We start from the raw sequence: 56042 nt of genomic DNA, 5'->3' as shown, positions 1-56042 counted from the left end.
GTCGATAAGTCATCGAGAATGCGTACCGAATGGCCCTTGGCAAGCAAGGCGTCGGTCAAGTGCGAACCAATGAAACCGGCACCGCCGGTGATTAAAACGGGGCCGTCAGCCATGGCGATAAAACCTGTCCAGTAAACCGGGGAGTGCCGCACGCCAGGCGCGGGGTTTGATCCCGAAAGTGTGGAGAATTTTCTTGCAGGCCAGCACCGCGTGTTGCGGCTCTTCGGCAGCATCCGGGCGCGTGGCGTGGGCCTGGGCGGTCGGCGCTTCGATGGCCAACTCATGCAGGTTGCGGGCTTCGGTGAGAATCGCCTGCCCCAACGCCAGCGGCGTGGTCGCCTCATGCCCGGCGTAGTGGTACGTACCCCACAGCGGCGCGGCGCAATCGAGTTGCTTGAGTACCGAAATGATCACGCGGGCAGCATCGTCCACCGGCGTCGGATTGCCACGGCGGTCGTCGGCCATCAACAGCTCTTCGGGGTTTTCAGCACGTGCCAGGAAGCGGCCAAGGGTGCCATCGGGGCTGTCATCGAGCAGCCAGCCGAAGCGCAACAACACATGTTGCGGGCAGGTGGCGCGCACGCTCTGCTCGATCCGCCACAACGCCTGCCCCCGCAGACCCAAGGGCAGCGGCTCGTCTTTTTCGCTGTAGGCGGTAGCGCGGGAGCCGTCGAACACCCGATAGCTCGAAGGTTGCAGCAGCACGATATTGTGGTGTTGGCACAGCTCCGCCAAGCGCTCGATGGCCCGTTCTTGCTGGGCCAGCCGCTGTTCGCTGACCGCTTCGGCCTGGAACCAGTCGAAGTAGTAGGCGAGGTTGATCAGCGCATCGGGGCGCGTGTCGTCGAGCAGTTGCGTCAGGCTCGCGGCATCCCAGCCATCTTGTGGCGGGCGGGGGGCGAGGAAACCGATATCTTCCTCCGCACCGAGGCGAATCAGCGCCTGCCCAAGGGCATTTCCGCCGCCCAGTAACATAAGGCGCATTCGCATAGAGTCAGCAGGCCCAGTCTGATTGGAACGATGGTTTTTCGACAGCGCTTGCGGGCGATGTCGTTGAAAGTTGCAGGAATCGTTGCATTTTGCGGGTTTAGTGCGCAACCGTCATCCGTAAAGTGTAGATGTCCGGGATTTGTGGCGCTGCAACTGGCCCCCATCGCCAGCAAGCCGGCTCCTACAATGGTTTTGTACTTGCATCTTCCCGGCCTCACCCGCATAAATTGCCCCATGAACCTGCCCATCCCCACAGACAGTGCCCTGACAGGCTTTCACCCCGCCGTCAGCGCCTGGTTCAGCCACACCTTCCCTGCGGTCACCGCCGCGCAGGCCCGGGCGTGGCCGTTGATCCGCCAGCGCCGCTCGACATTGATTGCCGCGCCCACCGGTTCCGGCAAGACCCTCACCGCGTTCCTCGCGGTCATCGACGACCTGGTCCACCAAGGCCTTGAAAGCCCCGACGGCCTGCCCGATGAAACCCTGGTGGTCTACGTCTCACCGCTCAAGGCCTTGTCCAACGACATCCAGATCAACCTGCAAAACCCCTTGGCCGGGATTGCCGAGCAATTGCGCGTGATGGGCCTGCCCGAATTGCAGATCACCACCGCCGTACGCACCGGCGATACGCCGCAAAAAGACCGCACGGCGATGCGCAAGATCGCGCCGCACATACTCGTCACCACCCCCCGAGTCCCTTTACGTGTTGCTCGGCTCCGATTCCGGGCGGCAGATGCTCGCGACAACCCGCACGGTAATCGTCGACGAAATCCACGCCATCGCCGCCAGCAAACGCGGCAGTCATCTGGCCCTGAGCCTTGAGCGCTTGCAGGCGCTGTGCGCCGCACCACTGGTGCGCATCGGTCTGTCGGCCACGCAAAAACCCATCGAAGCGGTCTCGCGTTTTCTGGTGGGTCGCGATCGCCCTTGCGAGATTGTCGACATCGGCCACGCCCGCCCACGGGATCTGGACATCGAAGTGCCTCCGGTACCGCTATCGGCCGTGATGGCCAACGATGTCTGGGAACTCGTCTATGACCGTCTCGCCGCCCTCGCCCGGCAACACCGCACCACGCTGATTTTCGTCAACACCCGACGGCTGGCCGAGCGCCTCAGTCGGCACCTCAGCGAGCGCCTCGGCAAACACGCCGTGGCCGCCCACCACGGCAGCCTGGCCAAGGAGTTTCGGCTGGATGCCGAACAGCGGCTCAAGCGTGGCGACTTGCAAGTGCTGATCGCCACCGCATCGCTGGAGTTGGGCATCGACATCGGTGACGTCGACCTGGTGTGCCAGATTGCGTCACCGCGCTCGATTGCCGGATTCCTGCAACGGGTCGGCCGCTCCGGCCACCAGGTCGGCGGAACGCCCAAGGGCCGTTTGTTCGCCACCACCCGCGACGACCTGATTGAATGCGCCGCGCTGCTCGACTGCGTGCGGCGGGGCGAGCTCGATACCTTGTTGATTCCCCAAGCGCCGCTGGACGTGCTGGCGCAACAGATCATCGCCGAAGTCAGCTGCCAGGAGTGGCAGGAGCAAGCGTTGCTGGACATGTTTCGCCGCGCTTCGCCGTATGCCGAACTCGACGACAAACATTATCAGGCGCTGCTGCAGATGCTCGCTGAGGGCTACAACGGGCGGCAGGGTATTCGCAGCGCCTACCTGCATCGCGACGCCGTGACCCGCACCCTGCGCGGTCGTCGAGGCGCGAAACTCACGGCCGTGACCAGTGGCGGAACCATTCCGGACAACGCCGACTACAGCGTGCTGCTGGAACCCCAAGGGCTGAACATCGGCACCATCAACGAAGACTTTGCGGTGGAAAGCATTGCCGGCGATATCTTCCAGTTGGGCAACACGTCCTATCGAATCCTGCGCGTCGAAACCAGCAAGGTCCGGGTCGAAGACGCTCAGGGGCAGCCGCCGACCATCCCGTTCTGGCTGGGTGAAGCGCCGGGGCGCAGCGCTGAATTGTCTTCGGCGGTGGCGCGCCTGCAAGCGCACCTCGACGCGATGCTCGGCAACACGCCGGGCAACCTGCAACCGGCGCTCGACTGGCTGACCGAGACCCTCGGCCTGAACTTCGCCAGCGCTGAGCAACTGGTGGAATACCTCGCCCCGGCGCGCCAGACGCTGGGCGCCCTGCCGTCGCAAGACACGTTACTGATGGAGCGCTTTTTCGACGAGTCCGGTGGCACGCAACTGATCATTCACTCGCCTTACGGCAGCCGCATCAACCGCGCCTGGGGCCTGGCCCTGCGCAAGCGTTTCTGCCGCACCTTCAACTTCGAATTGCAGGCCGCCGCCAGCGAAGACGCCATCGTGTTGTCACTCTCCACCAGCCACAGTTTCGTACTGGACGATGTCTGGCGCTATCTGCACAGCAACAGTGCCGAACACCTCCTGATTCAGGCCGTGCTCGACGCGCCGCTGTTTGGCGTGCGCTGGCGCTGGAATGCCGGGGTGGCCCTGGCGTTGCCGCGCTACAGCGGCGGGCGCAAAGTGCCGCCGCAAATCCAGCGGATGAAAAGCGAAGACCTGATCGCCAGCGTGTTCCCCGATCAGATCGCCTGCGTGGAAAACCTCGCCGGGGAACGGGAAGCTCCCGACCATCCACTGGTGGAACAAACCCTCGACGACTGTCTGCACGATGCGATGGACAGCGAAGGCTGGCTGGCCTTGCTGCGGCGCATGGAGCGCGGCGAGGTGCGCCTGATCAGCCGCGAGCTGCCGGCGCCCTCGCCGCTGGCGGCCGAGATTCTCAGCGCCAGGCCCTACACATTTCTCGACGATGCGCCGCTGGAAGAGCGCCGCACCCAAGCCGTGCTCAACCGGCGCTGGAGCGATCCGCAATCGACCGACGACCTCGGCGCACTCGATACCGAGGCGATCAACGCCGTGCGCGTTGAGGCCTGGCCCGCGCCAACGGGTGACGATGAAATGCATGAGGCACTGATGAGCCTGGCGTGCATCACCGACGCAGAAGCCGAAGCCAACCCGCAGTGGCGCGACTGGCTCAACGCGCTGGCCATGAGCGGTCGCGCCACCCACTTACAGATCAACGAAGGGCAATCGTTGTGGCTGGCGTTGGAGCGACTGACCTGCCTGCGGGCGATTTATCCACAGGCGCAATTATCGCCAGCCTTGCAGGCGTTGCCGGGTTTCGATGAGGTCTGGGAACAGGACGAAGCCGTGGTCGAAGTGGTCCGTGCGCGGCTCAGCGCCTTCGGCCCGTTACCGCTGCACGATATTGCCGACCCCCTCGGTTTATCTGACCTTCAAGTGATCCAGGCGCTGGCGCAACTGGAGCGCGAAGGCTACGTGCTGCGTGGACGATTCACCCCGGGCAACCACGGGGAAGAATGGTGTGAGCGTCATCTGCTCGCGCGCATTCATCGCTACACGGTCAAGCGCCTGCGTAGGGAAATCGAGCCGGTGGCGTTGCAGGATTTCATGCGGTTTCTGTTCGACTGGCAGCACGTATCCAGTGCCACTCAGGGTCAAGGCGCGGCCGTATTGCCCGCCATCGCCAGCCAGTTCGAAGGCTACCCCGCCGCCGCGTCCGCCTGGGACAGCGACCTCCTGCCGGCACGGATCAAGGATTACTCGGCGAGCTGGCTGGATGAGTTGTGCCGCAGCGGCAGACTGGTGTGGACACGCCTGACCGCACGCAACAAGGGCACCGGCACCGCGTTGCGCAGTACACCGATTGTGCTGCTGCCGCGCAGTCAGGTCGGACTCTGGAGCGGGCTGACCGAGCAGACGCCGGTCAGCGAACTGTCACCGAAAACGCAAAAGGTCCACACCGCCCTCAGCCAGCACGGCGCACTGTTTTTCGATGAGCTGATTCACGAAGCTCACCTGCTGCGCTCGGAGCTGGAAATCGCCTTGCAGGAACTGGTGGGCGCCGGGCTGGTGAACGCCGACAGTTTCGCCGGGCTGCGTGCGCTGATCACCCCGGCCAGCAAGCGCCAGCACCACCGCAGTCGCCACGGGCGCGGGGCGTTCATCGGCGGCATGGACGACGCTGGACGCTGGGCGTTGTTACGCCGTGGAAACGCCGCGCCGTTTGTTGATAACCCGCGTCCGTCGTCGACCCCGGCCGATACGCTGGAACACATCGCCATGACCTTGCTGCGCCGCTACGGCGTGGTGTTCTGGCGATTGCTGGAGCGTGAGGCGGATTGGCTGCCGAGCTGGCGCGAATTACTGCGCACGTTTCATCGCCTCGAGGCCCGGGGCGAGATTCGTGGCGGACGGTTTGTCAGTGGTCTGGCGGGGGAGCAATTCGCGCTGCCCGAGGCGATTCCCTTGCTGCGCGAAGTGCGGCGTCGCCCCAAGGACGGCAGCCTGATCGCCGTGTGCGGGGTCGATCCCCTGAACCTCGCCGGCACCCTGCTGCCCGGCGCGAAAGTCCCGGCGCTGGCGAGCAATCGGCTGGTGTATCGCGATGGTTTGCCGGTGGCTGCCGAGATTGCCGGCAAGCCTTTGTTTTGGGCGGAGCTGGATCAGCGAGTCAGTGACGAGGTTCGGAATAAACTGATCCGGCATTGATGGCGTCTGCGCAGGCCCCATCGCTGGCAAGCCAGCTCCTACAGTTTGATGTACCTGCGCAAATCCCTGTAGGAGCCGGCTTGCTGGCGATGGGCCCCTAAAAACCAACAAAAACCTCCCGGGCGACTTACTGTGACCGCGCCCCATCCGGCATCAACAACGTCGAGTGCTCCGGTTCAGGCTCGCCTTCAGGCGGTGGTTCGACCGGATGCCTCGGCACCAGCGCCTGCTGTGGATAAGTCTGCGCGAAGTGCACCCACGGGCTGTTATCCACAAGCTTTTTCAAACGCTGGTTGAACGCCCGGCTCACCGCATACTGCCCGCCCGACACCGTGCGGAATTGCGAGGTCAGCACCACGCCGTTGAGGTCCATCTTGTCGACACCGAACACATCCAGCGGCCCTTGCAGGTTGTAGCGCAGGAACGGGTCGTTGCTGATCGAATGCCCGGCCTCGCGGATCAACTCGATGGCCTTGTCGACATCCGTGTCATAGGTGAATTGCACCGAGAAAAACGCGTAGGCGAATTGCCTCGATTGGTTGGTCACGGCCTTGATCTGGCCGAACGGCACCGAGTGCACAAAACCCTTGCCGTCACGCAGGCGCAAGGTGCGGATGGTCAGGCCCTCGACTGTCCCGGCATGACCGGAATCGAGCACCACCCAATCACCAATGGACAGGGTGTCTTCGATGATGATGAACAGCCCGGTGATCACGTCCTGCACCAGTTGCTGGGAACCGAAACCAATCGCCAGCCCCACCACCCCGGCACCGGCCAGGAACGGCGCAACGTTGATCCCCAGGTTCGCCATGGTGGTGATCGCGCAGATCACCACCAGGATGATTTTGACCGCATTGCGCAGCAACGGCAGGATGGTTTTCACCCGTGTACTCGGTTGGCGCGCCGAGCGTTTATTGGCCGGTGGTTTCAGGGCCTCCTGAATGGCCGTGTCGAGCACCACCCAGACCATCCAGGTCACCAGGAAGATCAGGCCGATGTGGCTCAGTGAATCACTGATCGCACGCCCGACTGCGTTGCTCACCGCGAACTCGAACAACGACACGCCCCAGATACGCCCCAGGACATCGATGAACACGACGGCCATGGCAATGCGCAACAACGCGTGGGACAGGTTCAGGAATCGTTCTTTGTAGGCACTGCCGCGCCGCGCATCCGATTCGCTGCGCGACTTGAACAGGTGATGCAGCGTGGTGCTGAGAAACACCGTGGCAATCAGCAACACGGTGGTGAACAACGCACTGCGCAGTACCGTCTGATTGTCGTCGCCAATGCCGATCAGGTTGATGATCGAGACCAGCACCATCAACAGAATCGGCCAGTACCAGAGCCCGGAAAATATCCGCAGGGTTTCGCGCAACGCCGGCTGATTGACGCGCTGGGCCAGCGGCAGAATCCGGATCACATGGGCCACCGGCCGACGCATGCGGATCACCAGCAAACCGAACGAAATCGAAGCCGCGAGCCCCGTGAATACGGCAATGCTGCTGGTGAGGTTGTTGCCCAGTTGATGGGCGATCTGCGGGCTCGTCAGGGCATCGCTCAAGGCCACCAGAAAACCGATTGAAAACAGCGGCCGGGGACTGTGCTGACGGATGATCCGCACCGCCGAGCGCTTGTGGCCGATGTTGAACATCACCATCAGAGACAGCACCAGCGACGCAGCAAAAATACCGGCGCTGGCCGCGTAGGCAAAACACAGCGCCAGCGCCCGACCGGCCGACACCTGTAGAAACTGGCTGGCATAAATCGTCAGCGTCAGACTGACCACCGCCGGAATCGTGTAAGGCAGCATGTAGCCAAGCAACGCCTGGCCACGCTCGCGACTGAGCATCCAGCGGTGCCCGCCCAGGCGTCGGGCCAACAGTCGCCCAAACAGCCAAAGCAGCGCAAACACACCCGTCCAGACGCAGGTCAGCAGGAGGAAATCCCCGGCAACGCCCCAGGTCGAACGGGACGATGGACGATTGACCAGCTCATCGACTTCATCCACCGCACGATCGGCGCGCAGGCGCCAGGTGTCGACCAGGTGCTCGTTGAGATCGAGTTTGCTCTGGACTTCGTCAATGCTTGAGCTGATGGCGCCCAGCAACCCGCCCTGCACCAGTGGCTCCGGGTGTGCCGATGGCGTAGTGGCGGCGGCCGGCAGCCCCGGTATCGCTGCCGCTTCCAGCGTCTCGCTGCCCAGAAACAGCAATGACCCCATTAATATCGCGGTCTTGAGCCCGATCAAAAGCACCCCCTCCGTTGGCTGTGACTGTAAGGAACTGATCGAGAATTGCCGGGCAAGTTCGCACTTGGCCCACAAATGTATCGTCGAAAATATTCGGGGTGACATTAGCACGCATGCTGCGCCAGCTCCTACGCTGCACACGGCGGCGGTTAACCGTCCGTAGCCCCACCGAAACTTTCGTCGCCACCGCGCAGTCCTCCAAAGACAGGGCTCATCGGACCGGAGGCGACATGTCGGCGATTCATATCGGTATTTCAGGTTGGCGGTACACGCCCTGGCGCGGGGATTTCTACCCGAACGGCCTGGGCCACGGCCGGCAACCAAGTGATCCGCAACTGATCGCCCCCCGCCAGCAGCCAAAGCCACGCCAGCCCCGGAAAGTGTTCTGCTATTTCGACAATGTCATCAAAGTCCGCGCGCCCTTCGATGCCCGCCGCTTGCTGGAGCGGTTCCACCTCGACAAAAACCTCGCCACCACGCCCGGTGAGCCTGCTGCGCAGGGTGTGTTGTCATGACGACTCCGGAGCCAGTCGGCGTGACAGACGAACAGACCCCCTTCGACACCCACGTGCATCGCTTCACGGTGCTGACGGTGAACACCCACAAAGGCTTCACCGCGCTCAACCGGCGCTTCATCCTGCCGGAACTGCGCGAAGCGGTGCGCAGCGTGTCTGCCGATGTGGTGTTTTTGCAGGAAGTCCATGGCACCCATGAGCAGCATCCAAAACGCTACTCCAATTGGCCGACGATGCCGCAGTACGAATTCCTCGCCGACACCCTCTGGCCGCAGTTCGCCTATGGTCGCAACGCGGTCTATCCGGCGGGCGATCACGGCAATGCGCTGCTGTCGAAATTCCAGATCATTCGCCACGATAATCTCGACGTGTCCATCAGCGGCCACGAAAACCGCGGGCTTCTGCATTGCGTGTTGCGCCTGCCCGGCGACGGTCGCGAGGTGCACGCCATTTGTGTGCATCTGGGGTTGCGCGAAACCCACCGCAACGCGCAACTCAAATTGCTCGTCCAACGCCTGGAAGCGCTGCCCGACGACGCGCCGGTCATCATCGCCGGTGACTTCAACGATTGGCGCCTGCGCGCCGATGCACTGCTCAAGCCCAGCGGTTTGCGCGAGGTCTTCGCCGAACACCACGGCCAATCGGCGCGCAGCTTCCCGGCACGTTTACCGGCCCTGCGCCTGGACCGCATCTACGTGCGTCACCTCAAGGCCAGCCATCCGCAAGTGCTGTCGAACCGCCCCTGGTCCCACCTTTCCGACCACGTCCCGCTATCGGTAGAGATCGAGCTATGAGCAGCCAGTCGATGGAAAAATCCACGGTGGAACACATCCCCGCCCCGCCGATTCGCGAGCCGACAGCGGTCGATGTCGAGTACAGCTGGCAAGGCAGCAATCGGGTCGAACTGCTGGAAAACGGTGAGGCGTATTTTCCCCGGGTGTTCGAAGCCCTGCGCCAGGCACAAAGTGAGATCCTGCTGGAGACCTTCATTCTGTTCGAGGACAAGGTCGGCAATGAACTGCAGCAGATTCTCATCGAAGCGGCGCAACGGGGCGTGCGCATCACCGTCAGCCTCGACGGCTTTGGCTGTGGCGAATTGAGCAGCGGATTTCTCAGCGCCCTGAGCGGCGCGGGCGTGCATTTGCAGATGTTCGATCCGGCGCCGAAACGCCTTGGCATCCGCACCAACTGGTTCCGCCGTCTGCACCGCAAAATCGTGGTGGTGGACGGCACTGTCGCCTTCATCGGCGGGATCAATTTTTCCGCCGACCATCTCGCCGACTTCGGCCCTGAAGCCAAGCAGGATTACTCCGTTGAAGTCCAGGGCCCGGTGGTGGCCGACATTCATCACTTTGCCTTGCTGCAATGCGGTCGCCCGGTGCGGGCCAAATACTGGTGGCAACGGCGGCGGCAACGGCGCTCGGAACTGGCCTTCAGCGATCACGATGGTCAAGTGCGGTTGGTGTACCGCGACAATGGCGAACACCCGACTGACATTGAAGAGGTGTACCGACAGGTGTTGCGCACCGCACAACGCCGGGTGGTCATCGCCAATGCCTACTTCTTTCCGGGTTACCGGTTACTGCGCGAGATCCGCAACGCGGCGCGCCGTGGCGTCGATGTGCGGCTGATCCTGCAAGGCCAGCCGGACATGATGGTGGCCAGGCTCGCGGCACGCATGACCTACGACTACTTGCTCAAGTCCGGGGTGAAGATCTACGAATACTGCGACCGTCCGTTGCACGGCAAAGTGGCGTTGGTGGACGAAGACTGGAGCACCGTCGGTTCCAGTAACCTCGACCCGTTGAGCCTGTCGATGAATCTCGAAGCCAATGTGCTGATCCGTGACCGTCAGTTCAACCGCGACCTGTACGACCGACTTGAAGACCTCAGCGACCACCACTGCAAGATGATGTCATCCGAGAAAATCCCGAGTGGGCGGGTCTGGCACATGACCGTCGGTTTTCTGGTGTTTCACTTTTTGCGGCATTTTCCGGCGTGGGCGGGCTGGTTGCCGGCCCATAAACCGCGCCTGAAACGCATCACGCCGACGACCGGGAGCGATCTCCATGAGCCACGCTGAGACCGGGTCGACGTCCCATACCGATCACCCGGCCAAGTCGCGCTGGAGCCGTTGGAAAAAACCGCTGACCCTGCTGTTTTTTCTGGCGCTGATCGTGTTATTGACGATGTTTGCCCAGCGCATCGAATGGGCCGAAGTGCTCGAAACCCTGGCCGATTTCAAGGTACGCACGCTGATCATCGCGTCCTCGCTGACTGCGGTGAGCTTCCTGGTGTATGCCTGTTTCGATCTGATCGGACGCACCTACATCCGTCAGGACCTGACGTGGAAACAGATCCTCCCCGTAGGAATCATCAGCTATGCCTTCAACCTCAACTTGAGTGCCTGGGTCGGTGGTATCGCCATGCGTTATCGGCTGTATTCGCGACTCGGGGTGAGCAAAAGCAACATCGCGAAAATCCTCGGCCTGAGCCTGGCGACCAACTGGATCGGCTACATGCTGATTGCCGGTGTGGTGTTCAGCAGTGGATGGGTGAGCATGCCGCCGGGCTGGAAATTGAGCAGCGGCGCTCTGCAAGCGGTGGGCGTTTTGCTGTTGCTGGTGAGTGCGGGCTATCTGGCGGCGTGTCGCTTTTCCAGCCGTCGGGAGTGGTCGATACGCGGGGTGGAAATCAACTTGCCGTCACTGCGCATGGCGATCCTGCAACTGGGCCTCGGCGCGCTGAACTGGTCGCTGATGGCAGCGGTCATTTTCACCTTGTTGCCGAGCAAACTGGATTATCCGCTGGTGCTTGGGGTGTTGTTGATCAGCGCCATTGCCGGGGTCATCACGCACATCCCCGCCGGGCTCGGCGTGCTGGAAGCGGTGTTCGTGGCACTGCTGCAACACGAGGCGTCACGGGGCAGTCTGGTGGCGGGATTGCTGGCGTACCGGGCAATCTATTTTCTGCTGCCGCTGTTGATCACTTTGGTGATGTATCTGATCGTCGAGGCCAAGGCGAAGTCGTTGCGGATCAGCAAGAAACCCAAGTGAGTGGTGGTGTTTGATCTGACGCCATCGCGGGCAAGCCCGCTCCCACAAGGATCTCCAGTGATCACAACATTTGTGTTCAATGACGAACCCTGTAGGAGCAAGCTTGCTCGCGATAGCGCCCTGTCCAGCACCCAAAATCACTGCGATTGAATAATGCTTAACCGCTCACCCACCACCATCTCCGTGATCCAGTCCACCAGGATCGACGTGTAGGCCTGCTGTGAAACCGGATCGCTCAAGGCATGATCGGCGCCATCAATGATGCGGTGCGTGAGCGAGTGGGTCTGCTGGCACGCGGCGCGATAACTCATGATCGTTGAGTGCGGCACGTATTCATCGGTCTCGGACTCCACCAACAACACATCCCCGGTAAATGCCGAACAGGCATGCAAGGCGCGATTGCCCTCGGCGCGCACCAGGGTGCTGCGGTAATCGCGCAAATCGAGCTTGTCCAGATCGCGTTTGGGCGTGTGCCATTTATCGTCGCGATACAGCGCCGGCACCCGCAGCGCCAGCCAGCGCACCGGTCTGAGCGACGTGAGGATCGAAGCCAGGTAACCGCCATAGCTGGTGCCCACCACGGCAATCGCCGAGGTATCCAGCGCCGGGTGCGCGAGCAGCCGATCGTAAGCCGCCAGCAAGTCCCGCAAGTTGTCCTCGCGGGTTACCCGGGACAGGGGAATGCCCGTGCCGCTGGTATGACCGCGCAAATCAAAAGTCAGGCACACGCAACCCAGTCCGGCGATGCCTTTGGCCCGTTCCAGATCCCGCTCCTGACTGCCGCCCCAGCCGTGCACGAAGAGCACGCCGGGGACTTTCGATTTGGGGCTCAGAAACGTCCCGCTCATCTGTTCGTCGTCGATGTCGATTTGAATGCTTTCGCTTCTAGCCGTCATAGGATTTGACCGTTACGTACTTGAGTAGAAAATCACTGTCCTGCGCCGGTCCGCGGTACACCTCAATCGCGCTTGCCGGCAGCGGTTGATCGATATAAGTCTCGACGGCGGACACGCAAATCGCACGAATCTGCGGATCGTTCACAAAGCTCTGCAACGCTGCAAGTTCGGCGCTGCTGGCCCCGCCCAGGCGCCAGGACTGTTCGAGCACGCCACTGCGTTGCCGGCCATCGCTGCCCAGCCCTTGAGCGATGTCGTAGTTGCGCCGCGACGCATAAAACCCGGGATAGGCTTCGTCCGCAGCGCGGTCGAACACTTGGGCCTGCTGAATGGCCAAACGCACGTCTTGCGCCAGGTCGAGTTTCAGCAAATCGTCATAATTGCCCTGCACCACCAACAAATCGGAGCCGCCATACACCGACTCGCCATGCGCGTCTTCGGTCAAGTATTGCTCACCGCAGTAACTCAGCACCTTGCCGCCGACAACACTCTGGCCGACGCTGTGGGTGATGACCTGCTCCAGGTCTTGCTCCAGCACGACACCTTTCTTGAACAGGCTTTTGGCATCCGGCCTGGCAAGGACGTCATCGAATTGGTCGAGGCTTTGGATCACTTCCTGACCGCGCCCGGCGCAGGCATAAATCGGTTTGAGGCGAATCGGCCCGGTGTACAGCAGATGCTCCGCCGCCGGCCGAGCATCTTCGAAGGAAAACACGCTGAGGCCGTCGAGCACCACGCCGCGCACCCGCTCGGAAAACAACGGTGCCCAACCTTGCGGCGCATGAGCGTTGTGGTTCAGCAAACCGTGGCTGATGGCCTTGGTGCAAATAAAATCATGGTCGACATAACCGCCCCACAAGTCTTCCGGCCCCTTGACCCCTAACGCCCGTGCCGCCGCAGCGCCCACCAGGGTTTGGGTTGGCAACAGATACAAATCCTGTCCACCGTGCAAATCGGCGTCATAACTGCCCGCGTACGTGAGCCCGAGAATCTGCGCCAGCCATCGGGCCAGGACCCGGTTGGTTTCGACTTCATGCAGCGGCGCGTCGGCGTGAACTGAGTGAGCGACCACTAATTTATTGCGGTTGACCGGGGTCATGCATCCCCCTTCAATCAGCGTGTGATGAATGTAGTGAAGGGGGTGCAGAGATCACGCCAAGGCAGGGGTTGGCGCGATGGGTTTCAAATCAATGACTTGCGCAAAACGTGATGGCATGAGGCCTGTTTTATTCTGCACGACGCCTGTTGAGGCTCAGGTATTTTGCACGAGTCGCGGCCCTGTAGGAGCGAGCTTGCTCGCGATAGCGGTGGGTCAGGCGACATCAATGTTGACGGTTCCGACGTCATCGCGAGCAGGCTCGCTCCTACAGATGGTTGTGGTGAAACACCTAGCGTGCAGCAACACTCGGCGTGACCCCAAATCGCGTCCGGTAATCACTCGGCGCCAGCCCGGTGATTTTCTTGAAGGTCGAGCGAAACGCCCCTGGGTCTTGATAGCCCACGGTCCAGGCGATGTGATCGATGGTGCCGTTGGTGAACTCAAGCATTTCCCGGGCTTTGCCGACCCGCAAATGCTGGCAGTATTCGGTGGGTTTTAGCCCGGTGGCTGAGCGGAAACGCCGCAGGAAAGTGCGTTCTTCCAGCCCTGCCCGCTCTGCCATCGCCGACAACGAAACATCAGTCGCGCCGGTGCTTTGCAACCAGTGCTGCACTTTCAGAATCGACGCATCGCCATGGCTGAGGATCGGCGCAAAATTGCTGCCGCATTCGCTGGCGCTGTCGCTGTGCTCCACCACCAGAAACCGCGCCGTGCTGGTAGCGATACTCGGCCCGAGCAAGCGGTCGACCAGGCGCAAACCCAACTCGGACCAGGCCATCAACCCGGCGGTGGTAATCAAGTCACCGTCATCGACAATGGGCGTATCGGCCTTGAGCTTGATGGCCGGGTAACGTTCGGCGAAGGCTTTCGCGGAGGTCCAGTGAGTGGTGGCGCTGCGGCCGTCGAGCAAACCGCTTTCAGCGAGCAGAATCGACCCTACGCACACCCCGCCCAGCGTCGCGCCGTTGGCATGTTGCTCGCGCAACCAGCGGATCAAACCCTGCGGCGCCTGGCCTTCGGAGAAACCGGTAATCGACGGCGGAATCAGCACGGCCACCCTGGTGCAATCCGGGCCGGGATGGCTGTCATAGCTGCGCTCCGGTGCTTGGTCGCCCACAACTTGCCAATGGCTGACGCGCAATAACGGCAGCTGCGCAGCCTGGTGCTCGGCGGCGATCCGGTTGGCCACGCCGAACAAGTCCGTCAACCCATGCACCGCCGCCATCTGCGCGCCGGGGTAAATCAACACCCCCAGTTCGGCGATTGCCCTTTGTGCGTCCATTGTCAGTTTTCCCCCTCTTATTGTCGGTGCGGCCAATCCTCGGAATGCCAGCCACACCGGATACTTCATTCCACACCCAACACACACTTCGAGGTAACAGTCATGGCCAAGCAAGCGCTCATCGTAGTCGATATCCAGAACGACTACTTCCCCCAAGGCAAGTGGCCGCTGGTCGGTGCCGACGCCGCCGCAGACAACGCCGTGCGCCTGATCAAGGCCTTCCGCGACGCTGGTGATTCGGTGGTGCACATCCGCCACGAGTTCACCTCCGAGGACGCTCCGTTCTTCACCCCCAACTCTGAAGGCGCCAAATTGCACCCCAAAGTCCTGAACCGCGCCGACGAGCCGGTGGTGCTCAAGCACTTCGTCAACTCGTTCCGCGAAACCGAACTACAGTCAATTCTCGACGAACAAGGCATCAAGGAACTGGTGGTCGTGGGCAGCATGAGCCACATGTGTGTCGACGGCATCACCCGCGCTGCCGCGGATTTTGGCTATACGGTCACAGTCATCCACGATGCCTGCGCGACCCGCGACCTGGAGTTCAATGGCGTAGCGGTTCCGGCTGCGCAGGTTCATGCGGCGTTCATGGCAGCCCTTGCGTTTGCCTATGCCAGCGTTGTGTCAACCAACGAATTCATCGCCGCCTGAGTTTGTAACCAAGTTTCACCAGCCATAAAAAACCCGCACTTCAGACCGAAGCGCGGGTTTTGTTTTGTCAGCTGGTCGCTTGAGGCTTGCAGCTGCTAGAACGGGATATCGTCATCAAAGCTGTCGAAATCCGGAGCCGGTTGCGGCGCAGCCTGTTGTGAGGCCGGAGCCGAACGCTGTTGCGGTGCCGACTGCTGCGGACGTGGAGCCTGCTGGCGCGGAGCGGATTGCTGGTAGTTGTTACCGCCGCCCTGAGGCTGCTGGTCACCCTGTGGACGGCCGCCCAGCAGTTGCATGGTGCCTTGCATGTCGACCACGATTTCAGTGGTGTAACGCTTGATACCGTCTTTTTCCCACTCGCGGGTCTGCAGCTTGCCTTCGATGTAGACCTGCGAACCTTTACGCAGGTATTCGCCGGCGATTTCCGCAACCTTGCCGAACATCGAAACACGGTGCCATTCGGTCTTTTCGACTTTCTGACCGGTTTGCTTGTCGGTCCACTGTTCGCTGGTCGCCAGACTCAGGTTGGTCACGGCGTTACCGTTAGGCAAGTAGCGAACTTCGGGATCCTGGCCGCAAGTGCCGACCAATATGACTTTGTTAACCCCACGGGCCATAACGTTCTCCTAGGCTACGCACGCTGCCCCGGCCGGGTTGTTCACCAGGCGCTCAAGGGTGGTGCGATCCAATAGTTCGGTGTCCAATTTGATGTAAATAGCCGCTTCTTCCGCGACGATCACTGCATCTGTTACCCCTACGACCGCCTTCAGGCGCTCGACCAGACCCGCTTCGCGGATCGCCTCAGGCGACAACGGCAAGCGCAGGCTCGTGACGTAGGGAGGTTCACGCATGGTAACAGCAAAGACCAGCCAGAGGGCAGCCAGACCGGCGCATCCGAGGAACACAACCGACAGACCGCCATGCTGGTACATCCAGCCGCCGAGAATGCCGCCCAGTGCTGACCCGAGGAACTGGCTGGTGGAGTAAACCCCCATCGCAGTGCCCTTGCCGCCTGCCGGTGAAACCTTGCTGATCAGCGACGGCAACGAAGCTTCCAGCAGATTGAAAGCGGTGAAAAACACCACCGTACCGATCACCAGAGCTCGCAAGCTGTCGCCGAACTGCCAGAAGAATAGCTCAGTGAGCAACAGCGTCACGACGGCGCCGAGTAAAACTCGTTTCATTTTGCGTTTCTTCTCGCCGTAGATAATGAACGGGATCATGGCGAAGAAAGAAATCAGCAGCGCAGTCAGGTACACCCACCAGTGCTGCTCCTTGGGCAGGCCGGCTTTTTCCACCAGGACCAGCGGCAAGGCAACGAAGCTCGACATCAACATGGCGTGCAACACAAAAATGCCCAGGTCCAGGCGCAGCAGGTCCGGATGCTTGAGCGTCGGCATCAGCGCCTGGCGCGCCACACCGGATTCACGATGCTGCAACGGCCCGGTGGACCGCGGCACCATGAACATCACGATCAAGATGCCGAACAACGCCATGCCGCCCGTGGCGAAAAACAACCCGGACAGGCCGAAAGCACGGGTCAACAATGGCCCTACAACCATCGCGACAGCGAACGACAGACCAATCGTCATCCCGATCATGGCCATGGCCTTGGTCCGGTGCTGCTCGCGGGTCAGGTCGGACAGCAACGCCATGACCGCCGCAGAAATCGCCCCGGCGCCTTGCAGGATCCGTCCGGCGATCACACCCCAGATCGAATCGGCATTGGCCGCCAGCACGCTGCCGAGGGCGAAGACAATCAGCCCCAGGTAAATCACCGGACGGCGACCGATACGGTCAGAAATGATACCGAACGGGATCTGGAAAACAGCCTGGGTCAGGCCGTATGCGCCAATCGCCAGCCCAATCAGGGCCGGGGTCGCACCCGCCAGATCCATCCCATAGGTCGCCAGCACCGGCAACACCATGAACATGCCAAGCATACGGAAGGCGAACACCAGCGCCAGACCGCTTGCTGCGCGGGTCTCGCTGCCACTCATACGCTCGCTGTGGGGATCGTGCATGGAAAAACCTCATGTGAACCGGCGGCGATTCTACCAGTCCCATCGATTGACGGGATATATCGCGACGCTTTGCCGCGCATTGCTGACACACTCTTCATGTAAGACAGTCACCCACTCGTTTGATAGTGTGCATCCATCCAGTATTTGGCCGTATACTCCTACGTTTTCGACGCCCGCCGAGCGAGGCCACTTTGGACAAGATCCTGATTCGTGGGGCTCGAACCCACAACCTGAAGAACATCGACCTGACCCTGCCACGGGACAAGCTGATCGTCATCACCGGCTTGTCCGGCTCCGGCAAGTCGTCATTGGCCTTCGACACCCTGTACGCCGAAGGCCAGCGCCGCTACGTCGAATCGCTGTCGGCGTATGCCCGGCAGTTCCTGTCGATGATGGAAAAGCCCGACGTCGACACCATCGAAGGCCTGTCGCCGGCGATCTCCATCGAACAGAAGTCGACCTCGCACAACCCGCGCTCAACCGTCGGCACCATCACCGAAATCTACGACTACCTGCGCCTGCTGTATGCACGCGTGGGTATTCCGCGCTGCCCGGATCACGACATCCCTCTGGAAGCGCAGACCGTCAGCCAGATGGTTGATTTGGTCCTCGCCGAACCGGAGGGCCGCAGGCTGATGCTGCTGGCCCCGGTCATCCGCGAGCGCAAAGGCGAGCACCTGTCGGTCTTCGAAGAGCTGCGCGCACAAGGCTTCGTCCGCGCCCGAATCAACGGCAAGCTCTATGAGCTGGACGAAGCACCCAAGCTCGACAAACAGAAAAAACACACCATTGATGTCGTGGTTGACCGCTTCAAGGTTCGCGCCGACTTGCAACAACGCCTGGCCGAATCCTTCGAAACCGCGCTGAAACTCGCGGACGGCATTGCCCTCGTGGCGCCGATGGACGACGAGCCGGGCGAAGAGATGATCTTCTCCGCACGTTTCGCCTGCCCGATCTGCGGCCACGCGATCAGCGAACTGGAACCCAAGCTGTTCTCCTTCAACAACCCGGCCGGCGCCTGCCCGACCTGCGATGGTTTGGGGGTGAAGCAGTTCTTCGACATCAAGCGTCTGGTCAACGGTGAATTGACCCTGGCCGAAGGTGCGATACGCGGCTGGGATCGGCGCAACGTCTATTACTTCCAGATGCTCGGGTCGCTCGCTGCTCACTACAAGTTCAGCCTGGAGGTTCCGTTCAACGAACTGCCAGCCGATCAGCAGAAATTCATCCTGCACGGCAGCGGCTCACAGAACGTCGACTTCAAATACCTGAACGACCGTGGCGACATCGTCAAACGGTCGCACCCGTTCGAAGGCATCGTGCCGAACCTGGAGCGACGCTACCGCGAAACCGAGTCGGCTTCGGTGCGCGAAGAGCTGGCCAAATTCCTTAGCACCCAATCCTGCCCGGATTGCCGAGGCACCCGTCTGCGCCGTGAAGCACGGCATGTGTGGGTTGGCGAGAAAACCCTGCCGGCGGTGACCAACCTGCCCATCGGCGATGCCTGCGAATACTTCGGCGGGCTGAAATTGACCGGCCGCCGTGGCGAAATCGCCGACAAGATCCTCAAGGAAATCCGCGAGCGTCTGCAGTTTCTGGTCAACGTCGGTCTGGATTACCTGTCGCTGGATCGCAGTGCCGACACTTTGTCGGGCGGCGAGGCACAGCGAATCCGCCTGGCCAGCCAGATTGGCGCCGGTCTGGTCGGCGTGCTGTACATCCTCGACGAACCTTCGATTGGCCTGCACCAGCGCGATAACGACCGATTGCTCGGCACCCTCAAGCACCTGCGCGACATCGGCAACACAGTGATCGTGGTCGAGCACGACGAAGACGCGATTCGCCTGGCGGACTATGTAGTGGATATCGGGCCGGGTGCTGGCGTGCACGGCGGGCATATCGTCGCTGAAGGTACGCCGGCCGAAGTCATGGCGCACCCCGACTCCCTGACGGGCAAATATCTGTCGGGCCGGGTGAAGATCAAAGTCCCGGCCAACCGCACGCCGCGCAACAAAAAGCTGACGCTGTCCCTCAACGGTGCTCGCGGCAACAATTTGCGCAATGTCGACCTGGAGATTCCGATTGGTCTGCTGACCTGCGTCACCGGCGTGTCCGGCTCGGGCAAGTCGACGCTGATCAACAACACGCTGTTCCCATTGAGCGCCACGGCACTTAATGGTGCAACGACGCTCGAGGCTGCCGCGCACGACAGCATCAAGGGCCTGGAACACCTGGACAAGGTCGTCGACATCGACCAAAGCCCTATCGGCCGTACACCGCGCTCCAACCCGGCGACTTATACCGGATTGTTCACGCCGATCCGCGAACTGTTCGCCGGCGTGCCGGAATCCCGCTCCCGCGGATACGGGCCGGGGCGTTTCTCCTTCAACGTGAAGGGCGGACGTTGCGAGGCCTGCCAGGGCGATGGCCTGATCAAGGTTGAAATGCACTTCCTGCCGGACATCTATGTCCCGTGCGACGTCTGCAAGAGCAAGCGCTACAACCGCGAGACGCTGGAGATCAAGTACAAGGGCAAGAGCATTCACGAAACCCTCGAAATGACCATCGAGGAAGCACGGGTATTCTTCGACGCGGTACCGGCTCTGGCGCGCAAGCTGCAAACGCTGATGGATGTCGGTCTGTCGTACATCAAGCTGGGCCAATCGGCGACCACACTGTCAGGCGGTGAAGCCCAACGGGTGAAACTGTCCCGCGAGCTGTCCAAACGCGATACCGGCAAAACCCTGTACATCCTCGACGAGCCGACGACCGGCTTGCACTTCGCGGATATCCAGCAATTGCTCGACGTGCTGCATCGACTGCGCGATCACGGCAATACCGTCGTGGTCATCGAACACAACCTGGACGTGATCAAGACTGCCGACTGGCTGGTGGACCTGGGGCCGGAAGGCGGCTCCAAGGGCGGCCAGATCATTGCGGTCGGCACCCCGGAGGAAGTGGCCGAGATGAAGCAATCTCATACCGGTTTCTACCTCAAGCCGCTGCTGGAGCGTGATCGGGCTTAACCTGGCCCCCATGAAAAAGCCCCTGTCACTTCATCAGTGACAGGGGCTTTTTTGTATTCGCAAATCAGGTGTGAGATTGCAGGTAGTTCTCGAGACCGATCAACTTGATCAGACCCAACTGCTTCTCGAGCCAGTAGGTGTGATCTTCTTCGGTGTCGTGTAATTGAACTCGCAACATTTCACGGCTGACATAGTCATTGTGCTGCTCACAGAGCTTGATGCCCTTGCACAGCGCAGCTCTCACTTTATATTCAAGGCGCAAATCCGCTTCGAGCATCTCTGTCACCGTGGTGCCGACATCGAGGTCGTCCGGACGCATGCGCGGCGTGCCTTCGAGCATCAGGATCCGGCGCATCAGCGCATCGGCGTGCCCTGCTTCTTCTTCCATCTCGTGGTTGATTCGTTCGTAGAGCTTGGTGAAACCCCAGTCCTCATACATCCGCGAGTGGACGAAATATTGATCACGCGCGGCCAGCTCGCCGGTCAGCAACGTGTTGAGGTAATCGATTACGTCTGGGTGGCCTTGCATCGCCCTACATCTCCCTGCTTGAAAGTTGTAGTTTGAACCACCCTGCCCATAACGTCACTCGCAATACGCAATAAAAGCGAAGATATTCAGAGAAAACCAGCCTAAATAACGCAAAAACCGCCCAAATAAGGGCGGTTCTGCTTCTCATTTAGACTTCGTTAAGCTGTACGTTGAGCAGCTTTGCGATTGCTTCTCCATACGCCGGATCAGCCTTGTAGAAATGCTGAAGTTGACGATCCACCACATCACTGGAGACACCGGCCATCGCACCGGCGATGTTGCTGACCAGCAGTGATTTCTGCACTTCAGTCATCAAGCGGAACAACGCGCCGGCATGGCTGTAGTAGTCGGTGTCTTCGCGATGATCATAACGATCGGCCGCGCCGCTCAGGGTCAAGGCAGGCTCCGCGAAATGAGGAGCCTGTTTGGGCGACTGTACATAGCTGTTCGGCTCGTAGTTCGGCGCTGCGCCGCCATTGCCGCCAAACGCCATCGAACCATCACGTTGATACGTATTGACCGGGCTACGAGGCGCATTCACCGGCAACTGCTGGTGATTGGTCCCCACACGGTAGCGATGAGCATCCGCGTAGGCAAAGACCCGACCTTGCAGCATTCGATCCGGTGAAAGACCAACGCCTGGCACCATGTTGCTGGGGCCAAATGCGGCCTGCTCAACTTCAGCGAAGTAATTTTGCGGGTTGCGATTGAGCTCCAGAACACCCACCTCGATCAGCGGAAACTCTTTCTGCGACCACGTCTTGGTGACGTCGAACGGATTCTCGTGATGAGCGGCAGCCTGGGCTTCGGTCATGATCTGAATGCACACAGTCCATTTCGGAAAATCACCGCGTTCAATGGCATTGAACAGATCGCGCTGGGCGTAATCCGGGTCAGTGCCGGCCAGGCGCGCAGCATCCGCTGGAGCCAGGTTCTTGATCCCTTGCTGGGTTTTGTAATGCCATTTCACCCAATGACGCTCGCCACTGGCGCTAATCAGGCTATAGGTGTGGCTACCGAAGCCGTGCATGTGACGGTAGCCGTCAGGAATACCCCGATCTGAAAACAGGATCGTGACCTGGTGCAGCGCCTCAGGCGAATGCGACCAGAAGTCCCACATCATCTGAGCGCTTTTCAGATTGCTTTGCGGCAGACGTTTTTGGGTGTGGATAAAGTCAGGGAACTTCAGCGGATCGCGGATGAAAAATACCGGCGTGTTGTTGCCAACAATGTCCCAGTTGCCTTCCTCGGTATAAAACTTCAGCGCGAAACCACGGGGGTCACGCTCGGTGTCCGCCGAACCGCGTTCACCACCGACAGTGGAGAACCGCAGGAAGGTTGGGGTTTGCTTGCCAACCGACTCAAACAGTTTCGCGCTGGTGTATTGACTGATATCGCGAGTGACCGTGAACGTACCGTATGCACCCGAGCCTTTCGCGTGCACGCGACGCTCCGGAATATTTTCACGGTTGAAGTGGGCAAGCTTCTCGATCAGGTGAAAGTCGTCGAGCAGCAACGGGCCACGGGGGCCGGCGGAACGGGAATTCTGGTTATCGGCAACGGGAGCGCCGCTGGCGGTTGTAAGCGTTGTGTTCTGACTCATGCGATCTTCCTTCCTCTGTCGGTCTTGAACTGCCGGCTAATCGGCTGAGGAGGAGTATTGATCATCAATGTGACACCTACAAATTCATTAACTTGCAGACATCGATAGATAATTTCTACTTATCCTCCCCACTACATCATGACGGCTTGGAGGAAGAAGAGACCTGAACAAACAACACATTTGTTTCAGACACAAAAAACCGGGCACTAGGCCCGGTCCTTTGTTTCAGACTGACGTCTTACTCGGCGGATACAGCTTCGCCGGCAGTAGCACGATCAACCAACTCGACGTACGCCATAGGCGCGTTGTCGCCAGCGCGGAAACCGCACTTGAGGATGCGCAGGTAGCCACCCTCACGGGTAGCGTAACGCTTGCCCAGGTCGTTGAAGAGCTTACCAACGATAGCTTTCGAACGAGTACGGTCGAAAGCCAGACGGCGGTTAGCAACGCTATCTACCTTGGCCAAAGTGATCAGCGGCTCAGCAACGCGACGCAGTTCTTTAGCTTTTGGCAGAGTAGTTTTGATCAGCTCGTGCTCGAACAGCGACACCGCCATGTTTTGAAACATGGCCTTGCGGTGCGAGCTGGTGCGGCTCAGGTGACGACCACTTTTACGATGACGCATGGTTCATTCCTTACCAAACACTACGTTCGGTGATTACGACGATCAGGCAGTCGCCTTGTCGTCCTTCTTAAGACTTGCAGGCGGCCAGTTGTCGAGGCGCATGCCGAGGGACAGACCGCGGGAGGCCAGAACGTCCTTGATTTCAGTCAAGGATTTCTTGCCCAGGTTCGGAGTCTTCAACAGCTCTACTTCGGTACGCTGAATCAGGTCGCCGATGTAGTAGATGTTTTCCGCCTTAAGGCAGTTAGCCGAACGTACAGTCAGTTCCAGATCGTCAACCGGGCGAAGCAGGATCGGATCGATCTCGTCTTCCTGCTCGACAACCACTGGTTCACTGTCACCTTTGAGGTCGACGAACGCAGCCAACTGCTGTTGCAGAATGGTTGCAGCGCGACGGATAGCCTCTTCAGGATCCAGGGTACCGTTGGTTTCCAGATCAATAACCAGCTTGTCCAGGTTAGTACGCTGCTCGACACGGGCGTTTTCCACCACGTATGCGATACGGCGAACCGGGCTGAACGAAGAGTCAAGCTGCAAGCGACCGATGCTGCGGCTTTCGTCTTCATCGCTCTGACGCGAGTCTGCCGGTTCATAACCACGACCACGAGCTACTACTAGCTTCATGTTCAGGGCGCCGTTAGACGCCAGGTTAGCGATTACGTGATCGGGATTAACGATCTCGACATCATGATCCAGCTGAATATCGGCAGCGGTAACCACCCCCGAACCCTTCTTCGACAAGGTCAGCGTAACTTCGTCACGACCGTGCAGCTTGATAGCCAGACCTTTAAGGTTCAACAGGATTTCAATTACGTCTTCCTGTACACCTTCGATGGCGCTGTACTCGTGGAGCACACCGTCAATCTCGGCCTCGACTACTGCACAGCCGGGCATTGAGGACAACAGGATGCGGCGCAGCGCGTTGCCCAGGGTATGGCCAAAGCCACGCTCGAGAGGCTCGAGAGTGATCTTGGCGCGGGTTGGACTGACAACCTGCACGTCAATGTGACGGGGTGTCAGGAACTCATTTACCGAAATCTGCATGGATGCACCTATTTTCTAGCCCTTACTTGGAGTAGAGCTCGACAATCAGGCTTTCGTTGATGTCGGCGGACAGATCACTGCGAGCTGGAACGTTCTTGAAAACGCCCGACTTCTTCTCAGTGTCTACTTCTACCCATTCTACGCGGCCACGTTGGGCACACAGATCGAGAGCTTGGACAATGCGAAGTTGATTTTTTGCTTTCTCGCGAACAGCAACCACGTCACCAGCACGAACCTGGTAGGACGGTACGTTAACGGTCTGACCGTTTACGCTGATCGACTTGTGCGATACCAGCTGACGGGATTCGGCACGAGTCGAACCAAAGCCCATACGGTATACAACGTTGTCCAGACGGCATTCGAGCAGTTGCAGCAGGTTTTCACCGGTTGCACCTTTCTTGCCAGCAGCTTCTTTGTAGTAGCCGCTGAATTGACGCTCGAGAACGCCGTAGATACGACGGACCTTCTGCTTTTCACGCAGTTGGGTGCCGTAGTCGGACTGGCGACCGCGGCGTTGGCCGTGGATACCAGGTGCTGCTTCAATGTTGCACTTCGATTCGATCGCGCGCACGCCGCTCTTCAGGAAGAGATCGGTGCCTTCGCGACGAGCGAGTTTGCATTTTGGACCAATGTAACGAGCCATTCTTTACAATCTCCTGGATTACACGCGGCGCTTCTTCGGCGGACGGCACCCGTTGTGCGGGATTGGCGTCACGTCGGTGATGCTGGCGATCTTGTAGCCACAGCCGTTCAAAGCGCGGACTGCGGATTCACGACCTGGACCTGGACCTTTGACATTGACGTCGAGGTTTTTCAGGCCGTATTCCAGCGCAGCTTGACCAGCACGTTCAGCAGCTACTTGAGCAGCAAACGGGGTGGACTTGCGGGAACCGCGGAAACCCGAACCACCGGAGGTAGCCCAGGAAAGAGCGTTACCTTGACGGTCGGTAATGGTCACGATGGTGTTGTTAAAAGATGCATGGATGTGGGCGATGCCATCAACCACTGTCTTTTTAACTTTTTTACGAGGACGAGCAGCAGGTTTTGCCATGATTAAATTCCTGTCGATTCGCTGGGGCGATTACTTGCGGATCGGCTTACGCGGACCTTTACGGGTACGCGCGTTGGTCTTGGTACGCTGACCGCGTACTGGAAGACCGCGACGATGACGCAGACCGCGATAGCAACCGAGGTCCATCAAGCGCTTGATTTTCATGTTGATTTCGCGACGCAGGTCACCTTCAGTGGTGAACTTCGCCACTTCGCCACGCAGCTGTTCAATTTGCTCGTCGCTCAGATCTTTGATCTTTGCTGCTGGGTTTACCCCAGTCTCTGCACAAATTTTCTGTGCAGTAGTGCGACCAACACCATAGATGTAGGTCAGCGAGATAACAGTATGCTTGTTATCTGGAATGTTAACGCCTGCAATACGGGCCATTCAGTGGGACTCCAATTGACAGCTACCTACGCCCCGGAAGCCAAGAAATAGGGCGCGAGATAATATCGCTGTAATAACAAATAATCAACCCGGTAGCGCACTAGCTACCGGGCTTGAAGCACAATCACACTCAGCCTTGGCGCTGTTTGTGACGCGGTTCCGCGCTGCAAATTACTCGAACAACACCTTCGCGGCGAATAATCTTGCAGTTACGGCACAGCTTTTTCACCGATGCACGAACTTTCATCACCAACTCCTCGAACCTTATGGGTACTCAGCGCAACATGCCGCTGCCGTAACCCTTCAGGTTGGCTTTCTTCATCAGGGATTCGTACTGGTGCGAAACGAGGTGCGATTGTACTTGGGACATGAAGTCCATCACAACCACGACGACGATCAGCAACGAGGTCCCGCCAAGGTAGAACGGAACGTTGGCTGCGACCACCAGGAACTGGGGCAACAGGCACACGGCCGTCATGTAAAGAGCACCGAACATGGTCAAGCGAGTCAGAACGCCGTCAATGTAGCGCGCAGACTGCTCACCTGGACGGATGCCCGGAATAAAGGCACCGGACTTCTTCAGGTTTTCCGCTACGTCTTTCGGATTGAACATCAACGCCGTATAGAAGAAGCAGAAGAAAATAATCCCTGCACTAAACAGCAGAATATTCAACGGCTGACCAGGAGCGATCGACTGCGAGATGTCCTGCAACCAGCCCATACCTTCAGACTGACCGAACCAGGCACCCAACGAAGCCGGGAACAGCAAAATGCTGCTCGCGAAAATAGCCGGAATAACACCGGCCATGTTCACCTTCAGCGGCAAGTGGCTAGTCTGCGCAGCGAAGACCTTGCGGCCCTGCTGACGCTTGGCGTAGTGAACAGCAATACGACGCTGACCACGCTCAATGAACACCACGAAACCGATAATCGCTACTGCCAGCAAACCGATGGCAACCAAGGCGAAGATGTTGATATCGCCCTGACGTGCAGACTCGAAAGACTGCCCGATCGCTCTCGGAAGACCGGCGACGATACCCGAAAAAATCAACATCGAGATACCGTTGCCAACACCACGCTCAGTAATCTGCTCACCCAGCCACATCATAAACATCGCACCAGCCACAAATGTGGTTACCGCGACGAAATGGAAGCCAAAGTCACCAGTGAACGCAACGCCCTGCCCCGCCAGACCAATGGACATGCCAATAGCCTGAACGAGAGCGAGAACGACAGTGCCGTAGCGGGTGTACTGGCTGATCTTGCGACGGCCAGCTTCACCTTCCTTCTTCAACTGCTCCAGCTGCGGGCTGACGGCGGTCATCAATTGCATGATGATCGATGCCGAAATGTACGGCATGATCCCCAGTGCAAAGATGCTCATCCGCTCCAGCGCGCCGCCGGAAAACATGTTGAACAAGCTAAGAATGGTCCCCTCATTCTGTCGAAACAGGTCCGCGAGTCGGTCCGGGTTGATACCTGGAACCGGGATGTGTGCGCCTATTCGGTAGACGATAATCGCCAGGAACAGAAAACGCAGACGAGCCCAGAGTTCAGACATACCGCCTTTGCCGAGCGCAGAGAGAGCACCTTGCTTAGCCATTTATTCCTCGAACTTGCCGCCAGCTGCTTCGATAGCCGCACGCGCACCTTTGGTGGCGCCGATTCCCTTGCCGATAGTGACAGCGCGAGTCACTTCACCGGACAGCATGATTTTCACACGCTGTACGTTGACGTTGATCACGTTGGCATCTTTCAGGGACTGCACGGTGACGATGTCGCCTTCCACTTTAGCCAGCTCGGACAAACGCACTTCTGCGCGATCCATGGCTTTCAGGGAAACGAAACCGAACTTCGGCAGGCGACGATGCAGCGGCTGTTGACCGCCTTCAAAGCCTGGAGCAATGGTGCCACCGGAGCGGGAGGTCTGACCTTTGTGGCCACGGCCACCGGTCTTACCCAAACCGCTACCGATACCACGGCCCGGACGATGCTTTTCGCGACGGGAACCCGGCGCTGGACTCAGATCATTGAGTTTCATCGATTAACCCTCGACACGCAGCATGTAGTAAGCCTTGTTGATCATCCCGCGATTCTCGGGAGTATCCAGGACTTCTACAGTGTGACCGATGCGACGCAGACCAAGACCCTTAACGCACAGTTTGTGGTTAGGGATGCGGCCGGTCATGCTTTTGATCAGCGTAACTTTAACGGTAGCCATGATCAGAAGATCTCCTTGACGCTTTTGCCACGCTTGGCGGCAATGGATTCAGGAGACTGCATAGCCTTCAAACCTTTGAAAGTGGCGTGAACCACGTTTACCGGGTTAGTCGAGCCGTAGCACTTGGCCAGAACGTTCTGAACGCCAGCAACTTCGAGGACAGCACGCATAGCGCCGCCAGCGATGATACCGGTACCTTCAGAAGCAGGCTGCATGTACACCTTCGAAGCGCCGTGAGCGGACTTCATTGCGTACTGCAGAGTGGTGCCGTTCAGATCAACTTGGATCATGTTGCGGCGAGCAGCTTCCATTGCCTTCTGGATCGCAGCAGGCACTTCACGCGACTTGCCACGGCCGAAGCCAACACGGCCTTTACCATCACCAACCACGGTCAACGCGGTGAAAGTGAAGATACGGCCGCCTTTAACGGTTTTGGCTACGCGGTTAACTTGAACCAGCTTCTCAATGTAGCCTTCGTCGCGCTTTTGGTCGTTATTTGACATAACTTAGAACTCCAGCCCAGCTTCACGAGCAGCATCAGCCAGCGCTTTAACGCGGCCGTGGTACTTGAAGCCAGAGCGGTCGAAAGCCACTTGCGAGACGCCAGCGGCCTTAGCACGCGTAGCGACCAGCTGGCCAACCTTAGTGGCCGCGTCGATGTTGCCGGTGGCACCATCACGCAGTTCTTTATCCAAAGTCGAGGCGCTTGCCAGGACTTTGCTGCCGTCGGCCGAAATGACCTGGGCGTAGATGTGCTGCGAAGAGCGGAACACGCAGAGACGCACGACTTCGAGTTCGTGCATTTTCAGGCGTGCTTTGCGAGCGCGACGCAGTCGAGTAACTTTTTTGTCGGTCATTTGCTATGCCCTACTTCTTCTTGGCTTCTTTACGACGGACGACTTCGTCCGCGTAGCGCACACCTTTGCCTTTGTACGGCTCTGGTGGACGGAAGTCGCGGATCTCGGCGGCCACTTGACCTACCAGCTGCTTGTCGATGCCCTTGATCAGGATATCGGTCTGGCTAGGAGTCTCAGCGGTGATGCCTTCCGGCAGTTCGTAATCCACTGGATGCGAGAAGCCAAGAGCCAGGTTCAGCACTGTGCCTTTTGCTTGCGCTTTGTAACCAACACCGACCAGCTGGAGCTTGCGCTCGAAGCCTTGGCTTACGCCTTGGACCATGTTGTTTACCAACGCACGAGTGGTACCAGCCATTGCGCGAGTTTGTTGATCGCCATTGCGAGCAGCGAAACGCAACTCACCGGCTTCTTCAACGATCTCAACGGACGAATGGATGTTCAGTTCAAGAGTGCCCTTGGCACCCTTCACCGAAAGCTGTTGGCCTGCGAATTTTACTTCGACACCGGCTGGCAGCTTAACGGGGTTCTTAGCGACGCGAGACATGCTTATCCCCCCTTAGAACACAGTGCAAAGAACTTCGCCGCCGACACCGGCAGCGCGCGCAGCACGATCAGTCATCACACCCTTGTTGGTGGAGACGATAGACACACCGAGACCGCCACGAACTTTTGGCAGATCATCGACGGACTTGTACTGACGCAGGCCTGGACGGCTAACGCGCTTCACTTCTTCGATAACCGGACGGCCTTCGAAGTACTTCAGCTCGATGGACAGCAGTGGTTTGATTTCGCTGCTGATCTGATAACCCGCAATGTAACCTTCGTCCTTCAGGACTTTGGCAACAGCTACCTTCAACGTGGAAGATGGCATGCTTACGACGGACTTTTCAGCCATCTGGGCATTACGGATACGAGTTAGCATGTCCGCTAACGGGTCCTGCATACTCATGGGCTAGACGCTCCTAATACAAAAAAATTAGCCTTGCGGCTATTACGTGTCGCCGAGAATCTCCGAGCATGAAAAACACGGGCTCAGGCGAGCCGGGTATTCTAGACACACTCCGGAAATGAAACAAGCCCCAAAAGGGGCTTGTTTCAGATTCAAGGCCACCGGTGGTCAGGATCTTTCGATCCTGGACACCGAGACTTTGACAGTACTTACCAGCTGGCTTTAACCAGACCCGGTACGTCACCACGCATGGCAGCTTCACGCAGTTTGTTACGGCCGAGGCCGAACTTGCGGTAAACGCCGTGTGGACGACCGGTCAGGCGGCAGCGGTTACGCATGCGCGAAGCGCTTGCGTCACGTGGCTGCTTCTGCAGAGCTACTGTAGCTTCCCAACGCGCTTCTGGACTTGCGTTCAGATCAACGATGATAGCTTTCAGTGCTGCACGCTTTTTGGCGTACTTGGCAACCGTGAGCTGACGCTTCAGCTCGCGGTTTTTCATGCTCATCTTGGCCATGGTCCTACTCCAATCAGTTGCGGAACGGGAATTTGAACGCACGCAGCAGAGCGCGGCCTTCATCATCGTTCTTGGCAGTGGTGGTCAGGGTGATGTCCAGACCGCGGAGAGCATCGATCTTGTCGTAGTCGATTTCCGGGAAGATGATCTGCTCTTTCACGCCCATGCTGTAGTTACCACGACCATCGAAGGACTTGGCATTCAGGCCGCGGAAGTCGCGAACCCGAGGCAGGGAGATCGACAGCAGACGATCCAGGAACTCGTACATACGCTCACGGCGCAGGGTCACTTTGACGCCGATCGGCCAACCTTCACGGACTTTAAAGCCAGCGATGGATTTCCGAGCGTAGGTCACAACGACTTTCTGGCCGGTGATCTTTTCCAGGTCAGCAACAGCGTGCTCGATGACTTTTTTGTCGCCGATCGCTTCGCCCAGACCCATGTTCAGGGTGATTTTGGTAACGCGCGGAACTTCCATCACGTTCGAAAGCTTAAGTTCTTCCTTAAGTTTCGGAGCAATTTCCTTCCGGTAAATCTCTTTTAGTCGTGCCATGGTCTCATCTACCTAGCAGTGTTCAAGCATCAACCGCTTTTTGGGTCGACTTGAAGACACGAATTTTCTTGCCGTCTTCTACTTTGAAACCAACGCGGTCAGCCTTGTTGGTTTCGCTGTTGAAAATGGCGACGTTAGAAGCATCCAGTGGAGCTTCTTTTTCGACGATACCGCCCTGCACGCCCGACATCGGGTTAGGCTTGGTATGACGCTTGACCAGGTTCAGACCACCAATAACCAGACGGTTGTTAGCGAGAACCTTAAGCACCTTACCGCGCTTACCTTTGTCTTTGCCGGCGATCACGATGATCTCGTCGTCACGACGAATCTTTTGCATGTCGGATCTCCTTACAGCACTTCTGGGGCGAGCGAGACGATCTTCATGAACTTCTCAGTACGAAGTTCACGGGTCACTGGCCCAAAGATACGGGTGCCGATCGGCTCTTGCTTGTTGTTCAGAAGAACAGCAGCGTTGCCATCAAAGCGGATAATGGAGCCATCAGCACGGCGTACGCCGTGACGAGTGCGGACTACAACAGCAGTCATCACTTGGCCTTTTTTCACTTTACCGCGAGGAATTGCTTCCTTGACGGTAACTTTGATGATGTCACCGATACCAGCGTAACGACGATGGGAGCCACCCAGCACCTTGATGCACATAACACGGCGAGCGCCGCTGTTATCGGCCACATCGAGCATGGATTGAGTCTGAATCATATAATTTCTCCGACCCCTAGTCCTTAGACTTCCACAGCGCGTTCGAGAACATCAACCAGCGCCCAAGACTTGGTCTTGGCCAAAGGACGAGTTTCACGAATAGTGACTTTGTCGCCGATGTGGCACTGATTGGTTTCGTCGTGCGCGTGCAGCTTAGTCGAACGCTTAACGTATTTACCGTAGATCGGGTGCTTAACGCGACGCTCGATCAGAACGGTGATGGTTTTGTCCATCTTGTCGCTGACAACACGGCCAGTCAGCGTACGGACAGTTTTTTCGGCTTCAGCCATGATTACTTACCTGCCTGCTGGTTGAGCACAGTCTTCACGCGAGCGATGTCACGCTTAACTTGCGAGAGCAGATGAGACTGCCCCAACTGGCCAGTTGCTTTCTGCATACGCAGATTGAACTGGTCGCGCAGCAAGCCGAGCAGTTGCTCGTTCAGCTGCTGTGCGGATTTTTCACGAAGTTCATTCGCTTTCATCACATCACCGTCCGTTTAACAAAGGAGGTGGCGAGCGGCAGCTTTGCAGCAGCCAGGGCGAAAGCCTCACGCGCCAGCTCTTCAGAAACACCCTCGATTTCATACAGGACTTTGCCTGGCTGAATCTGGGCAACCCAGTATTCGACGTTACCCTTACCTTTACCCATCCGAACTTCGAGTGGCTTCTTGGAAATAGGCTTGTCCGGGAATACACGGATCCAGATCTTGCCGCCACGTTTTACGTGACGGGTCAGTGCACGACGCGCTGACTCGATCTGACGAGCGGTGAGACGACCACGAGCAACAGACTTCAGCGCGAACTCGCCGAAGCTGACTTTGCTACCGCGCAATGCCAGGCCACGGTTGTGACCAGTCATTTGCTTGCGGAACTTCGTACGCTTTGGTTGCAACATTTGGCGTACCCCTTACTTAGCAGCTTTTTTACGAGGCGCTGGTGCTTGTGGTTTCAGTTCTTCTTGGCGACCACCAATTACTTCGCCTTTGAAGATCCAAACCTTTACACCGATCACACCGTAAGTGGTGTGAGCTTCGTAGTTGGCATAGTCGATGTCGGCACGCAGGGTGTGCAGTGGCACACGACCTTCGCGATACCATTCAGTACGTGCGATTTCAGCACCGCCGAGACGACCGCTCACTTGGATTTTGATGCCTTTGGCACCAATGCGCATGGCGTTCTGTACAGCGCGCTTCATAGCGCGACGGAACATTACACGACGCTCCAGCTGCTGAGCTACGCTCTGCGCAACCAGCATACCGTCGAGCTCCGGCTTGCGGATCTCTTCGATATTGATGTGCACAGGCACACCCATTTGCTTGGTCAGGTCCTGACGCAGTTTCTCAACATCTTCACCTTTCTTCCCGATAACGATACCTGGACGAGCGGTGTGGATGGTGATACGTGCAGTTTGGGCCGGACGATGGATATCGATACGGCTTACGGACGCGCTTTTTAGTTTGTCTTGGAGATACTCACGCACCTTCAGATCTGCGAGCAAATAGTCCGCATAAGTCCGACCGTCTGCGTACCAGACGGAGGTGTGCTCCTTGACGATTCCCAGGCGAATGCCAATGGGATGTACTTTCTGACCCATCTCTTCGACTCCGTTACTTGTCAGCAACCTTGACAGTGATATGGCAAGACCGCTTGACGATGCGATCAGCACGGCCTTTGGCACGTGGCATGATGCGCTTCAGCGAACGCCCTTCGTTGACGAAAACGGTGCTGACCTTGAGGTCATCAACGTCTGCGCCTTCGTTATGCTCGGCGTTGGCTACGGCCGACTCCAGCACTTTCTTCATGATCTCGGCGGCTTTCTTACTGCTGAAAGCCAACAGGTTGAGCGCTTCGCCCACCTTCTTCCCGCGGATCTGGTCGGCGACCAAGCGGGCTTTCTGGGCGGAGATTCGAGCGCCCGACAACTTAGCGGCTACTTCCATTTCCTAACCCCTTAACGCTTGGCTTTCTTGTCTGCCACGTGCCCGCGATAAGTGCGGGTACCGGCGAACTCGCCCAGTTTGTGGCCGACCATGTCTTCGTTCACGAGAACTGGGACGTGCTGGCGACCGTTGTGTACTGCGATGGTCAAACCGACCATTTGTGGCAGGATCATCGAACGACGCGACCAGGTTTTCACCGGCTTGCGATCGTTCTTTTCCGCCGCCACTTCGATCTTCTTCAGTAGGTGAAGATCGATAAAAGGACCTTTTTTCAGAGAACGTGGCACTGTCGTATCCCTCTATTTACTTGCGACGACGGACGATCATTTTGTCGGTACGCTTATTACCACGAGTCTTCGCGCCCTTAGTCGGGAAGCCCCATGGCGATACCGGATGACGACCACCAGAGGTACGACCTTCACCACCACCATGTGGGTGGTCAACCGGGTTCATGGCAACACCACGAACGGTTGGGCGAACGCCACGCCAGCGTTTGGCACCAGCTTTACCCAGCGAACGCAGGCTGTGCTCGGAGTTCGAGACTTCGCCCAGGGTCGCACGGCATTCAGCCAGAACTTTACGCATCTCACCGGAACGCAGACGCAGGGTAACGTACACACCTTCACGAGCGATCAGCTGAGCCGAAGCACCAGCGGAACGAGCGATCTGTGCGCCTTTACCTGGCTTCAATTCGATGCCGTGTACGGTGCTACCAACTGGAATGTTGCGCAGTTGCAGAGCGTTGCCCGGCTTGATCGGCGCCAAAGCACCTGCGATCAGCTGGTCGCCAGCGCTCACGCCTTTAGGGGCGATGATGTAGCGACGCTCGCCATCTGCGTACAGCAGCAGAGCGATGTGAGCAGTACGGTTTGGATCGTATTCGATACGCTCGACAGTGGCAGCGATGCCATCTTTGTCGTTGCGACGGAAGTCGACCAGACGATAATGCTGCTTATGACCACCACCGATGTGACGAGTGGTAATACGGCCATTGTTGTTACGACCACCAGTCTTCGATTTCTTCTCGAGCAGCGGTGCGTGAGGAGCGCCTTTATGCAGCTCCTGGTTGACCACCTTGACCACAAAACGGCGGCCAGGGGAAGTCGGTTTGCATTTAACGATTGCCATGATGCACCCCTTCCTTACTCAGCACTGCTGCTGAAATCGAGATCTTGGCCTGGTTGAAGGGAGATAACTGCCTTCTTCCAGTCATTACGCTTGCCCAGACCGCGAGCAGTGCGCTTGCTCTTACCCAGAACGTTCAGGGTAGTAACACGCTCTACTTTCACGCTGAACAGGCTTTCGACGGCCTTCTTGATTTCCAGCTTGGTTGCGTCAGTAGCAACCTTGAAAACGAACTGGCCTTTCTTGTCTGCCAGAACCGTAGCCTTCTCGGAAACGTGCGGGCCAAGCAGAACTTTAAATACGCGTTCCTGGTTCATCCCAGCAGCTCCTCGAATTTCTTCACGGCCGACACGGTGATCAACACCTTGTCGTATGCGATCAGACTAACTGGATCGGAACCTTGCACGTCACGTACATCAACGTGTGGCAGGTTACGAGCAGCCAGGTACAGGTTCTGATCAACAGCGTCCGACACGATCAAAACGTCGGTCAGGCTCATGTTGTTCAGCTTGCCCAGCAGGTCTTTGGTTTTCGGCGTTTCAACGGCGAAATCCTGAACCACAACCAGACGATCAGTACGCACCAGCTCAGCAAGGATGGAACGCATTGCTGCGCGATACATCTTCTTGTTCAGCTTCTGGGAGTGATCCTGAGGACGAGCTGCGAAAGTGGTACCGCCGCCACGCCAGATTGGGCTACGGATAGTACCGGCACGAGCACGGCCAGTACCTTTCTGACGCCAAGGGCGCTTACCGCCACCACGAACGTCGGAACGGGTCTTTTGCTGCTTGCTACCTTGACGGCCGCCGGCCATGTAGGCCACGACTGCTTGGTGAACCAGCGTCTCGTTGAATTCGCCGCCAAATGTCAGTTCGGAAACTTCGATCGCTTGAGCGTCATTTACATTTAATTGCATGTCAGCTTCCCCTTAACCGCGAGCCTTGGCTGCTGGACGTACAACCAAGTTGCCGCCAGTAGCGCCAGGAACAGCGCCCTTGACCAACAACAGATTGCGTTCAGCGTCCACGCGCACTACTTCGAGGGACTGCACGGTCACGCGCTCAGCGCCCATATGACCGGACATTTTTTTGCCCTTGAATACACGACCAGGAGTCTGGCACTGGCCGATAGAGCCTGGAACGCGGTGGGATACGGAGTTACCGTGGGTATTATCTTGCCCGCGGAAATTCCAACGCTTGATCGTACCCTGGAAGCCTTTACCCTTGGACTGACCGGTTACATCAACCAGTTGACCAGCGGCGAAGATTTCAGCGTTGATCAGATCGCCGGCCTGGTACTCGCCTTCTTCAAGGCGGAATTCCATTACGGTACGACCAGCGGCAACGTTCGCTTTAGCGAAGTGGCCAGCCTGAGCTGCTGTTACACGCGAAGCACGACGCTCGCCGACAGTGACTTGCACTGCACGATAGCCATCGGTCTCTTCAGTTTTGAACTGGGTGACGCGATTCGGCTCGATCTCAATGACCGTGACCGGAATGGAGACACCTTCTTCGGTGAAAATACGGGTCATACCGCATTTACGACCGACTACACCAATAGTCATGTTGTAAACCTCATGAGTGTACGGGGCTTTCACCCGCTATGGCCGCCCATTTCAGAGCGTTACACGACTAAGACCGAGTCTTAGCCGAGGCTGATCTGCACTTCCACACCGGCCGCAAGATCAAGCTTCATAAGAGCATCAACGGTTTTATCCGTTGGCTGGACGATGTCCAGAACGCGCTTATGAGTGCGGATCTCGTACTGGTCACGCGCGTCTTTGTTGACGTGCGGGGAGACCAGAACGGTGAACCGCTCTTTACGGGTAGGCAGTGGAATTGGACCACGCACTTGAGCACCAGTACGTTTCGCGGTTTCCACGATTTCCTGGGTTGATTGGTCGATCAGGCGATGGTCGAAAGCCTTCAACCTGATACGGATTTGCTGATTTTGCATTGGATTTCAGACTCCGGCTGCTATTCCCACCGAGCGCAATACGCCCGTTAAAAGGAGGCGCAATTCTATAGACGCCCCAGATAGGTGTCAACCCAATAAAAAAGCCCCCGCTGAGCGGAGGCTTTTTCAAAGCATCGAAGCTATCTCAAAAGAGACGCTTACTCGATGATTTTGGCTACGACGCCAGCGCCGACGGTACGACCGCCTTCACGGATAGCGAAACGCAGGCCGTCTTCCATTGCGATGGTCTTGATCAGGGTAACTTCCATCTGGATGTTATCACCTGGCATTACCATTTCAACGCCTTCTGGCAGCTGGCAGTTACCAGTCACGTCAGTAGTACGGAAGTAGAACTGTGGACGGTAGCCTTTGAAGAACGGAGTGTGACGACCGCCTTCTTCCTTGCTCAGAACGTAAACTTCTGCGGTGAACTTGGTGTGCGGCTTAACCGAACCTGGCTTAACCAGAACCTGGCCACGCTCAACGTCGTCACGCTTGGTACCACGCAGCAGAACGCCGCAGTTCTCGCCAGCACGACCTTCGTCGAGCAGCTTGCGGAACATTTCAACACCGGTGCAGGTGGTGGTGGTGGTGTCACGCAGACCAACGATTTCCAGTGCATCTTGAACGCGAACGATACCGCGCTCGATACGACCAGTCACAACAGTACCACGACCCGAGATCGAGAATACGTCTTCGATTGGCATCAGGAATGGCTTGTCGATAGCACGCTCTGGTTCTGGGATGTAGCTGTCCAGAGTTTCAACCAGTTTACGAACGGCAGTGGTGCCCATTTCGTTGTCGTCTTTGCCTTCCAGCGCCATACGAGCCGAACCGATGATGATTGGAGTGTCATCGCCCGGGAAGTCGTAGGTGGACAGCAGGTCGCGAACTTCCATCTCGACCAGTTCCAGCAGCTCAGCATCGTCTACCAGGTCAGCCTTGTTCAGGAAAACCACGATGTACGGAACGCCTACCTGACGGGACAGCAGGATGTGCTCACGGGTTTGTGGCATCGGACCATCAGCGGCCGAGCAAACCAGGATCGCGCCGTCCATCTGGGCAGCACCGGTGATCATGTTCTTCACGTAGTCAGCGTGACCTGGGCAGTCAACGTGAGCGTAGTGACGGATCTTCGAGTTGTACTCGACGTGCGCGGTGTTGATGGTGATACCACGAGCTTTTTCTTCTGGCGCGCTGTCGATTTTATCGAAATCAACGATTGCGGAACCGAAAACTTCGGAGCAAACGCGAGTCAGAGCTGCGGTCAGAGTGGTTTTACCATGGTCAACGTGACCGATGGTGCCAACGTTGACGTGCGGAAGGGAACGATCAAATTTTTCTTTAGCCACGACAATTAACTCCTAGCCTAAAGGGGCTGAATCAGCCTTGTTTTTTGGTTACAGTTTCGACGATGTGCGACGGAGCTGTATTGTATTTTTTGAATTCCATAGAGTAGCTTGCGCGACCCTGGGACATGGAACGAACGTCGGTCGCATAACCGAACATCTCGCCCAACGGAACTTCAGCACGAATTACTTTGCCGGAGACCGTATCTTCCATACCCAAAATCATGCCGCGACGACGATTGAGGTCGCCCATCACGTCACCCATATAGTCTTCAGGCGTAACAACCTCAACCGCCATGATCGGCTCAAGCAACTCACCACCGCCCTTCTGGGCCAGTTGCTTGGTCGCCATGGAAGCTGCCACCTTAAACGCCATCTCGTTCGAGTCGACGTCGTGGTAAGAACCATCGAACACGGTAGCCTTCAGGCCGATCAGCGGATAGCCGGCAACAACGCCGTTCTTCATCTGCTCTTCGATACCCTTCTGGATTGCCGGGATGTATTCCTTAGGAACCACACCACCTACCACTTCGTTCAGGAATTGCAGACCTTCCTGACCTTCGTCAGCAGGAGCAAAACGAATCCAGCAATGACCGAACTGGCCACGACCGCCGGACTGACGAACGAACTTGCCTTCGATTTCGCAGCTCTTCGTGATGCGCTCACGATAGGAAACCTGAGGCTTACCGATGTTGGCTTCGACGTTGAACTCACGGCGCATCCGGTCAACCAGGATGTCCAGGTGCAGCTCGCCCATGCCAGAGATGATCGTTTGACCAGTCTCTTCATCAGTTTTGACGCGGAAAGACGGGTCTTCCTGAGCAAGCTTGCCCAGAGCGATACCCATTTTTTCCTGGTCATCCTTGGTCTTAGGCTCTACGGCAACCGAAATAACCGGCTCCGGGAAGTCCATGCGAACCAGGATGATTGGCTTATCAGCGTTGCACAAGGTTTCACCAGTGGTGACGTCCTTCATGCCGATCAGGGCCGCGATGTCGCCAGCGCGCACTTCCTTGATCTCTTCACGGGCGTTTGCGTGCATCTGCACCATACGACCCACGCGCTCTTTCTTGCCCTTGACCGAGTTGATCACGCCGTCGCCGGAGGCCAACACGCCCGAGTAAACGCGGACGAAGGTCAAAGTACCCACGAATGGGTCGGTAGCGATCTTGAACGCCAGAGCCGAGAACGGCTCGTTGTCGTCTGCATGACGCTCCATTTGCTTTTCCTCGTCATCCGGGTCTGTACCCTTGATGGCAGGAATGTCGCTTGGAGCAGGCAGGTAGTCGATAACGGCGTCGAGAACCAGGGGAACGCCCTTGTTCTTGAAGGAAGAACCGCAAACAGCAAGAACGATCTCACCAGCGATAGTACGCTGACGCAGAGCGGTCTTGATTTCCTCGATGGTGAGCTCTTCACCCTCCAGGTACTTGTTCATCAGCTCTTCGCTGGCTTCAGCCGCAGCCTCAACCATGTTGCTGCGCCACTCTTCAGCCAATTCCTGCAGCTCAGCAGGGATAGCCTCACGACGTGGAGTCATGCCTTTGTCAGCATCGTTCCAGTAAACCGCTTCCATGGTCATCAGATCGATCTGACCCTGGAAGTTGTCTTCGGAACCGATAGCCAACTGGATTGGCACCGGGGTGTGACCCAGACGCTGTTTGATCTGAGCGATCACGCGCAGGAAGTTCGCACCAGCACGGTCCATTTTGTTCACGTAAACGATACGTGGAACACCGTACTTGTTGGCTTGACGCCATACGGTTTCGGACTGAGGCTCAACACCGGAAGTACCACAGAACACAACGACCGCGCCGTCGAGTACACGCAGGGAACGCTCAACTTCAATGGTGAAGTCTACGTGGCCCGGGGTGTCAATGACGTTGAAACGGTAGTTGTCTTTGTGCTGCTTCGCAGAACCCTGCCAGAAAGCGGTAATAGCAGCAGAAGTAATGGTAATACCACGCTCCTGCTCCTGAACCATCCAGTCCGTGGTCGCGGCGCCGTCATGCACCTCGCCCATCTTGTGGCTTTTGCCAGTGTAAAAAAGGACGCGCTCGGTGGTGGTGGTTTTACCAGCATCCACGTGAGCAACGATACCAATGTTACGGTAGCGATTAATCGGTGTAGTACGAGCCATAAAGCCCTCGCAAAATTAGTGACGCAAAAATTAGAAGCGGTAGTGCGAGAAAGCTTTGTTAGCTTCAGCCATACGGTGCACGTCTTCACGCTTCTTAACTGCAGCACCTTTACCTTCGGCAGCGTCCAGCAATTCGCCAGCCAAACGCAGAGCCATAGACTTCTCGCCGCGCTTACGGGCGAAGTCTACCAACCAGCGCATTGCCAGAGCGTTACGACGGGACGGACGAACTTCAACCGGAACCTGGTAAGTAGCACCGCCTACACGGCGCGACTTCACTTCGACCAGCGGAGCGATGGCGTCGAGAGCTTTCTCGAAGATTTCCAGGGGGTCGCTGTTCTTGCGTTCTTTAACCTTTTCCAGCGCGCCATAAACGATACGCTCGGCAACGGCTTTCTTGCCGCTTTCCATCACGTGGTTCATGAACTTGGCCAGAATTTGGCTTCCGTATTTTGGATCGTCAAGCACTTCGCGCTTGGCTGCTACGCGTCTTCTTGGCATGGATAAGCCCTCAAACGGTCTTCAGGTTCGCTCGGAATCGGTGCCCATCAAGGGACGCCTCCGACCTTACTCTTATCGACTCAGAAAAATAGAAAATCAGTTTTTACAAAAAGCCGCTACTACTTAGGCTTCTTGGTACCGTACTTCGAACGACCCTGGTTACGACCTTTAACGCCGGAAGTATCCAAGGAGCCGCGTACGGTGTGGTAACGAACACCTGGCAAGTCTTTTACACGACCGCCGCGGATCAGTACCACGCTGTGCTCTTGCAGGTTGTGGCCTTCACCGCCGATGTACGAGGAAACCTCGAAACCGTTGGTCAGACGCACACGGCATACTTTACGCAGTGCCGAGTTAGGTTTTTTCGGCGTGGTGGTGTACACACGGGTGCACACGCCACGGCGTTGCGGGCAGTTCTGCAGCGCAGGCACGTCGGATTTCTCGACGATACGCTTACGCGGCTGACGTACCAGCTGGTTGATAGTTGCCATCTACTAGCTCCACTGTTGTCTTGCGACGCTATTGTCTTGCAAGAAAAGCAAAATGGCAGGAACGAATTCCCGCCAAATTTAGGGGTACAAGAGTCTAAAGAGGATCTTGCCCCCAGTCAAGGCAAGGCCCCGACCTCTCCCCTCATCCAACCTCGACAAATTGTCTCGATTCGATGAACGGAGCGACCAGGGCCTTACGCTCATTTACCGCAGAACTCAGTTACCGCTCGAGTTCAGCGCTTCGGTCAGTGCAGCTTCCACTTCACTGGCGCTTACGCGCAACGGCTTGTCAGCATCACGGCGGCGCTTACGCTCGCTGTGATAGGCCAGGCCGGTACCAGCCGGGATCAGACGACCCACGACCACGTTTTCTTTCAGGCCGCGCAGGTAATCGCGCTTGCCGGTTACCGCCGCCTCGGTCAGTACGCGAGTGGTTTCCTGGAAGGAAGCCGCCGAGATGAACGATTCGGTGGACAACGACGCCTTGGTGATACCCAGCAGAACGCGAGTGAACTTGGAGACAAATTTGTCTTCGCCGCTCAAACGTTCGTTCTCTACCAATACGTGAGTCAATTCCATCTGGTCGCCCTTGATGAAACTGGAATCGCCGGATTCAGCGATTTCAACTTTACGCAGCATCTGACGCAGGATGGTCTCGATGTGCTTGTCGTTGATCTTCACGCCTTGCAGACGATAAACGTCCTGGATCTCGTTAACAATGTACTTGGCCAGCGCACTCACACCCAGCAGACGCAGGATGTCGTGTGGATCGCTTGGACCATCGGAGATAACTTCGCCGCGGTTTACCTGTTCGCCTTCGAACACGTTCAGGTGACGCCACTTTGGAATCAGCTCTTCATACGGATCGCTACCGTCGTTCGGGGTAATAACCAAACGGCGCTTGCCTTTGGTCTCTTTACCGAACGCGATGGTGCCGCTGACTTCAGCCAGAATCGACGCTTCTTTCGGACGACGAGCTTCGAACAAGTCGGCAACACGCGGCAGACCACCGGTGATGTCACGGGTCTTCGAAGTTTCTTGCGGGATACGAGCGATAACATCACCGATCGCGATCTTCGCACCATCCGCCACACCGACGAGGGCGTTGGCTGGCAGGAAGTACTGAGCAATAACGTCAGTCCCTGGCAGCAACAGATCCTTGCCGTTGTCGTCGACCATCTTAACGGCAGGACGGATGTCCTTGCCGGCAGCTGGACGATCTTTGGCGTCGAGTACTTCAATGTTGGTCATACCGGTCAATTCGTCAGTCTGACGCTTGATCGTGATGCCTTCTTCCATGCCCACGTAGGTCACGGTACCTTTCATTTCGGTAACGATTGGGTGAGTGTGCGGATCCCACTTGGCCACGATAGCGCCAGCTTCGACCTTGTCACCTTCTTTAACCGAAATCACAGCACCGTATGGCAGCTTGTAACGCTCGCGCTCACGACCGAAGTCGTCAGCGATCGCCAATTCACCGGAACGGGACACTGCAACCAGGCAACCATCCACTCGCTCAACGTGCTTCAGGTTATGCAGACGGACGGTACCGCCATTCTTCACCTGAACGCTGTCGGCTGCGGAGGTCCGGCTTGCCGCACCACCGATGTGGAACGTACGCATGGTCAGCTGGGTACCCGGCTCACCGATGGACTGGGCGGCGATAACGCCGACCGCTTCACCGATGTTCACCTGGTGACCACGAGCCAGGTCACGGCCGTAGCACTTGGCGCAAATACCGAAGCGGGTTTCGCAGCTGATCGGCGAACGCACGATCACTTCGTCGATGCTGTTCAGCTCGATGAACTCGACCCACTTCTCGTCTACCAGGGTGCCGGCAGGAACGATGACGTCCTCGGTACCTGGCTTGAATACGTCACGGGCGATAACTCGACCCAATACGCGCTCACCCAGCGGCTCTACAACGTCACCGCCTTCAATGTGCGGAGTCATCAGCAGACCGTGTTCGGTGCCGCAATCGATCTCGGTTACAACCAGATCCTGCGCCACGTCTACCAGACGACGAGTCAGGTAACCCGAGTTCGCCGTTTTCAACGCGGTATCCGCCAGACCCTTACGAGCACCGTGAGTGGAGATGAAGTACTGAAGTACGCTCAAGCCTTCACGGAAGTTCGCAGTAATCGGCGTTTCAATGATGGAACCGTCCGGCTTGGCCATCAGGCCACGCATACCGGCCAGCTGACGAATCTGTGCTGCGGAACCCCGCGCACCCGAGTCGGCCATCATGTACATCGAGTTGAAAGATTCCTGGTCGACTTCGACGCCATGACGGTCGATGACTTTCTCTTTCGAGAGGTTGGCCATCATCGCCTTGGAAACTTCGTCGTTCGCCTTGGACCAAAGGTCGATCACTTTGTTGTACTTCTCGCCCTGGGTTACCAGGCCGGAGGCGTACTGGCTTTCGATCTCTTTCACTTCATCAGTAGCAGCATTGATGATGCGGGCTTTTTCATCCGGGATAACGAAGTCGTTAACACCGATGGAAACGCCGGAAATGGTCGAATAAGCAAAACCGGTGTACATCAACTGGTCAGCGAAGATCACAGTCTCTTTCAAACCAACCACGCGGTAGCACTGGTTGATCAGCTTGGAGATTGCCTTTTTCTTCATCGGCAGGTTGACGACGTCGTACGACAGACCTTTTGGCACAACCTGGAACAACAGAGCGCGGCCGACAGTGGTGTCGACAATACGGGTATTGCTCACGCTGCCGCCATCACGGTCGTTGACGGTTTCGTTGATCCGGACTTTGACCTTGGCGTGCAGTGCGGCTTCGCCGGCACGGAACACACGGTCAACTTCCTGCAGATCCGCGAACACACGACCTTCGCCCTTGGCGTTGATCGCTTCACGAGTCATGTAGTACAGACCCAATACAACGTCCTGCGACGGAACGATGATTGGCTCACCGTTGGCTGGCGACAGAATGTTGTTGGTCGACATCATCAACGCACGCGCTTCGAGCTGGGCTTCCAGCGTCAGCGGTACGTGCACGGCCATTTGGTCACCGTCGAAGTCGGCGTTGTACGCAGCACAGACCAGAGGGTGCAGCTGGATAGCCTTACCTTCGATCAGTACCGGTTCAAACGCCTGGATACCCAGACGGTGAAGGGTCGGTGCACGGTTGAGAAGAACCGGGTGTTCGCGAATCACTTCAGCAAGAACGTCCCAAACCTCTGGGAGCTCGCGCTCGACCATCTTCTTGGCAGCCTTGATGGTGGTAGCGAGACCACGCATTTCAAGCTTGCCGAAAATGAACGGCTTGAACAGCTCCAGAGCCATCTTCTTCGGAAGACCGCACTGGTGCAGACGCAGGGTCGGACCTACGGTAATTACCGAACGACCGGAGTAGTCAACACGCTTACCGAGCAAGTTCTGACGGAAACGACCCTGCTTACCCTTGATCATGTCAGCCAGGGATTTCAGAGGACGCTTGTTGGAACCGGTGATAGCACGGCCACGACGACCGTTGTCGAGCAGTGCGTCGACGGCTTCCTGCAACATACGCTTTTCGTTGCGCACGATGATGTCCGGAGCGGACAGATCAAGCAAGCGCTTCAAGCGGTTGTTACGGTTGATCACTCGACGATACAGATCGTTGAGGTCGGAAGTCGCGAAGCGACCACCATCCAGCGGGACCAGCGGACGCAGATCTGGCGGCAGAACCGGCAGAACGGTCAGCACCATCCACTCTGGCAGGTTGCCGGAACCCTGGAAGGCTTCCATCAACTTCAGACGCTTGGACAGCTTCTTGATCTTGGTTTCGGAGTTGGTTTGCGGAATTTCTTCACGCAGACGGCCAATCTCGTGTTCCAGGTCGATCGCGTGCAGCAGTTCACGGACAGCTTCGGCACCCATGCGGGCATCGAAATCGTCGCCGAACTCTTCCAGCGCTTCGAAGTACTGCTCGTCGTTGAGCAGCTGACCTTTTTCAAGGGTGGTCATGCCTGGATCGATAACGACGTAGCTCTCGAAGTAGAGAACGCGCTCGATATCACGCAGGGTCATGTCCATCAGCAAGCCGATACGCGACGGCAGCGACTTCAGGAACCAGATGTGGGCAACTGGCGAGGCCAGTTCGATGTGCGCCATGCGCTCACGACGAACTTTTGCCAGCGCGACTTCAACGCCGCACTTCTCGCAGATCACACCACGGTGCTTCAAGCGCTTGTACTTACCGCACAGGCACTCGTAATCCTTTACCGGGCCAAAGATCTTGGCGCAGAACAGGCCGTCACGCTCAGGTTTGAACGTACGGTAGTTGATGGTTTCCGGCTTTTTAACTTCACCGAACGACCACGAACGGATCATCTCAGGCGATGCCAATCCGATACGGATGGCGTCGAACTCTTCGACTTGACCCTGGTTTTTCAGCAAATTCAGTAGGTCTTTCAAGGCCTTTCCTCCTGGCGGAGCAGAGAGCGGGCAATCCTGCCCCGCTCTCGATTCGCGTCACGTGTTATTCGGTTTCCAGATCGATATCGATGCCGAGGGAACGAATTTCCTTGATCAACACGTTGAAGGACTCGGGCATGCCCGGCTCCATACGGTGATCGCCATCCACGATGTTTTTGTACATCTTGGTACGGCCGTTCACATCGTCCGACTTCACTGTGAGCATTTCTTGCAGAGTGTAAGCGGCACCGTATGCTTCCAGTGCCCAGACCTCCATCTCCCCGAAACGCTGACCACCGAACTGCGCCTTACCACCCAGCGGCTGCTGGGTAACCAGGCTGTACGAACCGGTAGAACGAGCGTGCATCTTGTCGTCTACCAAGTGGTTCAGCTTCAGCATGTACATGTAGCCAACGGTAACCGGGCGCTCGAACTTGTTGCCGGTACGGCCGTCGGTCAGCTGCATCTGGCCGCTTTCTGGCAGGTCCGCCAGTTTCAGCATGGCCTTGATTTCGCTTTCCTTGGCGCCGTCGAACACTGGAGTGGCCATCGGAACGCCGCCACGCAGGTTTTGAGCCAGATCCAGGATTTCCTGGTCCGAGAAGTCATCGAGGCTTTCCTGACGACCGCCGATCTCGTTATAGATCTCGTGCAGGAATTTACGCAGCTCGGCAACTTTACGCTGCTCTTCAATCATGCGATTGATCTTCTCGCCCAGACCTTTGGCCGCGAGGCCGAGGTGGGTTTCAAGGATCTGACCAACGTTCATACGCGAAGGTACGCCCAACGGGTTGAGGACGACGTCGACCGGGGTGCCATTGGCATCGTGCGGCATGTCTTCAACCGGCATGATCACGGAGACCACACCTTTGTTACCGTGACGACCGGCCATCTTGTCGCCCGGCTGGATGCGACGACGGATTGCCAGGTAAACCTTGACGATTTTCAGCACGCCTGGAGCCAGGTCATCGCCCTGCTGCAGTTTGCGCTTCTTGTCTTCGAACTTGTCGTCCAGCAGTCGGCGACGATCAACGATGTAGGCCTGAGCCTTCTCGAGCTGCTCGTTCAGAGCATCTTCAGCCATGCGCAGCTTGAACCACTGGCCGTGCTCAAGACCGTCGAGAACTTCGTCGGTGATGTCCTGACCTTTCTTCAGACCGGCGCCGCCTTCGGCTTTGTGGCCGACCAGAGCGGAACGCAGACGTTCGAAAGTAGCACCTTCAACGATACGGAACTCTTCGTTCAGGTCCTTGCGGATCTCGTCCAGCTGGGACTTCTCGATCGACAGTGCACGAGCATCACGCTCAACGCCGTCGCGGGTGAAGACCTGTACGTCGATGACAGTACCTTTGGTACCGGTAGGTACACGCAGGGAAGTGTCTTTAACGTCGCTGGCTTTTTCACCGAAGATTGCACGCAACAGCTTCTCTTCCGGAGTCAGCTGGGTCTCGCCTTTCGGAGTGACCTTACCAACCAGGATGTCGCCTGCGCCAACTTCAGCACCTACGTAAACGATACCGGCTTCGTCCAGCTTGTTCAGTGCAGCTTCACCGACGTTCGGGATGTCTGCAGTGATTTCTTCAGGCCCAAGCTTGGTGTCACGAGCCACACAGGTCAGTTCCTGGATGTGGATCGTGGTGAAGCGGTCTTCCTGAACCACACGCTCGGACAGGCAGATGGAGTCTTCGAAGTTGTAACCGTTCCAGGCCATGAACGCGATGCGCATGTTCTGGCCCAAAGCCAGCTCACCCATATCGGTGGACGGACCATCAGCCATGATGTCGCTGCGCTGAACCCGATCACCCTTGCGAACCAGCGGACGCTGGTTGATACAGGTGTTCTGGTTGGAGCGGGTGTACTTGGTGAGGTTGTAGATATCAACACCGGCTTCGCCAGTCTCGACTTCATCATCAGCAACACGAACCACGATACGGCTGGCGTCTACGGAATCGATCACACCACCACGACGAGCCACGACGCAAACGCCGGAGTCGCGGGCAACGTTACGCTCCATGCCGGTACCCACCAGCGGCTTGTCAGCACGCAGGGTTGGTACAGCCTGACGCTGCATGTTCGAACCCATCAACGCGCGGTTGGCGTCATCGTGCTCGAGAAACGGGATCAGCGACGCAGCCACCGAAACAACCTGTTTCGGTGAAACGTCCATCAAGGTGACGTCTTCCGGCGCCTTAACGGTGAACTCGTTCAAGTGACGAACAGCTACCAGCTCGTCGATCAGCATTTTCTTGTCGTTCATCGTGGCCGAAGCCTGAGCGATCACGTGATCAGCTTCTTCGATGGCGGACAGGAACACGATCTCGTCAGTGACCAGAGCGTCTTTCACCACACGATACGGGCTTTCGAGGAAGCCGTACTGGTTGGTGCGCGCATAAGCGGCCAGGGAGTTGATCAGACCGATGTTCGGACCTTCCGGCGTTTCGATCGGGCAAACACGACCGTAGTGCGTTGGGTGAACGTCTCGAACTTCAAAGCCGGCACGCTCACGAGTCAGACCACCAGGGCCGAGTGCAGAGACACGACGCTTGTGAGTGATCTCGGATAGCGGGTTGTTCTGGTCCATGAACTGAGACAGCTGGCTGGAACCGAAGAACTCTTTCACCGCCGCAGCCACTGGCTTGGCGTTGATCAGGTCTTGCGGCATCAGGCCTTCGCTTTCAGCCATCGACAGACGCTCTTTGACCGCACGCTCAACACGTACCAGGCCAACGCGGAACTGGTTTTCGGCCATTTCGCCTACGCAGCGAACACGACGGTTACCCAGGTGGTCGATGTCATCGACGATGCCTTTACCGTTACGGATGTCGACCAGGGTCTTCAGTACCGCGACGATGTCTTCCTTGCACAGCACGCCCGAACCTTCGATCTCGGTACGACCGATACGACGGTTGAACTTCATCCGGCCGACCGCAGACAGATCATAACGCTCAGGGCTGAAGAACAGGTTGTTGAACAGAGTCTCGGCAGCGTCTTTGGTTGGCGGCTCGCCTGGACGCATCATGCGATAGATCTCGACCAGCGCTTCCAATTGGTTGCTGGTGGAGTCGATCTTCAGAGTGTCGGAGACGAACGGACCGCAGTCGATATCGTTGGTGTACAGAGTCTCGACGCGAACAACCTGGGCCTTGGCGATTTTTGCCAGGATCTCGGTGTTCAGCTCGGTGTTGCACTCAGCCAGAATTTCGCCAGTTGCCGGATGCACGATGGCCTTGGCGGTAGTGCGGCCCAGGACGTAGTCCAGAGGCACTTCCAGGGTCTTGAGACCGGCTTTTTCGATCTGGTTGATGTGGCGCGCAGTAATACGGCGACCAGCCTCAACGATGACCTTGCCCTTCTCGTCCTGAATATCAAGAACAGCGATTTCACCGCGCAGACGCGAAGCAATCAGTTCCAGGCTGAGGGTTTCGCCGCTCAGGTGGAAAACGTTGGTGGTATAGAACGCGTCGAGCACTTCTTCAGTGGTATATCCGAGCGCGCGCAGCAGTACCGATGCAGGCAGCTTGCGACGACGGTCGATACGCACGAATACGCAGTCTTTCGGGTCGAACTCGAAGTCCAGCCACGAACCGCGGTAAGGAATGATACGCGCGGAGTACAGCAGTTTACCGGAGCTGTGCGTCTTGCCACGGTCGTGGTCGAAGAACACGCCCGGGGAACGGTGCAGCTGGGAAACGATTACACGCTCGGTACCGTTGATTACGAAGGTACCGTTCTCAGTCATCAGGGGGATTTCACCCATGTAGACTTCTTGCTCTTTGATGTCCTTGATCGCTTTGTTCGACGACTCTTTGTCGAAAATGATCAGGCGCACTTTTACCCGCAAAGGTACGGCGTAAGTTACACCGCGCAATACGCATTCTTTGACATCAAAAGCCGGTTCGCCCAGACGATATCCGACGTACTCCAGCGCAGCATTGCCGGAGTAGCTGATGATCGGGAAAACGGATTTGAAGGCCGCATGCAGGCCCACGTCGCGGAACTGATCTTTAGTCGCTCCCGCTTGCAAGAATTCACGATACGAATCCAGCTGGATGGCCAGGAGGTACGGCACATCCATGACGTCCGGCAACTTGCTAAAGTCCTTGCGGATACGTTTTTTCTCAGTATATGAGTAAGCCATCAGCGTTCCCCAGCTTGGTCACCTGCTTGTTTGGCCCCTCCCGACGGGAGCAGCCAGAAAATCGTGCAAACCCCATGGTTTGCGCCACCGCATCGGGTGGTTACAGCACGTTATCGGCACCGACCCAGTCGGCTGCCAATAACGGAAAAAGGCCGGTGGCAAGAGCCACCAGCCATCAGCCTGTCGCTTAACGCTCGGGCTGGAGACGCAAAGTCGATGCTTACTTCAGCTCGACTTTAGCGCCTGCTTCTTCCAGAGCTGCTTTGGCTTTGTCGCCAGCATCTTTGGTCACTGCTTCCAGAACCATGGCAGGAGCGCCGTCAACTACAGCCTTGGCTTCTTTCAGGCCCAGACCGGTCAGTTCACGTACTGCCTTGATCACGTTAACTTTCTTCTCGCCAGCTTCCAGCAGCATGACGTTGAATTCAGTTTGCTCTTCAACAACAGCGGCAGCAGCAGCTGGACCAGCCGAAGCAGCAGCAGCGGTAACACCGAATTTTTCTTCGAAAGCTTTGATCAGCTCAACAACTTCCATTACGGACATGTTGCCAACTGCTTCAAGGATATCGTTCTGAGAGATAGACATGAATCTAATTCCTGATATTGGGGACGGCCTACGCGACCATCGAAAAAAACAAAAAACGCGAGAAGTTGACGAGCCTTAGGCTGCAGCAGCTTCTTTCTGGTCGCGAATTGCCGCCAGAGTACGAGCCAATTTGCTGGTAGCGCCTTGAATCACGCTCATCAGCTGAGAAATTGCTTCGTCACGGGTCGGCAGAGTTGCCAGTACGTCGATTTGGTTAGCTGCGAGGAACTTGCCCTCGAACGCAGCTGCCTTGATCTCGAACTTGTCCTGACCCTTTGCGAACTCTTTGAAAATCCGGGCAGCAGCGCCTGGATGTTCTTTGGAGAACGCAATCAGGGTAGGGCCAGTGAACACGTCGTTGAGAACACTGAATTCAGTGTCAGCAACAGCGCGCTTGAGCAGGGTGTTACGTACAACACGTACGTAAACGCCAGCTTCACGAGCCTCTTTACGGAGTCCGGTCATCGCGCCTACTGTTACGCCACGGGCATCAGCCACGACAGCGGACAGAGCGACTTTGGCAGCCTCGTTGACTTCAGCGACGATGGCCTTCTTGTCTTCGAGTTTAATTGCCACGGGTTTAACTCCTGCTTGTTACCGTTTCATCTGGTCGAAACCGGATGTCGTTTTGGTGTCTGATTCGGTAAGGAACCGGGAGCACCATCTGCGTAGGCTTGAGGTTTAAGACTTTCGTCGCCTACGGTCTTGGATAGCCCCCGCCAGGCAGGGACCCCAATTTTTCAATTGGCGCAATTACTTACGCCAATCTGTGTCTTACGCGTCGAGCGAGCCTTGGTCGATGACCAGACCTGGGCCCATAGTGGTGCTCAGGGTAACGCGCTTGACGTAAATGCCTTTCGAAGAAGCTGGCTTGATACGCTTCAGATCAGCGATCAGGGCTTCAACGTTTTCCTTCAGCTTGACGGCGTCGAAGCCGATCTTGCCAACGGAAGTGTGGATGATGCCGTTTTTGTCGGTGCGATAACGAACCTGACCAGCCTTGGCGTTTTTAACCGCGGTAGCTACGTCTGGAGTTACGGTGCCGACTTTAGGGTTAGGCATCAGACCACGTGGACCGAGGATCTGACCCAACTGACCCACAACGCGCATTGCATCCGGGGATGCGATCACTACGTCATAGTTCAGGTCGCCGCCTTTCATTTCGGCAGCCAGGTCGTCCATGCCTACACGGTCAGCGCCGGCAGCCAGAGCAGCTTCAGCAGCTGGACCTTGGGTGAACACTGCAACGCGAACGGTCTTGCCAGTGCCGTGTGGCAGCACAGTAGCGCTACGAACGACCTGGTCGGATTTACGCGGGTCAACACCCAGGTTTACAGCAACGTCGAACGACTCGCTGAACTTGACAGTCGACAGCTCAGCCAGCAATGCAGCGGCGTCTACAAAGTTGTAGGCCTTGCCTGCTTCGATTTTGCCGGCGATAGCCTTTTGACGCTTGGTCAGCTTAGCCATTACACACCCTCCACGTTAAGGCCCATGCTACGAGCAGAACCGGCGATAGTACGCACGGCTGCTTCCATATCAGCTGCAGTCAGATCCGCGTTTTTGGTTTTCGCGATTTCTTCCAGCTGAGCACGAGTCACAGTGCCAACCTTAACGGTGTTCGGACGAGCGGAACCGCTGGTCAGACCGGCCGCCTTCTTCAGCAGAACCGAAGCAGGGGTGGATTTGGTTTCGAAAGTGAAGCTACGGTCGCTGTAGACAGTGATGATCACTGGAGTCGGCAGACCTGGCTCAAGACCCTGAGTACGGGCGTTGAAAGCCTTGCAGAATTCCATGATGTTCACGCCGTGCTGACCCAGTGCAGGACCAACAGGTGGGCTTGGGTTAGCCTGAGCGGCTTTCACTTGCAGCTTGATGTAAGCGGTAATCTTCTTGGCCATGAGGCACTCCAATTACGGGTTCAAACGCCTCGAAAGGCTCCCCGGTTACTTGCGCGTTTATCCCAGTGACGACAAAACCCCACAGCCTACGGCTGCGGGGTTGGGATTTTTGTTCAACTAGACCTTTTCGACCTGGCTGAACTCGAGCTCCACCGGAGTAGAGCGACCGAAAATAAGCACAGCCACTTGGATCCGGCTCTTTTCGTAGTTAACTTCTTCAACGACACCGGTAAAGTCAGCAAACGGACCATCGTTGACACGTACCGACTCACCCGGCTCGAACAACGTCTTCGGCTTCGGCTTATCGCTACCATCAGCGACGCGACGCAGGATCGCCTCTGCTTCTTTATCGGTAATTGCTGCAGGCTTATCAGCGGTACCGCCGATAAAACCCATCACCCGAGGAGTGTCCTTGACCAAGTGCCAAGTACCCTCGTTCATATCCATCTGTACAAGCACATAGCCAGGGAAGAACTTACGTTCACTCTTGCGCTTCTGGCCATTACGCATTTCAACCACTTCTTCAGTGGGAACCAGAATCTCGCCGAAGCCATCTTCCATACCGGCCAGCTTTACGCGCTCGATGAGCGAGCGCATTACATGCTTCTCGTAACCGGAGTAAGCATGCACAACATACCAACGCTTAGCCACGGGACACCCTTAGCCGACGATCAAGGAAACAAGCCAGCCGAGCAGGGAATCAAGCCCCCACAACAGCAACGCCATAACCAGAACAACAGCCACAACGATTAACGTGGTCTGCGTGGTTTCTTGGCGAGTTGGCCAAACGACTTTACGAATCTCGGTGCGTGCTTCCTTAACCAGTACAAAGAAAGACTTGCCCTTGACCGTCTGCAAGCCTACAAAGGCAGCTACGGCAGCAATAGCAAGCAATGCGAGTACGCGGTACAGGATCGGCGAAGCAGAAAAGTACTGATTGCCAACAACGCCAACAACCACCAGAGCGACTACTACTAGCCACTTGAGGAGGTCGAAACGAGAGCCTTGAGCTTCAGCTTTAGGAGTCATCTATGAAGATCCTGTGAAAAGAAAGCCAGATACACCGAGTGAATCTGGCAGGTCAGGAGGGAATCGAACCCCCAACCTACGGTTTTGGAGACCGTCGCTCTGCCAATTGAGCTACTGACCTAAAACAAAATCAGGCCGACCATTATGCCGACCCGAAAAAGACTTTACAACACTTACCAGGAAACCCTGATTGCAACACCGAACCTCACGATACCGGCAACCTTAAAAAACCACCTCAAGGCGCAACCACGACCACCTAAAACAAAGGCAGATATTTTCATATCTGCCTTGTTATATGGAGCTCTTGAGCGGATTTGAACCGCTGACCTCACCCTTACCAAGGGTGTGCTCTACCAACTGAGCTACAAGAGCGTAACACTGTGCAAAACCTGTAAACTTGGAGCGGGTAGCGGGAATCGAACCCGCATCATCAGCTTGGAAGGCTGAGGTTCTACCACTAAACTATACCCGCGAGGCTTACAGCTCTCGCTAAAAATGGTGGAGGGGGAAGGATTCGAACCTTCGAAGTCGTAGACGTCAGATTTACAGTCTGATCCCTTTGGCCGCTCGGGAACCCCTCCTAAGCGAGCCGGCATTCTACATCATGCCAGCCTTCTGTCAAGCATTTTCTCATTAAAAACCTGAGCTTAGCTGCGTTGACCTCGCTTCACATCGCTACCCGTTACCGGTGTTCGCTGTGGAGCGGGCGCCATTCTATGCAAACTATTCGGTGGGCGCAACCCCTTCGCACGGCATTATTTTATGTTTTAACTCATTGAATTCTTTAGAAAGGTTTATCAGCTGCAGATCATCCAACCAACGCCTGCTCTCAGGCGCGATTCGCACCCAGTAAGGCTCTGCGCCATTCCTGGGCAGAGATTGAAACTTTACCTCCATGCCACTCAAGCGTCGTTCCAGCGCTTGCGCGGCGTCCTGACGAACATATCCCCCCAAATAGAGGCAGGTAGCCTCCGCAGGCGCCCTCGCTTTGTCTCGAGGAGCTTCAGATGCTTCGCTCAACAAACGGATATCCTGCTGAGCGCCGCGATACAAATTCAACGGTGTGACATCTTTCGCACGCAAAGGTGCTTCCTGCTGGTGCCAGACGTAATAAAAGCCATTGAGGACAAGTAGCAGCAGAAACAACCAACGCATAAAAACCTCAGGACAAAGGGCAAGCCATAGCTAATCCGACAAAGACCAGGTCCGGAACGACTCTGGCCTGAGGCACCACCTCAGCAACCAGACCCGCATCCCCACCAGTGAGGAAGACTGTGAACCCTTCTCCCCAATAGCTGCGCGCCAACTCGAGCTGAGTCAGCACAAAGCCACGCAACATCAAAGAACAGCCACGCTCGACAGCTTCGACAGTGGTTCGACCAGGGACAAGCACCTCCAGCGCTCGCTCCGCTGCAAGATCCCCGTATCGAATCTTACGAGTGTGAGTACGCAGTTGGTTGCGCATCAATGGCATGCCCGGACAGATGAAACCACCAAGATGCTCTCCGTCTGCAGCTATGAAGTCAGCAGTTACCGCCGTACCGAAATCGAGCACCAAGCAGGCACCAGCCGCCAAGTGAAAACCACCAAGCATCGCCAACCAACGATCAAGCCCCAGACGGTCGAACTCCTCGTATCCATTTCGGACACCGGCCATCTCACGCACTGGTGCAGCACAAACGACAGATACGCTGTAGGTATCCGATAGCAACGACGTCAATGCCGTAGTTTCTTCAGCGGTCCTGACACTCACCATCCGGCAAAAAGTGAGAGCAAGGCCCGTGATCGCCTCCAGACTTTCCAGCAGCGCGAGATCCGAATCGACAACACCCTCACCGATCAGCTGCCGGACGCTTGTCGCAAGCACACGCCACTTGATGAAGCTATTCCCACAGTCGAGCTCAAGAATCATCACGCAACCTCAGGCTCAGCTCGCCACCACTGAAAACTTTCTCCACGCCACCAACCCTCAGACGCAATGCTCCCTGACTATCGATACCTACTACCTGGCCGTCTATTTTATTGACGCCGGCAATCAACGACACATCTCGCCCCTGCCATAAGTGATTTTGCTCCCACTCAGCCTGGATAGCCAAAAAGCCACCCGCCTGATGAAGAGCCAAGTATCTCTGAAGCGTCGCACCCAACGCTGCGACCAAATGATTGCGATCAAATACCTTGCCCGATTCAAGCCGCATGGATGTCCATTGCTGATCAACCTCATCATTCGCCTGCATGTTCACATTAATTCCAACACCAAGGACCACGTGACACACATCAGCAGGATCTCCGACCAACTCCAGCAGTATCCCGGCGATCTTTTTCTGACCGACCAGGACATCGTTAGGCCATTTCAACCCAACCCCTGGAATACTCAGCTCGCGCAATGTCTGCATAACGGCAAGCCCAACGACCAGACTTAATCCCTCTAGCTGACGCATACCACCATCAATACGCAATACGAGACTGTAATAGACATTCTCTGCAAATGGGCTCACCCACTTGCGACCGCGTCGTCCGCGCCCAGCAGTCTGCCGCTCAGCCAGCACCAGAAATGGTGCCGCTTGGCCCCGCTCGATCAGACGTAGCGCCTCTGCATTTGTAGAGTCGATCGAATCGTAAGCGAGGGCCGGCCACTCACAGGAAGATGCTCTCAAGATTTCCGAAGGATCAAGCAACACCAGTGACGTGGACAGCTGATAACCACGACCTCGGACCTTGTGAATTGAAAGACCTAATTCTGCCTCTAGATGCTGGAGCTGTTTCCACACAGCACTACGACTCACCCCCAGGGCAGCCCCCAAGGCTTCACCCGAGTGAAATCGACCATCTTTAAGAAGCTTTAACAACGTCAGCATGCAAGTCTCGCCTCACAATGAGGCCCGCATAATAGCCACGCCCCGAGCCATTGCATAGAAATCCCGGAGGCGAACTTTCCTGCGGACAAAACAAAACCCCAACTGCTTTCGCAATTGGGGTTTCGGAATTTAATCTTGACGATGACCTACTCTCACATGGGGAAACCCCACACTACCATCGGCGATGCATCGTTTCACTGCTGAGTTCGGGATGGGA

General features: G+C 57.2%; 58 protein-coding genes, 4 tRNA genes and 2 pseudogenes (1 of these 64 running past the window's edge). 7 read left to right on the top strand and 57 right to left on the bottom strand.

Annotated features, from left to right (window positions below; all coding sequences use genetic code 11):
- Nucleotides 1-113, bottom strand: the start of a protein-coding gene (locus CKW15_RS21540) for an NAD-dependent epimerase/dehydratase family protein (RefSeq protein WP_095059448.1). 817 nt of this gene lie to the left of the window's left edge; 113 of the gene's 930 nt are visible here — the first part of the coding sequence; its start codon is at nucleotides 111-113; its stop codon lies off the left edge, out of view.
- A complete protein-coding gene (locus CKW15_RS21535; protein WP_095059449.1) occupies nucleotides 106-990 on the bottom strand; it encodes a sugar nucleotide-binding protein in 885 nt (294 codons plus the stop codon). Before CKW15_RS21535 ends, CKW15_RS21540 begins: the two co-directional genes overlap by 8 nt.
- Nucleotides 991-1224: 234 nt before the next feature.
- Here CKW15_RS21535 and CKW15_RS21530 point away from each other — a divergent pair.
- Nucleotides 1225-5542 (top strand): annotated as a pseudogene (locus CKW15_RS21530) (DEAD/DEAH box helicase).
- Nucleotides 5543-5669: 127 nt separating this feature from the next.
- On the opposite strand, the gene CKW15_RS21525 reads toward CKW15_RS21530, so the two are convergent.
- The gene (locus CKW15_RS21525) at nucleotides 5670-7793 is read right to left on the bottom strand and encodes a mechanosensitive ion channel domain-containing protein (RefSeq protein WP_095152669.1); all 2124 of its coding nucleotides are present in this window, start codon (nucleotides 7791-7793) and stop codon (nucleotides 5670-5672) included.
- 308 nt (nucleotides 7794-8101) lie between these two features.
- On the opposite strand from CKW15_RS21525, the pseudogene CKW15_RS21520 reads away from it, so the two are divergent.
- The 4 genes and pseudogenes from CKW15_RS21520 to CKW15_RS21505 all read left to right on the top strand — a co-directional run.
- Nucleotides 8102-8308 (top strand): annotated as a pseudogene (locus tag CKW15_RS21520) (DUF72 domain-containing protein); the annotation flags it as partial.
- A complete protein-coding gene (locus CKW15_RS21515) occupies nucleotides 8305-9102 on the top strand; it encodes an endonuclease/exonuclease/phosphatase family protein (protein ID WP_095152668.1) in 798 nt (265 codons plus the stop codon). The pseudogene CKW15_RS21520 and the gene CKW15_RS21515, both read left to right, overlap by 4 nt.
- On the top strand, nucleotides 9099-10391 hold the full coding sequence (clsB, locus tag CKW15_RS21510; RefSeq protein WP_095152667.1) for a cardiolipin synthase ClsB: 1293 nt from the start codon (nucleotides 9099-9101) through the stop codon (nucleotides 10389-10391). Before CKW15_RS21515 ends, clsB begins: the two co-directional genes overlap by 4 nt.
- Entirely contained in the window at nucleotides 10378-11364 is a 987-nt protein-coding gene (locus CKW15_RS21505; protein WP_095059454.1) for a lysylphosphatidylglycerol synthase domain-containing protein, read from the top strand. Before clsB ends, CKW15_RS21505 begins: the two co-directional genes overlap by 14 nt.
- Nucleotides 11365-11501: 137 nt before the next feature.
- On the opposite strand, the gene CKW15_RS21500 is transcribed toward CKW15_RS21505, so the two are convergent.
- The 3 genes from CKW15_RS21500 to CKW15_RS21490 form a co-directional block, all read right to left on the bottom strand.
- Nucleotides 11502-12260: a S9 family peptidase gene (locus tag CKW15_RS21500; protein ID WP_095152666.1), complete on the bottom strand. Its 759-nt coding sequence runs from the start codon at nucleotides 12258-12260 to the stop codon at nucleotides 11502-11504.
- Nucleotides 12250-13359, bottom strand: a complete 1110-nt coding sequence (locus tag CKW15_RS21495; protein WP_095152665.1) for a DUF3182 family protein — start codon at nucleotides 13357-13359, stop codon at nucleotides 12250-12252. Before CKW15_RS21495 ends, CKW15_RS21500 begins: the two co-directional genes overlap by 11 nt.
- Nucleotides 13360-13648: 289 nt before the next feature.
- Nucleotides 13649-14641, bottom strand: coding sequence for a GlxA family transcriptional regulator (locus CKW15_RS21490; RefSeq protein WP_095152664.1), 993 nt, complete (start codon nucleotides 14639-14641; stop codon nucleotides 13649-13651).
- 102 nt (nucleotides 14642-14743) lie between these two features.
- Between CKW15_RS21490 and CKW15_RS21485 the strand changes: the two genes are divergently transcribed.
- On the top strand, nucleotides 14744-15292 hold the full coding sequence (locus CKW15_RS21485; RefSeq protein ID WP_095059458.1) for a cysteine hydrolase family protein: 549 nt from the start codon (nucleotides 14744-14746) through the stop codon (nucleotides 15290-15292).
- A gap of 95 nt (nucleotides 15293-15387) precedes the next feature.
- Here the strand turns inward: CKW15_RS21485 and CKW15_RS21480 are convergent, their stop codons facing one another.
- The gene (locus CKW15_RS21480; protein ID WP_095152663.1) at nucleotides 15388-15909 is read right to left on the bottom strand and encodes a single-stranded DNA-binding protein; all 522 of its coding nucleotides are present in this window, start codon (nucleotides 15907-15909) and stop codon (nucleotides 15388-15390) included.
- A 9-nt stretch (nucleotides 15910-15918) separates the two neighbouring features.
- Nucleotides 15919-17316 carry an MFS transporter gene (locus tag CKW15_RS21475; protein ID WP_095152662.1) on the bottom strand — a complete coding sequence of 466 codons (1398 nt, stop codon included), beginning with the start codon at nucleotides 17314-17316 and terminating at the stop codon, nucleotides 15919-15921.
- A gap of 191 nt (nucleotides 17317-17507) precedes the next feature.
- Here CKW15_RS21475 and uvrA point away from each other — a divergent pair, with 191 nt between their 5' ends.
- Nucleotides 17508-20342 (top strand): excinuclease ABC subunit UvrA, encoded by a 2835-nt coding sequence (uvrA, locus tag CKW15_RS21470; RefSeq protein ID WP_095059506.1) that lies wholly within the window; start codon nucleotides 17508-17510, stop codon nucleotides 20340-20342.
- A gap of 64 nt (nucleotides 20343-20406) precedes the next feature.
- Here uvrA and bfr read toward each other — a convergent pair whose 3' ends face one another.
- From bfr to birA, 49 genes are all read right to left on the bottom strand, one after another.
- On the bottom strand, nucleotides 20407-20871 hold the full coding sequence (gene bfr / locus CKW15_RS21465) for a bacterioferritin (RefSeq protein WP_095059507.1): 465 nt from the start codon (nucleotides 20869-20871) through the stop codon (nucleotides 20407-20409).
- Nucleotides 20872-21019: 148 nt separating this feature from the next.
- Entirely contained in the window at nucleotides 21020-22474 is a 1455-nt protein-coding gene (locus tag CKW15_RS21460; RefSeq protein WP_095059508.1) for a catalase, read from the bottom strand.
- A gap of 238 nt (nucleotides 22475-22712) precedes the next feature.
- Nucleotides 22713-23099, bottom strand: coding sequence for a 50S ribosomal protein L17 (rplQ, locus tag CKW15_RS21455; RefSeq protein WP_040071272.1), 387 nt, complete (start codon nucleotides 23097-23099; stop codon nucleotides 22713-22715).
- A gap of 42 nt (nucleotides 23100-23141) precedes the next feature.
- Nucleotides 23142-24143 (bottom strand): DNA-directed RNA polymerase subunit alpha, encoded by a 1002-nt coding sequence (rpoA, locus tag CKW15_RS21450; protein WP_007970428.1) that lies wholly within the window; start codon nucleotides 24141-24143, stop codon nucleotides 23142-23144.
- Between the two features lie 22 nt (nucleotides 24144-24165).
- On the bottom strand, nucleotides 24166-24786 hold the full coding sequence (gene rpsD / locus CKW15_RS21445; protein ID WP_003176404.1) for a 30S ribosomal protein S4: 621 nt from the start codon (nucleotides 24784-24786) through the stop codon (nucleotides 24166-24168).
- Between the two features lie 18 nt (nucleotides 24787-24804).
- Nucleotides 24805-25194 (bottom strand): 30S ribosomal protein S11, encoded by a 390-nt coding sequence (rpsK, locus tag CKW15_RS21440; RefSeq protein WP_002555466.1) that lies wholly within the window; start codon nucleotides 25192-25194, stop codon nucleotides 24805-24807.
- Between the two features lie 30 nt (nucleotides 25195-25224).
- Nucleotides 25225-25581: a 30S ribosomal protein S13 gene (gene rpsM / locus CKW15_RS21435; protein WP_009045849.1), complete on the bottom strand. Its 357-nt coding sequence runs from the start codon at nucleotides 25579-25581 to the stop codon at nucleotides 25225-25227.
- Nucleotides 25582-25711: 130 nt separating this feature from the next.
- Nucleotides 25712-25828, bottom strand: coding sequence for a 50S ribosomal protein L36 (rpmJ, locus tag CKW15_RS21430; protein ID WP_002555468.1), 117 nt, complete (start codon nucleotides 25826-25828; stop codon nucleotides 25712-25714).
- A gap of 27 nt (nucleotides 25829-25855) precedes the next feature.
- A complete protein-coding gene (gene secY / locus CKW15_RS21425) occupies nucleotides 25856-27184 on the bottom strand; it encodes a preprotein translocase subunit SecY (protein WP_042610655.1) in 1329 nt (442 codons plus the stop codon).
- On the bottom strand, nucleotides 27185-27622 hold the full coding sequence (rplO, locus tag CKW15_RS21420) for a 50S ribosomal protein L15 (RefSeq protein ID WP_003228720.1): 438 nt from the start codon (nucleotides 27620-27622) through the stop codon (nucleotides 27185-27187).
- 3 nt (nucleotides 27623-27625) lie between these two features.
- The gene (gene rpmD, locus CKW15_RS21415) at nucleotides 27626-27802 is read right to left on the bottom strand and encodes a 50S ribosomal protein L30 (RefSeq protein WP_003186033.1); all 177 of its coding nucleotides are present in this window, start codon (nucleotides 27800-27802) and stop codon (nucleotides 27626-27628) included.
- 2 nt (nucleotides 27803-27804) lie between these two features.
- A complete protein-coding gene (rpsE, locus tag CKW15_RS21410) occupies nucleotides 27805-28305 on the bottom strand; it encodes a 30S ribosomal protein S5 (protein WP_003186035.1) in 501 nt (166 codons plus the stop codon).
- A 3-nt stretch (nucleotides 28306-28308) separates the two neighbouring features.
- Nucleotides 28309-28659: a 50S ribosomal protein L18 gene (gene rplR, locus CKW15_RS21405; protein ID WP_053162831.1), complete on the bottom strand. Its 351-nt coding sequence runs from the start codon at nucleotides 28657-28659 to the stop codon at nucleotides 28309-28311.
- Between the two features lie 10 nt (nucleotides 28660-28669).
- Entirely contained in the window at nucleotides 28670-29203 is a 534-nt protein-coding gene (gene rplF, locus CKW15_RS21400) for a 50S ribosomal protein L6 (protein ID WP_003176412.1), read from the bottom strand.
- Between the two features lie 12 nt (nucleotides 29204-29215).
- A complete protein-coding gene (gene rpsH / locus CKW15_RS21395; protein WP_003186040.1) occupies nucleotides 29216-29608 on the bottom strand; it encodes a 30S ribosomal protein S8 in 393 nt (130 codons plus the stop codon).
- 209 nt (nucleotides 29609-29817) lie between these two features.
- Nucleotides 29818-30123 carry a 30S ribosomal protein S14 gene (rpsN, locus tag CKW15_RS21390; RefSeq protein WP_003176414.1) on the bottom strand — a complete coding sequence of 102 codons (306 nt, stop codon included), beginning with the start codon at nucleotides 30121-30123 and terminating at the stop codon, nucleotides 29818-29820.
- A 13-nt stretch (nucleotides 30124-30136) separates the two neighbouring features.
- Nucleotides 30137-30676, bottom strand: coding sequence for a 50S ribosomal protein L5 (gene rplE / locus CKW15_RS21385; protein WP_003210069.1), 540 nt, complete (start codon nucleotides 30674-30676; stop codon nucleotides 30137-30139).
- Nucleotides 30677-30698: 22 nt separating this feature from the next.
- Nucleotides 30699-31013 (bottom strand): 50S ribosomal protein L24, encoded by a 315-nt coding sequence (gene rplX / locus CKW15_RS21380; protein WP_095059509.1) that lies wholly within the window; start codon nucleotides 31011-31013, stop codon nucleotides 30699-30701.
- Between the two features lie 11 nt (nucleotides 31014-31024).
- Nucleotides 31025-31393 carry a 50S ribosomal protein L14 gene (gene rplN / locus CKW15_RS21375; RefSeq protein WP_002555479.1) on the bottom strand — a complete coding sequence of 123 codons (369 nt, stop codon included), beginning with the start codon at nucleotides 31391-31393 and terminating at the stop codon, nucleotides 31025-31027.
- A gap of 23 nt (nucleotides 31394-31416) precedes the next feature.
- Nucleotides 31417-31683, bottom strand: coding sequence for a 30S ribosomal protein S17 (gene rpsQ / locus CKW15_RS21370; protein ID WP_003176419.1), 267 nt, complete (start codon nucleotides 31681-31683; stop codon nucleotides 31417-31419).
- Nucleotides 31684-31685: 2 nt separating this feature from the next.
- Nucleotides 31686-31877, bottom strand: coding sequence for a 50S ribosomal protein L29 (gene rpmC / locus CKW15_RS21365; protein WP_002555481.1), 192 nt, complete (start codon nucleotides 31875-31877; stop codon nucleotides 31686-31688).
- Nucleotides 31877-32290, bottom strand: a complete 414-nt coding sequence (rplP, locus tag CKW15_RS21360; RefSeq protein WP_003228729.1) for a 50S ribosomal protein L16 — start codon at nucleotides 32288-32290, stop codon at nucleotides 31877-31879. Before rplP ends, rpmC begins: the two co-directional genes overlap by 1 nt.
- Before the next feature lie 12 nt (nucleotides 32291-32302).
- Nucleotides 32303-32989 (bottom strand): 30S ribosomal protein S3, encoded by a 687-nt coding sequence (gene rpsC, locus CKW15_RS21355; protein ID WP_008065719.1) that lies wholly within the window; start codon nucleotides 32987-32989, stop codon nucleotides 32303-32305.
- 13 nt (nucleotides 32990-33002) lie between these two features.
- The gene (rplV, locus tag CKW15_RS21350) at nucleotides 33003-33335 is read right to left on the bottom strand and encodes a 50S ribosomal protein L22 (protein WP_003103908.1); all 333 of its coding nucleotides are present in this window, start codon (nucleotides 33333-33335) and stop codon (nucleotides 33003-33005) included.
- A gap of 11 nt (nucleotides 33336-33346) precedes the next feature.
- Nucleotides 33347-33622: a 30S ribosomal protein S19 gene (gene rpsS / locus CKW15_RS21345; protein WP_002555486.1), complete on the bottom strand. Its 276-nt coding sequence runs from the start codon at nucleotides 33620-33622 to the stop codon at nucleotides 33347-33349.
- Between the two features lie 16 nt (nucleotides 33623-33638).
- Nucleotides 33639-34463 (bottom strand): 50S ribosomal protein L2, encoded by an 825-nt coding sequence (gene rplB, locus CKW15_RS21340; protein ID WP_003210080.1) that lies wholly within the window; start codon nucleotides 34461-34463, stop codon nucleotides 33639-33641.
- Between the two features lie 14 nt (nucleotides 34464-34477).
- Nucleotides 34478-34777, bottom strand: a complete 300-nt coding sequence (rplW, locus tag CKW15_RS21335) for a 50S ribosomal protein L23 (protein ID WP_002555488.1) — start codon at nucleotides 34775-34777, stop codon at nucleotides 34478-34480.
- On the bottom strand, nucleotides 34774-35376 hold the full coding sequence (gene rplD, locus CKW15_RS21330) for a 50S ribosomal protein L4 (protein ID WP_003228735.1): 603 nt from the start codon (nucleotides 35374-35376) through the stop codon (nucleotides 34774-34776). Before rplD ends, rplW begins: the two co-directional genes overlap by 4 nt.
- Before the next feature lie 12 nt (nucleotides 35377-35388).
- Nucleotides 35389-36024 carry a 50S ribosomal protein L3 gene (gene rplC / locus CKW15_RS21325; protein WP_003186059.1) on the bottom strand — a complete coding sequence of 212 codons (636 nt, stop codon included), beginning with the start codon at nucleotides 36022-36024 and terminating at the stop codon, nucleotides 35389-35391.
- A gap of 80 nt (nucleotides 36025-36104) precedes the next feature.
- Nucleotides 36105-36416, bottom strand: coding sequence for a 30S ribosomal protein S10 (gene rpsJ, locus CKW15_RS21320; protein ID WP_003186070.1), 312 nt, complete (start codon nucleotides 36414-36416; stop codon nucleotides 36105-36107).
- 158 nt (nucleotides 36417-36574) lie between these two features.
- Nucleotides 36575-37768, bottom strand: coding sequence for an elongation factor Tu (gene tuf, locus CKW15_RS21315; RefSeq protein WP_008053875.1), 1194 nt, complete (start codon nucleotides 37766-37768; stop codon nucleotides 36575-36577).
- A 31-nt stretch (nucleotides 37769-37799) separates the two neighbouring features.
- Nucleotides 37800-39905, bottom strand: coding sequence for an elongation factor G (gene fusA, locus CKW15_RS21310; protein WP_095059510.1), 2106 nt, complete (start codon nucleotides 39903-39905; stop codon nucleotides 37800-37802).
- 30 nt (nucleotides 39906-39935) lie between these two features.
- The gene (gene rpsG / locus CKW15_RS21305; protein ID WP_002555493.1) at nucleotides 39936-40406 is read right to left on the bottom strand and encodes a 30S ribosomal protein S7; all 471 of its coding nucleotides are present in this window, start codon (nucleotides 40404-40406) and stop codon (nucleotides 39936-39938) included.
- Nucleotides 40407-40525: 119 nt separating this feature from the next.
- Nucleotides 40526-40897, bottom strand: a complete 372-nt coding sequence (rpsL, locus tag CKW15_RS21300) for a 30S ribosomal protein S12 (protein ID WP_002555494.1) — start codon at nucleotides 40895-40897, stop codon at nucleotides 40526-40528.
- A 216-nt stretch (nucleotides 40898-41113) separates the two neighbouring features.
- Complete coding sequence (gene rpoC / locus CKW15_RS21295) at nucleotides 41114-45313, bottom strand: DNA-directed RNA polymerase subunit beta' (protein WP_053162834.1); 4200 nt, start codon at nucleotides 45311-45313, stop codon at nucleotides 41114-41116.
- 64 nt (nucleotides 45314-45377) lie between these two features.
- Entirely contained in the window at nucleotides 45378-49451 is a 4074-nt protein-coding gene (gene rpoB / locus CKW15_RS21290) for a DNA-directed RNA polymerase subunit beta (RefSeq protein ID WP_095059511.1), read from the bottom strand.
- 220 nt (nucleotides 49452-49671) lie between these two features.
- A complete protein-coding gene (gene rplL / locus CKW15_RS21285) occupies nucleotides 49672-50037 on the bottom strand; it encodes a 50S ribosomal protein L7/L12 (RefSeq protein WP_095059512.1) in 366 nt (121 codons plus the stop codon).
- A 75-nt stretch (nucleotides 50038-50112) separates the two neighbouring features.
- Nucleotides 50113-50613 (bottom strand): 50S ribosomal protein L10, encoded by a 501-nt coding sequence (gene rplJ / locus CKW15_RS21280; RefSeq protein ID WP_007970413.1) that lies wholly within the window; start codon nucleotides 50611-50613, stop codon nucleotides 50113-50115.
- A gap of 198 nt (nucleotides 50614-50811) precedes the next feature.
- Complete coding sequence (rplA, locus tag CKW15_RS21275; RefSeq protein WP_095059513.1) at nucleotides 50812-51507, bottom strand: 50S ribosomal protein L1; 696 nt, start codon at nucleotides 51505-51507, stop codon at nucleotides 50812-50814.
- Nucleotides 51507-51938: a 50S ribosomal protein L11 gene (gene rplK, locus CKW15_RS21270; protein WP_007933726.1), complete on the bottom strand. Its 432-nt coding sequence runs from the start codon at nucleotides 51936-51938 to the stop codon at nucleotides 51507-51509. The genes rplA and rplK overlap by 1 nt, the downstream gene beginning before the upstream one ends.
- A 117-nt stretch (nucleotides 51939-52055) precedes the next feature.
- Nucleotides 52056-52589, bottom strand: coding sequence for a transcription termination/antitermination protein NusG (gene nusG, locus CKW15_RS21265; protein WP_095059514.1), 534 nt, complete (start codon nucleotides 52587-52589; stop codon nucleotides 52056-52058).
- A 9-nt stretch (nucleotides 52590-52598) separates the two neighbouring features.
- Complete coding sequence (secE, locus tag CKW15_RS21260) at nucleotides 52599-52967, bottom strand: preprotein translocase subunit SecE (RefSeq protein ID WP_007984402.1); 369 nt, start codon at nucleotides 52965-52967, stop codon at nucleotides 52599-52601.
- Between the two features lie 45 nt (nucleotides 52968-53012).
- A tRNA-Trp gene (locus CKW15_RS21255) sits at nucleotides 53013-53088 on the bottom strand.
- Nucleotides 53089-53263: 175 nt separating this feature from the next.
- Nucleotides 53264-53339: transfer RNA gene (locus tag CKW15_RS21250), tRNA-Thr, on the bottom strand.
- A gap of 26 nt (nucleotides 53340-53365) precedes the next feature.
- Nucleotides 53366-53439: transfer RNA gene (locus CKW15_RS21245), tRNA-Gly, on the bottom strand.
- Between the two features lie 24 nt (nucleotides 53440-53463).
- Nucleotides 53464-53548, bottom strand: a tRNA-Tyr gene (locus CKW15_RS21240).
- A 142-nt stretch (nucleotides 53549-53690) separates the two neighbouring features.
- The gene (locus CKW15_RS21235) at nucleotides 53691-54122 is read right to left on the bottom strand and encodes a hypothetical protein (RefSeq protein ID WP_095059515.1); all 432 of its coding nucleotides are present in this window, start codon (nucleotides 54120-54122) and stop codon (nucleotides 53691-53693) included.
- 7 nt (nucleotides 54123-54129) lie between these two features.
- The gene (locus tag CKW15_RS21230) at nucleotides 54130-54879 is read right to left on the bottom strand and encodes a pantothenate kinase (RefSeq protein ID WP_095059516.1); all 750 of its coding nucleotides are present in this window, start codon (nucleotides 54877-54879) and stop codon (nucleotides 54130-54132) included.
- The gene (gene birA, locus CKW15_RS21225; protein WP_095059517.1) at nucleotides 54869-55825 is read right to left on the bottom strand and encodes a bifunctional biotin--[acetyl-CoA-carboxylase] ligase/biotin operon repressor BirA; all 957 of its coding nucleotides are present in this window, start codon (nucleotides 55823-55825) and stop codon (nucleotides 54869-54871) included. Before birA ends, CKW15_RS21230 begins: the two co-directional genes overlap by 11 nt.
- Nucleotides 55826-56042: the final 217 nt, after the last annotated feature.

Origin of the sequence: Pseudomonas sp. Irchel s3b5, from assembly GCF_900187435.1 — a bacterium.
In the GTDB taxonomy this organism is placed as follows: Bacteria; Pseudomonadota; Gammaproteobacteria; order Pseudomonadales; family Pseudomonadaceae; genus Aquipseudomonas.
The sequence above is the reverse complement of the archived record's forward strand: the minus strand, read 5'-3'. Positions and strand labels throughout refer to the sequence as shown.

What these genes read in the sequence shown, in the direction of transcription:
- CKW15_RS21535 (WP_095059449.1), bottom strand. Translation starts at nt 990, where the DNA reads ATGCGAATGCGCCTTATGTTACTGGGCGGCGGAAATGCCCTTGGGCAG.
- CKW15_RS21515 (WP_095152668.1), top strand. Translation starts at nt 8,305, where the DNA reads ATGACGACTCCGGAGCCAGTCGGCGTGACAGACGAACAGACCCCCTTC.
- clsB (WP_095152667.1), top strand. Translation starts at nt 9,099, where the DNA reads ATGAGCAGCCAGTCGATGGAAAAATCCACGGTGGAACACATCCCCGCC.
- CKW15_RS21505 (WP_095059454.1), top strand. Translation starts at nt 10,378, where the DNA reads ATGAGCCACGCTGAGACCGGGTCGACGTCCCATACCGATCACCCGGCC.
- CKW15_RS21500 (WP_095152666.1), bottom strand. Translation starts at nt 12,260, where the DNA reads ATGACGGCTAGAAGCGAAAGCATTCAAATCGACATCGACGACGAACAG.
- CKW15_RS21495 (WP_095152665.1), bottom strand. Translation starts at nt 13,359, where the DNA reads ATGACCCCGGTCAACCGCAATAAATTAGTGGTCGCTCACTCAGTTCAC.
- CKW15_RS21490 (WP_095152664.1), bottom strand. Translation starts at nt 14,641, where the DNA reads ATGGACGCACAAAGGGCAATCGCCGAACTGGGGGTGTTGATTTACCCC.
- CKW15_RS21485 (WP_095059458.1), top strand. Translation starts at nt 14,744, where the DNA reads ATGGCCAAGCAAGCGCTCATCGTAGTCGATATCCAGAACGACTACTTC.
- CKW15_RS21480 (WP_095152663.1), bottom strand. Translation starts at nt 15,909, where the DNA reads ATGGCCCGTGGGGTTAACAAAGTCATATTGGTCGGCACTTGCGGCCAG.
- CKW15_RS21475 (WP_095152662.1), bottom strand. Translation starts at nt 17,316, where the DNA reads ATGCACGATCCCCACAGCGAGCGTATGAGTGGCAGCGAGACCCGCGCA.
- bfr (WP_095059507.1), bottom strand. Translation starts at nt 20,871, where the DNA reads ATGCAAGGCCACCCAGACGTAATCGATTACCTCAACACGTTGCTGACC.
- CKW15_RS21460 (WP_095059508.1), bottom strand. Translation starts at nt 22,474, where the DNA reads ATGAGTCAGAACACAACGCTTACAACCGCCAGCGGCGCTCCCGTTGCC.
- rplQ (WP_040071272.1), bottom strand. Translation starts at nt 23,099, where the DNA reads ATGCGTCATCGTAAAAGTGGTCGTCACCTGAGCCGCACCAGCTCGCAC.
- rpoA (WP_007970428.1), bottom strand. Translation starts at nt 24,143, where the DNA reads ATGCAGATTTCGGTAAATGAGTTCCTGACACCCCGTCACATTGACGTG.
- rpsD (WP_003176404.1), bottom strand. Translation starts at nt 24,786, where the DNA reads ATGGCTCGTTACATTGGTCCAAAATGCAAACTCGCTCGTCGCGAAGGC.
- rpsK (WP_002555466.1), bottom strand. Translation starts at nt 25,194, where the DNA reads ATGGCAAAACCTGCTGCTCGTCCTCGTAAAAAAGTTAAAAAGACAGTG.
- rpsM (WP_009045849.1), bottom strand. Translation starts at nt 25,581, where the DNA reads ATGGCCCGTATTGCAGGCGTTAACATTCCAGATAACAAGCATACTGTT.
- rpmJ (WP_002555468.1), bottom strand. Translation starts at nt 25,828, where the DNA reads ATGAAAGTTCGTGCATCGGTGAAAAAGCTGTGCCGTAACTGCAAGATT.
- secY (WP_042610655.1), bottom strand. Translation starts at nt 27,184, where the DNA reads ATGGCTAAGCAAGGTGCTCTCTCTGCGCTCGGCAAAGGCGGTATGTCT.
- rplO (WP_003228720.1), bottom strand. Translation starts at nt 27,622, where the DNA reads ATGAAACTCAATGATCTGAGTCCAGCGCCGGGTTCCCGTCGCGAAAAG.
- rpmD (WP_003186033.1), bottom strand. Translation starts at nt 27,802, where the DNA reads ATGGCTACCGTTAAAGTTACGCTGATCAAAAGCATGACCGGCCGCATC.
- rpsE (WP_003186035.1), bottom strand. Translation starts at nt 28,305, where the DNA reads ATGTCAAATAACGACCAAAAGCGCGACGAAGGCTACATTGAGAAGCTG.
- rplR (WP_053162831.1), bottom strand. Translation starts at nt 28,659, where the DNA reads ATGACCGACAAAAAAGTTACTCGACTGCGTCGCGCTCGCAAAGCACGC.
- rplF (WP_003176412.1), bottom strand. Translation starts at nt 29,203, where the DNA reads ATGTCTCGCGTCGCTAAGAACCCCGTTAAGCTGCCAGCCGGTGTCGAA.
- rpsH (WP_003186040.1), bottom strand. Translation starts at nt 29,608, where the DNA reads ATGAGTATGCAGGACCCGTTAGCGGACATGCTAACTCGTATCCGTAAT.
- rpsN (WP_003176414.1), bottom strand. Translation starts at nt 30,123, where the DNA reads ATGGCCAAGATGAGCATGAAAAACCGCGAGCTGAAGCGTCAGCTCACG.
- rplE (WP_003210069.1), bottom strand. Translation starts at nt 30,676, where the DNA reads ATGGCACGACTAAAAGAGATTTACCGGAAGGAAATTGCTCCGAAACTT.
- rplX (WP_095059509.1), bottom strand. Translation starts at nt 31,013, where the DNA reads ATGCAAAAGATTCGTCGTGACGACGAGATCATCGTGATCGCCGGCAAA.
- rplN (WP_002555479.1), bottom strand. Translation starts at nt 31,393, where the DNA reads ATGATTCAGACTCAATCCATGCTCGATGTGGCCGATAACAGCGGCGCT.
- rpsQ (WP_003176419.1), bottom strand. Translation starts at nt 31,683, where the DNA reads ATGGCTGAAGCCGAAAAAACTGTCCGTACGCTGACTGGCCGTGTTGTC.
- rpmC (WP_002555481.1), bottom strand. Translation starts at nt 31,877, where the DNA reads ATGAAAGCGAATGAACTTCGTGAAAAATCCGCACAGCAGCTGAACGAG.
- rplP (WP_003228729.1), bottom strand. Translation starts at nt 32,290, where the DNA reads ATGTTGCAACCAAAGCGTACGAAGTTCCGCAAGCAAATGACTGGTCAC.
- rpsC (WP_008065719.1), bottom strand. Translation starts at nt 32,989, where the DNA reads ATGGGTCAGAAAGTACATCCCATTGGCATTCGCCTGGGAATCGTCAAG.
- rplV (WP_003103908.1), bottom strand. Translation starts at nt 33,335, where the DNA reads ATGGAAGTAGCCGCTAAGTTGTCGGGCGCTCGAATCTCCGCCCAGAAA.
- rplB (WP_003210080.1), bottom strand. Translation starts at nt 34,463, where the DNA reads ATGGCAATCGTTAAATGCAAACCGACTTCCCCTGGCCGCCGTTTTGTG.
- rplW (WP_002555488.1), bottom strand. Translation starts at nt 34,777, where the DNA reads ATGAACCAGGAACGCGTATTTAAAGTTCTGCTTGGCCCGCACGTTTCC.
- rplD (WP_003228735.1), bottom strand. Translation starts at nt 35,376, where the DNA reads ATGCAATTAAATGTAAATGACGCTCAAGCGATCGAAGTTTCCGAACTG.
- rplC (WP_003186059.1), bottom strand. Translation starts at nt 36,024, where the DNA reads ATGACTATTGGTGTAGTCGGTCGTAAATGCGGTATGACCCGTATTTTC.
- rpsJ (WP_003186070.1), bottom strand. Translation starts at nt 36,416, where the DNA reads ATGCAAAATCAGCAAATCCGTATCAGGTTGAAGGCTTTCGACCATCGC.
- fusA (WP_095059510.1), bottom strand. Translation starts at nt 39,905, where the DNA reads ATGGCTCGTACTACACCGATTAATCGCTACCGTAACATTGGTATCGTT.
- rpsG (WP_002555493.1), bottom strand. Translation starts at nt 40,406, where the DNA reads ATGCCAAGAAGACGCGTAGCAGCCAAGCGCGAAGTGCTTGACGATCCA.
- rpsL (WP_002555494.1), bottom strand. Translation starts at nt 40,897, where the DNA reads ATGGCAACTATCAACCAGCTGGTACGTCAGCCGCGTAAGCGTATCGTC.
- rpoB (WP_095059511.1), bottom strand. Translation starts at nt 49,451, where the DNA reads ATGGCTTACTCATATACTGAGAAAAAACGTATCCGCAAGGACTTTAGC.
- rplL (WP_095059512.1), bottom strand. Translation starts at nt 50,037, where the DNA reads ATGTCTATCTCTCAGAACGATATCCTTGAAGCAGTTGGCAACATGTCC.
- rplA (WP_095059513.1), bottom strand. Translation starts at nt 51,507, where the DNA reads ATGGCTAAGCTGACCAAGCGTCAAAAGGCTATCGCCGGCAAAATCGAA.
- rplK (WP_007933726.1), bottom strand. Translation starts at nt 51,938, where the DNA reads ATGGCCAAGAAGATTACCGCTTACATCAAGCTGCAAGTGAAAGCCGCT.
- secE (WP_007984402.1), bottom strand. Translation starts at nt 52,967, where the DNA reads ATGACTCCTAAAGCTGAAGCTCAAGGCTCTCGTTTCGACCTCCTCAAG.
- CKW15_RS21235 (WP_095059515.1), bottom strand. Translation starts at nt 54,122, where the DNA reads ATGCGTTGGTTGTTTCTGCTGCTACTTGTCCTCAATGGCTTTTATTAC.
- CKW15_RS21230 (WP_095059516.1), bottom strand. Translation starts at nt 54,879, where the DNA reads ATGATTCTTGAGCTCGACTGTGGGAATAGCTTCATCAAGTGGCGTGTG.
- birA (WP_095059517.1), bottom strand. Translation starts at nt 55,825, where the DNA reads ATGCTGACGTTGTTAAAGCTTCTTAAAGATGGTCGATTTCACTCGGGT.